This window comes from Actinokineospora alba (assembly GCF_004362515.1).
GTDB classification, from domain to species: domain Bacteria; phylum Actinomycetota; class Actinomycetes; order Mycobacteriales; family Pseudonocardiaceae; genus Actinokineospora; species Actinokineospora alba.
In genome coordinates, this window is record NZ_SNXU01000001.1 from 691,292 (window position 1) to 748,125 (window position 56,834).

Genomic DNA, 56,834 nt, shown 5'->3' on the forward strand with positions numbered 1-56,834 from the left:
CGGCTCACCCTGCGCCAAATCGGCGGCGGGGGCTACCTCATCACCCACATTGAGCCCTGTCCGACCGGGCCCGCGCCAACCACACCGTCTGGCAGCTCGGTGCCCATGACCGCCCGGCCCACCGCCCCGGCCGCCCCGTCCAGCCCGGCCGTGCCCTCCATGCTGCCCGTCTACCCGCCATCGGTGCCCGCCATGGTGGCCAGACGCATCGCTGACGGCTCCACCTACCTGTGCGCCTACTTCACCCCGGCCGCGCGTGCCCAATTCGCACACGCCGCACGCGCGGCGGACTGCGAGACCGCAGTCACCGAGCTACGGACCCGCGTCACCGACACCCGCCGCTACGCCAACCCGGACAGCGGCACCACCACCGCCACCCCAGCGGCCGGCGGACGCGTCACCGTCGACGGATGCGCCCTAACCTGGACCATCCTTGGACAACCCCACGCCACCCCACCCGGGCCCCGAATCGGACGCCTCACCCTCGAACATCCACCCGGCGACCCCAACGGCTACCTGATCGCCGGATACGCCCCGTGCAGGTAACCCGGATGTACGTCAGCAGAATGACAAACGTACGTCAGTAAATCTGACCAACACGACAAAGCCCCCGCCTAGCCACTGGCTAGACGGGGGCATTGTGTTTTCCGACAGGGATTGTAGCTCTGGCCCTACCTGGTCACAGACGAATAGTCACTAAGTCGGAATCAGGTTCCAACTCAATTATGCACGCCCGTATTTGGCTATGGCGTCATACTGTCCGAACTCGGGAATCGCCTCCCAGTGTGCCGACACATCCACCGAATCGATATCCTCTACGGCGATGGTGTCGACACGAGAGTCGTCCGTCCTATGTCGGACAACTCCGCCAGGAGTGAAAGTGTAACTCTCCACCACTAGCGGAATACGTCCGCGCGCTCCCGTGTCCTGCCCGTATTCATACGAGACGATCTCCTGCAGGAATAGCTTGTCGCCATTCCGCATGAAGATATAGGCCAACTCGTCTCGCCCCTGTTCGTCAATAAACCGTGTCGCCGCGTACCCGGTTTCCAAACGAATCTCGATAAGTACACGGCCGCTTCCGGCATCATCCCGGAACGCGGTGTAGGTCTCGCCCGTTTCGTGGAATTGGCGAGCCATGTTCTCATCAAGCGGCCCAAGGGGCTTGTTGAGTACGCGGTTCCACTGTTCGCAGTACGACCAGGTCACTTCGGGTCCTCCTTGGGAGGCAATTCGTAGATCCGCCCGTTAACGTCCCTGATTGTAATGCCACGCTCCGCCGCAGCGCGTAGCGCCCACTCGGGCACGTCATGCTCTTGGACAGGGATCTCCATGTAGGGAAGACCCGAAATTGGACGTCCGACAAGGTCCGGGTACTTGTCACGCATAGACGGGGAATCCTTGACCACCCTACCCGGCCTGTATTTGTTCACATGCTCGCTGAGATAGCCTTCCCATGTGCCAGGTTTAATTTCGGATATCTGGGTGTGCTTACGTGAGACGATCTCCCGATTCGGCTTATAGGAATCAAGGACTTTTTTGTTTTCCAAGATGACCTCGTTCGCGGGATATCGGTGATGGTTCTCCACGTTGAACCGGTTTCCGTCATCAATCTTCTTCTGAAGCTCAGGCGGAAAGTACCGGCGTTTCTTTGGGGTCGCCGCCTCGGTGCTCGAAGGTGGCGGACGGGCACTTCCGCTGCCCGTGTCGTCTCAATACCCCCCGCGCATAACGGTCTGAGCGGCGGAGTCAAGGCGTTGGCGCAGTTCTGCGAGGCGAGCCACGGACGCGTCAATGTCACCCTTAAGCGACAGCGCGACACCGGTCAATTCCTGCCCGATCTCCGCCCCCGCCTGCTGAATCGCGGCGACGACCGTATCAATCTGGTTGCTCGCACCCATCACTAGATCCACGGGAACCGCCTGACTTGCCGCCCCCAACGCCGCTGCGGCCTGTTCCAGATGACCTGACACGATCTCCCTTTCTGTTAATTTGCCCGACCTGATTGGGCAGGCTATAGGTGAGGACCGACGAAACTGGTTGTTCGTCTATGGAAGTTCAAGGCGATTGGTAAACTGTGGCATTCGAATCGTGACCGGACGTCGTTCATCTTCGGGGATTCGACACACAGGAGGTGCGATTGTTTCCGCTTCAAAACCTGAGGGAAGGTCCAATGTGAGGATAAACCGGAGCGTGTGCATAGCCTTTCCAACGTAGTAGGCGATGACGGTTTCGGGATTCCACACGTCTTGGCCTGCCCGGATTCGATACGCCACGCAGTCATCTTCCGAGCGAAGTATTATCGCGTCGATGTATTGGCCGAACCGGTAGGCCGCGCCGATGGCTGTCAGGCTTTCGCGGTTCGGGCCGTAAAACGTGAGAGACCACCGCCGGTATCGAAGTTCGCGTAGACAGTCGTCCAGTGTTGTTAGTTCCATCGGAACCCCGGTTCTTGCCGTTGCCTTATCTGCTCGGCTTCATGCTGTATTGCTTGGAGTTTCAATCGTTCGTCCAGCCAACGGCGGATCAAACACCACAAGCCGAACCCCAACGCAACTGCTGAACCGATCGCAACGAGAAATATTATCGCCACATTGCCGATTTCAGATATCGGCATCACAAGGTCCCGCGAAACTGGCTGTTCACAAGTTCTGGTCCCGCCTGGCTTTCGCGAGGGCGATCGAGACACGCATTCGTTGCCGCCTTGCTCGTTCCTGCTGCGCTTGCCTGGCGATGAGGCCCACGGGCAAGAGAAGTCCGACTGTGGTCACGTACTCGCAAATGCGCAGAAGAGTTGAGGCCATCGAACGCCTTTTCATCTTCCGATCCGGCAATTGGCCACGCCGAATAGTCTGTGCGCGGCAATAGATACGTCGGGGCGTCGCGGACGTACCGCGCTTCTTCCCGCTTGTCCATCCAGTCGAAGACTCGGAGCAACGCCCAGCCGCCAACCGCAAACGCGATAAGAACCACACCCAACGTGATGTAAACCGTGTTCATCCGGTTTCCCCCAGATTCACCGTCATTCGACGCCGCCTATCTCGAAGGTCTCCTGTACGGCCGTGGTCGGACGCGGACGCGGGCGCGGCGGGTGCGGACAAGGCCACATCGGTTTGCGCCGCAATCCGATATGAGGTCTCACCGCTTTCACCCTGTCCAGCGTCAGCACCTGCAATTCCTTCCCGTCGCCATCTTCAAGTCCGATTCCCCTACGAGTAGCCTTGTGATCGCAGCCCGTAGTGGGAAGGGCTCACGGGTCTACAGGCGTCTACAACAAGAGGGGGCAACGGTGAGCGATCTCGGTTCACTGCTCCGCGCCGCACGCCAAGCCGCCGCTGTGAGCCTGTCCGCCATGGCCACAAGAACCCACTACTCCAAGCCCCTGCTTGGGCTGCTGGAGACCGGGAAACGCACGGTCAAGCCCGAGCACGTCACCGCATACTCACGCGCCTTGAACGTGCCGGTGGACGCCTTGCTAGGCCCACAGGGCGACCCGCTGCGAACAGCTCATGAATGGCTGGTGTCGGACACGCCCGTCCAGACGCATTCGGCGTCTGGACGTCGCGTGGGATCGAGCCTTGTCGCGGCACTTGAGGCCCGCGTGATCGAGCTGCGGCTACTGGACGACTTCATCGGCGGAACAGACCTGTTCCCCTTGGTACGCAAGGAACTTAGCGGCGCGCAACGCGTCGCCAAGGACGGTGCATACACAGAGGGCACCGGTCGACGGCTTCTCACAGTTGTCGGCGAGCTGTCCCAGCTCGCCGGATGGGTCGCCAGCGACGCCGGACGGCACCTCGAAGCCGAGCACGCCTACCTCACCGGCGTGTCCGCCGCGCGCGATGCCGGGGACCGCGCACTAGCCGGACAACTGCTGTCGTCGCTGAGCTACCAAATGGCCAACGTGGGCAATCCCGCAGACGCGGCCCTACTCGCCCGGTCGGCAGCCAAGGGAGCCGAACACGCAACCCCTGTCGTGCGCACCCTGCTACTGGAGCGCGTCGCGTGGGCCGAAGCCCGCTCGCGAGACCACAAGGCGGCACGAAGGACGTTGGATCTCGTAGACGACACATACGAGCGCCGATCCACAGCCATCGCCGAACCACACTGGGTGTACTGGATGAACCGCGCCGAGATCGACGTCATGGCCGGACGCTGCCTAATCGAACTCAACAACCCCACCGCCGCCGAACCCCTGCTCTCCGGCGCGATCGACACCTACGAAGCCGAGCACGTTCGAGAAGTGGCGCTGTACCTGTCGTGGCTGGCCGAGTCCTACGCACGAGCCGGAGAACTGGATGCGGCACGCTCCACGTTGAACCGCGCCCGGAAGGTCAGCGCCGGAATCAACTCCGCACGCCTGGACAGTCGCATCCGCGAGGTCATACAGATCGCCTGACCGGCCGTAACGAGTGTGTAACCAATGGGCGTGTCGCCTGGGGGTCCGGGGGGTCGCCCCCCGGTTCAAGCGGACGAGAATCCCAGGCGAGCGCTCTCCGCGAGCATGTGGACGCGGATTTGAGGGCGGCCCGCTCAACCAGCCTGGGGGTCACTGGGAGCGGGCCGCCATCTATAGCTTAGGCATATTCGGTCTTGAGCGCCGCATCGGGGGGCAGGCGAGTTGTGAATATTTGTCCACGGACAGTGGGTACGTTCCGGTGAACTGTTCACGACCAGCGCACATTCGGGTGAATACCCCCGGTAGGGGTAGTGAGTTCCCCCTGTGGGACCGATGTTCCCTCTGTGACTGAGCCCCGGTGGTACGTCGGTTGCCATGACCCGTTCGGCAGGGATCGGGCGTTGACGGTGTTGGTCGAGGATGACCGTGTCGTGTTGGTGCCGCCGCCGGGTGCTTCGGCTGTGTTGTCGGCGCAGCAGACGCGGTCGTTGGGCCTGGTGTTGGATCAGGCCGCGGGCCGCGCGGACGAAGTTCGGGCCTGATGGCGGGCGATCCGTTGCGTGAGGCCGTGTTGCGGCGGTTGGCGCTGCTGGACGAGGCCGCGGGCAATGCTGACGCGGATACGTTGCTTCCGTTGGCGCGCAGCGAGATCACTCGGTTGGCCGATGGGTGGCGGTTGTTGCTCACGGTGCATCAGCAGGGGGCTGATCAGCGGTGTCAGGCTTGTCCGCCGGGGTGGGGCGGGTTTCGGGGCAGGCGGTGGCCGTGTCAGGTGTGGAAGATGGCTCATGAGCATTTGATCGGTGAGGGTGTTCCGCACCGTGAGCGCACGAAGCCGTTGCGCAATCCGTTCGGGAAGCCGGGTCGGGTGGTTCCGCCGGAGTCTTCCGTCGAGGTGACCACGGAGATCCCGGTGATTCGCCACCGCTGATCGTCCGTCACGCTGGGTGAACAAGGGCACCAGTCTTCCCGTGTCGCGACGCCGTGTAGTCGTCATGGGGCAAGATGGCCGCCACGACAGCCTGGCGAGCAGGAGGGGCCCTGTGCAGGACGGTAGCGGTCGCATCGTGGTGCAGAACTTGACCAAGAACTTCGGTCAGGTCGCCGCGGTGCAGAACCTGAGTTTCCATGTGGAGCCGGGGTCGGTCACCGGCTTCCTCGGGCCGAACGGCGCGGGCAAGACGACGACTCTTCGGATGTTGCTCGGCCTTGTGCGGCCGACGGCGGGCCACTCGACGATCAACGGGCAGCCGTTCGAGCGGTTGGGCAACCCTGGTCGGGTTGTCGGCGCGGTGCTCGAGGCGCAGGGGTTCCACCCCACGCGGTCGGCGCTCAACCATCTGCGGGTTTATGCCGCGGCGATGGGGTTGCCTGATCAGCGCGCTCATGAGGTGGTGCAGCTCGTCGGGTTGGGTGGTGCGGCGCATCGGGCGGCAGGTGGGTTCTCGCTGGGTATGAAGCAGCGGCTGGCGTTGGCCACCGCGCTGCTGGGCGACCCGCAGGTGTTGGTGCTCGACGAGCCCGCGAACGGGCTCGACCCGGAGGGCATCGCCTGGCTGCGCACGTTCCTGCGCACGTTCGCCGCGTCCGGCCGGACCGTGCTGATCTCCAGCCACCTGTTGGCCGAGGTCGAGCAGACCATCGACCAGGTGGTGATCATCAGCCGCGGCCAGACCGTCTTCTACGGCATGCTCGACGATCTGCGCCGGTCGCAGCAGTCGCGGGTGCTTGTGCAGCCCGCGGACGCGTCCGCGTTCGTCAGCGCGTTGCAGGCGGCGGGGATCACCGGCATCCAGCCCATGCCGGACGGCCGGGTAGCGGTCACCGACGCCACGATCCAGCAGATCGGCGATGTGGCGGCCAAGGCCGGTGTCGCGACGTATGGCATGCAGGAGGAGAAGGTCGACCTGGAGCAGCTGTTCTTCCGGCTGACCAGCGGCCAGTACTCGGCGCCGGGTTACGCGCAGCCGCCTCAGCAAGGTGGTTACGCGCTTCCCGCGCAGGCCTACCAGCAGCAGAACCCGTACCAGCAGCAGCAATACCAGCAGCCGCCGCAGCAGGCATATCAGCAGCAGCCCTACCAGCAGCAGGCGTATCAGCCGCCGCCGCAGGGCTATGAGCAGCCGTACCAGCCACCGGTCCAGGAGTCCTCGCCGTATCAGCCGCCCGCGTCGGATCCGACGCCCGCGCCGCAGCAGGACTCGACCGGACAGGGAGGCGACGCCTGATGGGCAACATGATCAAGGCGGAGTTCCGCAAGATCCTGACCACCAAGCTGTGGTGGGCGATGATGATCCCCGCGTTCCTGGTGGCGGGCGGCTGGGCGCTCGGCGGCGCCGCGCTGACCACGGAGATCGCCAACGACCTGTCGCGCGAAGACGTCATCCAGCAGTTCGACATCCCGATCAACGAGGTGTCCTGGTCGGTGATCGCGCTGGCCCGCGCGATGAACATCGCGTCGATCTTCCCGATGCTGTTCGGCGCGCTCGGCCTGGCCAGCGAGTTGCACCGCCGCACGATCACGACCACGTTCCTGACCGCGTCCACCCGTCCCGGTGTGCTCACCGCCAAGGCGATCGTCTACACGGTGTGGGGTGCGATCTACGGGCTCGTCATCGCCGTCGCGGTCTCCTTCGGCGCGCTGCTCGGGTCGGACAGCAACCACCTGCCCGACGGCAAGCAGTGGTTCCTGGTGCTCCTCGCGGGCGTGATCATGTGCACCCTGTGGACGCTGTTCGGTCTCGGGGTCGGCGCGCTCATCGGGTCGCCGGTGGGTGCGATCGTGATCCTGCTGGTCTACGCGCTCGTCATCGGCCCGTTCGGCGAGTTCGTGCTCTTCTCCGCCACCGATGGCTCGAACCTGCCCGGTTTCCTGCCGAACGGCTCCGCCAACGGCATGACCGGCTCGACCGCGAGCGCGCTGTTGTTCGAGCAGATCCAGGCCCTGGTCCTCAACCTGGGCGGCGAAATGGTCACCGAGGACCGGCGGGAGACCTTCGACCAGGCCATCCGCGCGGTGGCGGGCGCCCCTGGCGCGCTGTCGCTGTGGCTGAGCACCCTGGTGTTCTTCGCCTGGACGGCCCTGTTCTTCGGCACCGGGATGTGGCGCAACCAGACGCGCGACATCACCTGATCCCCTAGTTGTCCACAGGAGCGGGCCGTTCACCCCATCGGTGAGCGGCCCGCGCCTAATCTGGCGGGGTGCCCCACAACCCTGGCTGGATTCGCAGACTGACCGCCGCGTGCTGGCGACACCGCCGCCTGGTGGTGTTGTCGGTCGTCGCGTCGGTGATCGGTGTCGGTTTCCAGGCGGCTGGTCCGCTCTTGGTCAAGTTCGTCGTCGACGACGCCATCGCGGGCACGACCGAGCGCCTCGTCTGGCTGGTGGTCGCGCTGGTCGCCATGGAGTTGTTGACCTTCGGCAGCGCGTTCCTGCGCCGGTACCTGGGCGGGCGCCTGGCTTTGGACGTCCAGCACGACCTGCGCCAGGCGGTGTTCGGCGCGGTGCAGCGGCTCGATGGCGGCAAGCAGGACGCGATGCGCACCGGGCAGGTGGTGTCGCGGTCGATCACCGACCTGCAGCTCGTCCAGGGCCTGCTGATGATGGTGCCGCTCTCGATCGGCACCGTCGTGTTCGCGTTCATGGCCCTGGCCGCCATGTTGTGGCTCTCACCGTTGCTGACCGTCGTCGCCTTGGTGGTCACCCCGGCGGTCGCGTTCGTGGCGATGCGCAGCAGGCTCACGCTGTTCCCGGCGACGTGGTCGGCCCAGCAGCGCGCCGCCGATCTCGCGCAGCACGTCGAGGAGACGGTCACTGGCGTCCGCGTGGTCAAGGGGTTCGGCCAGGAGTTCCGCGAGATCTCCCGGTTGGAGAAGTCCGCCCGGTCCCTGTTCGCCGAGCGGATGCGGGCGGCGGCGCTGACGTCGCGACCGGCCGCGACGTTGATCGCGATGCCGTCGGCGGGCCAGGTGGCGGTGCTCGCGCTGGGCGGCTGGATGGCGCTCGACGGCCAGGTCACGCTGGGCACTTTCCTCGCGTTCACCACGTATGTGGCGAATCTGGTCGGCCCCACAAGGTTCCTGTCCGGCCTGCTGATCAACGCGCAGCTGGCCCGGGCGGGCGTGGAGCGGGTGTACGAGCTCATCGACTCCCAGCCCGACGTCACCGACAAGCCCGACGCCGCCGACGTGCCGGAGGGGCCGGTCGACGTTCGGCTCGAGGGCGTCACCTTCGGCTACACGCGAAGCGATCCCGTGCTCGACGGGGTGTCGCTGCGGGTCTCCCCCGGTGAGACGCTCGCCCTGGTCGGCACGGCGGGCTCGGGCAAGTCGACGGTGTCGTTGCTGCTGCCCAGGTTCTATGACGTGCACGCGGGGTCGATCAAGGTCGGCGGCGTCGACATCCGTGATCTGCGGCTGGCGTCTCTGCGCGGCACGGTCGGTGTGGTGTTCGAGGAGGCGTTCCTGTTCTCCGACTCCGTGCGCGCGAACATCGCCTACGGGCGCGCGGACGCGACCGAGGACGACATCCGGGCGGCGGCGAAAGCCGCGCAGGCGCACGAGTTCATCGAGGCGCTCCCCCAGGGCTACGACACGGTGGTCGGCGAACGCGGCCTGACGCTGTCTGGTGGCCAGCGGCAGCGGGTCGCCCTTGCCCGCGCTTTGCTCTCCGACCCGCGGGTGCTGGTGCTCGACGACGCGACGTCGGCGGTGGACGCGGCGACGGAGTCGGCCATCCACGACACGCTGCGCGAGGTCACCGCCGACCGCACGACCCTGCTCATCGCCCACCGCCGCTCGACACTGAGCCTGGCCGACCGCATCGCCGTCCTCGACCGGGGCCGGGTGGTCGACGTCGGCACGCACGCGGAGCTGTCCGGGCGGTGCGAGCTGTACCGGTCGCTGCTGGCCGGTCCCGGCGACGTGATCGAAGACCCGACCCGCGGTCGGGACGAAGACCTGGTTCCCGGCCCCGACGGGATCACCGAGTCGCTCTGGCCCGCCCCGACCGAACCGGACCCCGCGACGGCGGAACCCGCGCCGCGGGTCTCCCGACGCATGGGCGGGGACTCCGGCGACGCGGCGGCCGCGCTCCCACCGACGCCGGAGCTCCTCGCCCGGGTCGAGGCGCTCCCGCCCGCGCTCGAACAACCCGACCTGCCCGGGGAGGACCCGACCGCGCCCGATCCGGGCTTCCGGCTGCGCCGCCTGCTGACGCCGGTCCGGTGGTCCCTCGCGGTCGTGGCGGCCCTGGTGATCGCCGACGCGTTGACCGGCATGGCCATGCCGGCGTTGGTGCGCCACGGCATCGACTCCGGCATCCTGACCGGCACCTCGGGGGCACTGTGGGTGGCGACCGGCATCTCCGCCGTCCTGGTCGGCGTCATGTGGATCAACACCGCGGCGACGACGATCCTCACCGCGCGCGTGGGCGAACGCCTCCTCTACCTGCTGCGCGTGCGCAGCTACGCCCACCTGCAGCGGCTCGGCCTCGACTACTACGAGCGCGAGCTGGGGGGCCGGATCATGACCAGGATGACGACCGACGTCGACGCGCTGTCGACGTTCCTGCAGACCGGCGTCACGACGGCGGCGGCGAGCGTGCTGACCGTCGCGGCCATCACGGTCGCGCTGCTCGTCACCGACTTCTCGCTGGCCCTGGTCGCGTTGGCGATACTGCCGGTGCTCGCGGTCGCGACGATCATCTTCCAGCGGCTGTCGTCGGCGGCCTACGCCGAGGCGCGCGAGCGGGTCAGCGCGGTCAACGCGGACATGCAGGAGAACGTGACCGGGCTGCGGGTCTCCCAGGCGTACACGCGGGAGGGCCAGGCCGCCGAGCGCTTCGCCGAGCGCAGCGACGCCTACCGGCGCAGCAGGCTGCGCGCCCAGCGCTACATCGCGACGTACTTCCCGTTCGTCGCCATGCTTTCCGGCTTCGCGCAGGCCGCGGTGCTGGTCGCGGGTGCCCACCGGGTCGCGGCGGGCGACCTCACTCCCGGTGTGCTGCTGGCGTTCCTGCTGTACCTGGGCCTGTTCTTCGCCCCGGTGCAGCAGCTCTCCGGCATCTTCGACGGCTACCAGCAGGCCCGGATCGGCCTGCACCGGATCTCCGACCTGCTGCGCACGCCGAGCAGCGTCGAGCCGCCCGCCGAGCCGGTGCCCGTCCCGGCCCACCTGAGCGGCGCGGTCGAGCTGCGCGGGGTGACGTTCCGCTACCCGGGCACGGAGACACCGGCCGTCGAGGACGTGTCGCTGCGCGCCGAGCCTGGGCAGACCGTCGCCCTGGTCGGTGCGACCGGCGCGGGCAAGTCGACGGTCGTCAAGCTGATCGCCCGGTTCTACGACCCGACCGAGGGCGCTGTCCTCGCCGACGGGACCGATCTGCGCGCCTACGACCTCGCCGTCTACCGGCAGCGGCTGGGCGTGGTTCCCCAGGAGGCCCACCTGTTCAGCGGCGACATCGCGCGCAACGTCGCCTATGGCGACCCGGACGCGCCGCCCGCCAAGGTCGAGGCCGCCGTCCGCGCGGTCGGCGCGCTGCCGATGGTCGCCGGTCTCGCCGACGGGTTCCGCCAGCAGGTCGGCGAGCGGGGGCAGGGCCTGTCCGCGGGCCAGCGCCAGCTCATCGCCCTGGCGAGGGCCGATCTCACCGATCCCGACATCCTGCTGCTCGACGAGGCGACCGCCGCTCTCGACCCCGCGACCGAGGCCGCGGTGGTCGCCGCGAGCGACCGGGTCACGAGCAGCCGCACCACGTTCGTCGTGGCGCACCGATTAGCCACCGCGGCCCGGGCCGACACCATCGTCGTGATGGAGGCGGGCCGGGTGGTCGAGCAAGGCACCCACGACGAGCTGCTGGCGGCGGACGGGCACTACGCGCGCCTCTGGCGCTACGGATCACCGGAGCACGCCGGACAACGCTCCGAGCTGCCCGAAACGGCGCCCCGATGAGGCCCGAAACCTCACCGGGCCGGGCCACGAGCAGTGAGAACATCCGGGCTCAATCGATACAGTGCCGAACGCTACGCATGAGGTGGCTCACCCGGGTCCACTTGATTAACACACGCCCTGACCGGGGGACTAGCCTGACGGGGAATGGCCATTACTAAGAGATCGAGATGGATAGAGGCGAGAGCCAGCCGTGTCCAGCAGTAGTCCCGCGTCACAGTTCGGTGCGAACGAGTGGCTCGTCGAAGAGATGTATGAGCAGTTCCTCGCGGACCCGTCTTCCGTAGACCCCGCGTGGCACGACTTCTTCGCCGACTACAAGCCCACACCGCGAGCAGCGACCCAAAGCGCCGCGACGGCGAAGAGCGCGGGGAGTGACACCGGGACGGCGACCGCCACGGCCACCGCTCCCGCCGCCACCCCGCCCGCCAAGCAGCCACCCGCCAAGACCGCGCCCCCGGCGTCGGGCAACGGGCAGGCGGCCGCCGCGCCGAAGAAGCCCGCGCCCGCCCCGGCGCCCGCCAAGCCCCAGGTGCCCGCGGTCGAGGGTGAGGAACGCAAGCCGCTGCGCGGAGCCGCCGCCGCGATCGCGAAGAACATGAACGCGTCGCTGTCGCTGCCGACCGCGACCAGCGTGCGCGCGGTGCCCGCGAAGCTTCTCGCGGACAACCGCATCGTGATCAACAACCACCTCAAGCGGACCCGCGGTGGGAAGGTCTCCTTCACCCACCTCATCGGCTACGCGATGGTTCGCGCGCTCGAGGCGTACCCGAACATGAACCGGCACTACGCCGAGGCCGACAACAAGGCCTTCGCCGTCACGCCGGAGCACGTGAACCTGGGCCTGGCGATCGACCTGCCGGGCAAGGACGGTTCGCGCAACCTCGTCGTCGCCGCCATCAAGGGCTGCGAGGGCATGACCTTCCAGCAGTTCTGGCAGGCCTACGAGGATCTGATCCGCAAGGCCCGCAACGGCGCGCTGACCGCGGACGACTTCGCGGGCACCACGATCTCGCTGACCAACCCCGGCGGCATCGGCACCAACCACTCGGTGCCGCGGCTGTCGGTCGGCCAGGGCACGATCCTGGGCGTCGGCGCGATGGAGTACCCGGCCCCGTTCCAGGGCGCCAGCGAGACCACGCTGGTCGAGATGGGCATCAGCAAGATCATCACGCTGACCTCCACCTACGACCACCGCATCATCCAGGGCGCGGAGTCCGGCGAGTTCCTCGGCCGGATCCACAAGCTGCTCCTCGGTGAGGACGGCTTCTACGACGACATCTTCACGTCGCTGCGGATCCCGTACGAGCCGATCCGGTGGACCTCCGACCTCGCCGAGGGCCCGGTCGACAAGACCGCCCGGGTGATCGGCCTGATCGACGCCTACCGCACCCGCGGCCACCTGATGGCCGACACGGACCCGCTGAACTACCGCCAGCGCAAGCACGAGGACCTCGACGTCCGCTCGCATGGGCTGACGTTGTGGGACCTCGACCGGGAGTTCCCGGTCGGCGGCTTCGCGGGCAAGGAGCGGATGAAGCTGCGCGACGTCCTCGGCGTGCTGCGCGACTCGTACTGCCGCACCGTCGGCGTGGAGTACACCTACATCCTCGACCCGACCGAGCGCCGCTGGATCCAGGACCGCGTCGAGGTCGCGCACGAGAAGCCCGCCGCGGCGGTGCAGAAGTACGTGCTGTCGAAGCTGAACGCGGCCGAGGCGTTCGAGACGTTCCTGCAGACCAAGTACGTCGGGCAGAAGCGGTTCTCGCTCGAGGGCGGCGAGTCGGTCATCCCGCTGCTCGACACGGTCCTCGACAAGGCCGCCGAGTTCGAGCTCGACGAGGTCGTCATCGGCATGCCGCACCGCGGCCGCCTCAACGTGCTGGCCAACATCGTCGGCAAGCCGATCTCGCAGATCTTCCAGGAGTTCGAGGGCAACCTCGACCCGGGTCAGGCGCACGGCTCCGGCGACGTGAAGTACCACCTCGGCGCCGAGGGCAAGTACTTCCGGATGTTCGGCGACGGCGAGACCAAGGTGTCGCTGACCGCCAACCCGTCGCACCTGGAGACCGTCGACCCCGTCCTCGAGGGCATCGTCCGCGCGAAGCAGGACCTGCTCGACAAGGGCGACAAGGGCGACGGCTTCTCCGTGCTGCCGATCGCGCTGCACGGCGACGCCGCGTTCGCCGGACAGGGCGTGGTGGCCGAGACGCTGAACCTGGCGCTGCTGCGCGGCTACCGCACCGGCGGCACCGTGCACGTGATCATCAACAACCAGGTCGGCTTCACCACCGCCCCGGAGCACTCGCGGTCGAGCCAGTACGCGACCGACGTGGCGAAGATGATCCAGGCGCCGGTGTTCCACGTGAACGGCGACGACCCGGAGGCCTGCTACTGGGTCGCGCGGCTGGCGATGGACTACCGCCAGACGTTCAACAAGGACGTCGTGATCGACCTGGTCTGCTACCGCCGCCGCGGGCACAACGAGGGCGACGACCCCTCGATGACCCAGCCCGGCATGTACGACATCATCGACACCAAGCGCAGTGTGCGTAAGGGCTACACCGAGGCGCTCATCGGCCGCGGCGACATCTCCGTCGAGGAGGCCGAGAAGGCGCTGCGCGACTTCTCCAGCCAGTTGGAGCACGTCTTCAACGAGGTGCGCGAGCTGGAGAAGCACCCGATCGTGGCCAGCCCGTCGGTGGAGTCCGAGCAGCAGGTCCCGGCCAAGCTGGCGACTGGTGTGCCCGCCTCGGTGCTCGAACGCATCGCCGACGCGCACGTCGAGCTGCCCGAGGGCTTCAGCCCGCACCCGCGGGTCAAGCCGGTGCTCGACCGCCGCGCCAAGATGGCCCGCGAGGGTGGCATCGACTGGGCGTTCGGCGAGCTGCTGGCGTTCGGCTCGCTCAACCTCGAGGGCCGCACGGTCCGCCTGGCGGGCCAGGACTCGCGTCGTGGCACGTTCACCCAGCGGCACGCGGCGATCATCGACCGCAAGACCGGCCGCGAGTACCTGCCGCTGCAGAACCTGTCCGAGGACCAGGGCAAGTTCATGGTCTACGACTCGGCGCTGTCCGAGTACGCGGCGCTGGGCTTCGAGTACGGCTACTCGGTGGCCAACCCCGAGGCCCTGGTGCTGTGGGAGGCGCAGTTCGGCGACTTCGTCAACGGCGCGCAGTCGGTCATCGACGAGTACATCGCCTCCAGCGAGGCGAAGTGGGGCCAGCGCTCCGATGTGATCATGCTGCTCCCGCACGGGCATGAAGGTCAGGGTCCCGACCACACCTCGGGCCGCATCGAGCGCTGGCTGCAGCTGTGCGCCGAGGGCTCGATGACCGTGTCGGTGCCGTCGACCCCGGCGAACTACTTCCACCTGCTGCGCCGCCACGCCCTCGACGGTGTGCAGCGTCCGCTGGTGGTGTTCACGCCGAAGTCCATGCTGCGCAACAAGGCCGCGACCAGCGCTGTCGAGGACTTCCTCGAGGGCACCCGGTTCGAGACGGTCATCGACGACCCGACCCAGCCGGACCCGGCGGGCGTCACGAAGCTGCTGTTCGTCTCCGGCAAGCTCTACTACGAGCTGGCCGCGGAGAAGGAGAAGCTGGCCGCCACGGACACCGCCATCGTCCGCGTCGAGCAGCTCTACCCGATGCCGCTCAAGCATCTCAAGGCGATCTTCGAGCGCTACCCCAACGCGAAGGACGTGCGTTGGGTGCAGGAGGAGCCCGCCAACCAGGGTTCGTGGCCGTTCTACGGCCTCAACCTGCCGGAGGAGCTGCCAGAGCACGTCACCAAGCTCACCCGCGTCTCGCGTCGGCCGATGTCGGCGCCGTCGGCGGGGTCGAGCAAGGTGCACGAGCTCGAGCAGCGGGCGCTGATCGAGAAGGCGTTCGCGTAGGAGTCAGACCCTCGCGGAGCCGCCGGACCTCACGGACCGGCGGCTCCGCCATTTCCACAGGAGTAGCACGTGTACTTCACCGACCGCGGTATCGAAGAACTGGAAGAGCGACGCGGCGACGAGGAAGTCAGCTTCGCGTGGCTGGCCGACCGCCTGCGCGCGTTCGTCGACGCCAACCCCGACTTCGAAACCCCCATCGAGCGCCTGGCCACCTTCCTGGCCCGCGACGACGATGAAATCGACGACTGACTACCAGGCGTAGGCCTCGGGTGCGGGCTTCGCGCCGTTGGGGCCGGGGGCGGGGAACAGCTCGTCAAGACGGGTCAGCGTGTCGGCGTCGAGCTTGAGGTCGAGCGCGGTGAGGCTGCCGTCGAGCTGTTCCAGCGTGCGCGGGCCGATGATGGGCGCGGTGACACCCTCCTGGTGCAGCAACCAGGCGAGACCGACATGCGCGGGGTCGGCGCCGATCTCGGCGCAGAGCTTCTCGTAGCCCTCGATCGCCTCACGGTGCTTCTCCAGCGCTTCCCCGGACCGCCCGGACAACCCTCGCGACGCCGTCCCGTCGGCCTGCTTGCGCAGCACGCCGCCGAGCAGACCGCCGTGCAGCGGCGACCACGGGATGACACCGAGCCCGTAGTGCTTGGCGGCGGGAAGGACTTCGAGCTCGATCCAGCGGGTCAGCAGGTTGTAGATCGACTGCTCGCTGACCAACCCGAGGAAGTGCCGCTCGCGCGCGGCCTCCTGTGCCTGGGCGAGGTGCCAGCCCGCGAAGTTCGAGGAGCCGAAGTACAGGACCTTGCCCTGCTGCCGCAGAACCGAGAACGCCTCCCAGATCTCCTCCCACGGCGTGCGCCGGTCGACGTGGTGCATCTGGTAGAGGTCGATGTAGTCGGTCTGCAGCCGCCGCAGCGACGCGTCCGCCGCCCGGCGGATGTTGTGCGCGGACAGGAAGGTGTCGTTGGGCCAGTCGCTCATGCTGCCGTAGAGCTTGGTGGCGAGCACGGTCTTCTCCCGCCTGCCACCGCCTTGGGCGAACCACCGGCCGATGATCTGCTCGGTGACGCCTTCGCCCTTCTTCCAGCCGTAGACGTTGGCGGTGTCGAAGAAGTTGATGCCGTGCTCGTGCGCGCGGTCCATGATCGCGTGGCTGTCGGGTTCGGTCGTCTCGGGACCGAAGTTCATCGTCCCCAGGACGAGCCGGGACACGGACAGGCCGCTGCGGCCGAGGTGGGTGTACTCCATGACAGCCAACCTACGCCCGTCAGGACACGCGCTTCCCTGCCCGCCACACAGCCCAGGTGAGGGGGACACCGGGGCGGTAGGCGAGGTGGGTGGCCGATGGCGCGTTCAGCACGTGCAGGTCGGCGCGGGCGCCGGGGCGCACGATGCCGACTTCGTGTTCACGGCGCAGGGCGCGGGCGCCGCCCCAGGTGGCGGCGCGGACGGCTTCGGCGACGGACATGCGCATCTGCAGGACGGCGGTGGTGACGCAGTAGGCCATCGACGAGGTGTAGGACGAGCCCGGGTTGCAGTTGGAGGCGAGTGCGACGGTGGCACCCGCGTCGAGCAGCGCGCGGGCGTCGGGGAGTGGCTGGCGGGTGGAGAGGTCGCAGGCGGGCAGCAGGGTGGCCACGGTGTCGCTGTTCGCGAGCGCGTCCACATCGGACTCGGTGAGGTACGTGCAGTGGTCGACGCTGGCGGCGTTCAGCTCGACGGCGAGGCGCACGCCGGGGCCAGGTCCGAGCTGGTTTCCGTGCACCCGCAGGCCCAACCCCTTCGCGGCGGCGGCGGTGAGCACCGCGCGGGACTGCGACTCGTCGAAGGCGCCGGTCTCACAGAAGACATCCGCCCAGCGCACGTGCGGCGCGACGGCGTCGAGCATCTCGCCGGTGACGAGGTCCACATAGGACTGCGGGTCGGTGCCGGGTGGGACGAGGTGGGCGCCGAGGAAGGTGACCTCGTCGGCGTGTTCGGCGGCCAGGCGGGCGGAGCGGACCTCGTCTTCGACCGTGAGGCCGTAGCCCGTCTTGGTTTCCAGGTACGTCGTCCCTTGGGCGACCGCCTCGGCGACGTGGCGGCGCAGGCCCACGCTCAGCTCCTCGTCGGTGGCCGCGCGGGTCGCCTCGACCGTGACGGCGATTCCGCCCGCGGTGTACGGCTTTCCCGCCATCCGCGCGGCGAACTCGGCGGTGCGGTCACCGGCGAAGACGAGGTGGGTGTGGCTGTCCACCCAGCCGGGGAGGACGGCCCGCCCTTCGACGTCGACCCGTTCGTCCGCCGCGGGGGCGTCGACGGCGGGACCGACCCAGGCGACGCGGTCACCGTCGAGGACCACCGCGGCATCGGCGAGGGTGCCGAGTTCGTCGTCGTTGGTGGTCAGTTCGGCGATTCCGGTCACCAGAATGCTCACGCCCACAACCCTTCGATCGCCTTGCCCAGCAATGATCCGACGTCACCGAGCATATGCGCGCCCTCGCGGACGATCACACGACCGCCGACCACCACAGTGTCCACATCGGACGCGGTGGCGGCGAACATGGCCTGTCCGGGAAGGCATCCGGCCGTGCGCGGGGTGTCGAGCCGGACGGCGACGAAATCGGCGGGGGCGCCCACCTTGAGCTGTCCGACCTCCGGCCAGCCCAGGGCGGCGTGGCCCGCGGTGGTCATCGCGGTGAGAAGTTCGTCCGGACTCAGCCTGCCGCGCTCACCGGTGCGGAATCGTTCGCCGTGTTCGAGGGCGCGCGCTTCGACCAGCGGGTCGACCACGGCGTGCTGGTCGCTGCCGAGGGACAGCGGCGATCCCGCCGACAGCAGTTCGCGCGCGGGGCCGAGCCCGTCGGCGAGGTCGCCTTCGGTGGTGGGACAGAAACAGGCACCGGTGCCGGACGCGCCGAGGAGGGCGATGTCGCCTGCGGTGAGGTGGGTGGCGTGCACGGCGGTGGTGCGGGGGCTGAGGACACCGGCGTCGGAAAGGAGTTCGGTGGGCGTGCGGCCATAGGCGGCGAGACACGCCTCGTTCTCGGCGGGCTGCTCGGACAGGTGCACATGGAGCGGGCCCGCGCAGGCACCGACCTCGGACAGCGCCGCACGGGGAACCGCGCGCACCGAGTGGATCGCCCCACCGATCCGCGTGGTGGCATCGGCTTTGAGCTCGGCGACCCGACTCGCCCAAGCCTGCGCCGTACCGTCACTGAACCGAAGCTGCTCGGCCGACACCGGGGTGTTGATTCCCCCTGCGAGATAACAGGTGTCGAGGAGGGTGAGACGGATACCCGCGTCCTTCGCGGCCTGAATCAGCGCGGCCCCCATGGCGTTGGGGTCGTCGTAGCGGCGGCCACCAGGGGCGTGGTGCAGGTAGTGGAACTCGCCGACGCAGGTGACCCCAGCGAGCGCCATCTCGGCGTAGGCGGCACGCGCGAGCGCGAGGTAGGTATCCGGGTCGAGCTTGGCGGCCAGGGCGTACATCCGCTCACGCCAAGTCCAGAACGTCCCCCCGTCACCATGGGTCCGCCCCCGCAGCGCTCGGTGGAACGCATGCGAATGAGCGTTGGCAAAACCCGGAAAAACCAAGCCACGCAACGAAACCACGCCCTCGGGCAGCCCCCGCCCTTCCCTGGGGGGACGGCCCTTGGCCAGTCTATCGGTGGGGGGTGACAAAAGGGAGGGGTCGACCGGGGGCTGTGGATAACCCTGTGGATGGGCCCTGTCCGGGGTGGTGACCGCGTCGATGGTGCCGTCGGCGGCGACGGTGATCAGGACGTCCTGAGTGATGCCCTCGGGCAGCCAGGCCCGTTCGCAGTGGTAGGTGGTCATCGGGCCAGGTGGGCCAGGACGTCGGCGAGGGCCGCCGCGCCCGCGGCGCAGTCGGAGGCTTCGGCGAACTCGGCTGGGGCGTGGCTGATACCGGTCGGGTTGCGGACGAACAGCATCGCGGTGGGGCGGTGGGCGGCGAGGATGCCCGCGTCGTGGCCCGCGCCCGTGGGCAGGGCGGGGACGTCGCCCAGGGTTGCCGCGAGGTCGTCGCGCAGGGCCGGGTCGAAGATCACGGTGTCACCGTACGACTCTTCGGTGACGGTGACCGTGCAGCCCTCCTCCTCGGCCGCCACCCGGGCGGCGTCGCTGATGTCGGCCACCACCGCCCTGGTGCGGAAGTCGTCCTCGGCTCGGGCGTCGAGCCAGACGTCCACTGTGGACGCGATGACGTTGGTGCCACCCGGGTTCGGGACGACCTTGCCGACCGTCGCCCGGGCGCCCTCGATGCCGGACGCGGCGCGGCGGGCGGCGAGGACTACCTGGGCGGCGGGGAGCATGGGGTCGCGCCGGTCGGTCAGCAGCGTGGCGCCCGCGTGGTTTCCCTCACCGGCGAAGCTGAACCGCCAGCGGCCGTGCGCCAGGATCGAGCTGGCCACCGCCACCGGCGCACCCAGGTCCACCAAACCCTTGCCCTGCTCGACATGCAGCTCGACGAACACACCGATCCGAGCCATGGCAACAGGATCCGGGCCCAGTCCCGCCGGGTCGAGCCCGGCCGCGCGCACCGCGTCGGCCAGTGTCACGCCGTCGGGGTCGGTGAGCCGTCGGGCCGCGTCCGGGTCGAGCGCGCCGGTCATCAGGCGGGAGCCGAGGCAGGCGACGCCGAAGCGGCCGCCCTCCTCTTCGGCGAACACAGCGATTGCGAGCGGCTTCCCGGGGGTGAAACCGCGCGCTCGCAACAGGTCCACGGCGACCAGCGCGGACGTCACACCGAGCGGGCCGTCGTAGGCGCCGCCGCCGGGCACCGAGTCGAGGTGGCTGCCGGTGACGACCGCCCCATCACCCGGCGGCCCCCACCAGGCCCACATCGTCCCGTTGCGGTCGGTCTCCACGTCGAGCCCCCGGGCGACGGCCGCCGCCCGGAACCACTCGCGCAGTTCCAGCTCCGACCGGTCGAACCCGTGCCGGGAGAAGCCGCCGCGCCGGGGATCCGCGCCGACGCCCGCGATATCGCCCAGCAGGCCCGCGGCCGTCACGAGCGGGCCATGGGGACAGTCACGCCGCGCTCCGCCGCGACCTCGTCCGCCCGGTCGTACCCGGCGTCGACATGGCGAATGACGCCCATCGCCGGGTCGTTGGTGAGCACGCGCTCGATCTTCTGGGCGGCCAGCGGTGTCCCGTCGGCGACGGTGACCTGGCCCGCGTGGATCGAGCGGCCGATGCCGACGCCGCCGCCGTGGTGGATCGACACCCAGGTGGCGCCGGACGCGGTGTTGATCAGCGCGTTGAGCAGCGGCCAGTCGGCGATCGCGTCGGAGCCGTCGGCCATCGCCTCGGTCTCCCGGTACGGGGAGGCGACCGAGCCGCAGTCGAGGTGGTCGCGGCCGATCACGATGGGTGCGGACACCTCGCCGTTGGCGACCATCTCGTTGAACCGCAGGCCCGCCAGGTGCCGTTCGCCGTAGCCGAGCCAGCAGATGCGCGCCGGGAGTCCCTGGAACTCGACCCTTTCCCCCGCCATCTTGATCCACCGGGCCAGGGATTCGTTCTCCGGGAACAGTTCCAGCATCGCCCGGTCGGTGGCGGCGATGTCGGCCGGGTCGCCGGAGAGCGCGGCCCAGCGGAACGGGCCCTTGCCCTCGCAGAACAGCGGCCGGATGTAGGCGGGCACGAAACCGGGGAAGTCGAACGCGCGCTCACACCCGCCGAGCTTGGCCTCGCTGCGAATCGAGTTGCCGTAGTCGAAAACCTCGGCGCCCTTGTCCAGGAACCCGACCATCGCGCCGACGTGCTCGGCCATCGACTCGCGGGCGCGGTCGGTGAACTCGTCGGGCTTCTTGGCCGCGTAGTCGTGCCAGTCGGCCACGTCGATGCCGCGCGGCAGGTACGCCAGCGGGTCGTGCGCGGAGGTCTGGTCGGTGACGATGTCGATGTCGACGCCCCGGCGCAGGAGCTCGGGGAACACCTCGGCGGCGTTGCCGATCACGCCGACCGACAGCGGTCGCTTCTCCCGCTTGGCCTGCTCGACGCGGGCGATGGCGTCGTCGAGGGAGTCGACCAGCTCGTCGAGGTAGCGGGTCTCGACCCGGCGGCGGGCGCGGTCGGGGTCGACCTCGACGCACAGCACGACACCGTCGTTCATCGTCACCGCAAGCGGTTGCGCGCCACCCATGCCACCGAGGCCCGCGGTCAGCGTCAGTGTTCCGCGCAGGGTTCCGCCGAACCGCTTGTTGGCGATCGCCGAGAAGGTCTCATAGGTGCCCTGGAGGATGCCCTGGGTGCCGATGTAGATCCACGAGCCCGCGGTCATCTGGCCGTACATCATCAGGCCCTCGGCCTCGAGCTTGCGGAACTCCGGCCACGTGGCCCAGTCGCCCACCAGGTTCGAGTTCGCGATCAGCACCCGCGGCGCCCACTCGTGGGTGCGCATGACGCCGACCGGTTTTCCGGACTGCACAAGGAGAGTCTCGTCCGCGGCGAGGTTGGTCAGCTCACGCGTGATCGCGTCGAAGCTCGCCCAGTTGCGCGCGGCCTTGCCGGTGCCGCCGTAGACGACAAGGTCGTCGGGCCGCTCGGCGACCTCGGGGTCGAGGTTGTTGTGGAACATCCGCAGCGCGGCCTCGGTCTGCCAGTTGCGGGCGGTCAGCGTGGTGCCTCGGGCAGCGCGCACGGGTCGGGCGGTGCTCATGCGGTCCTCCGGGTGACGGCGGTCATCAGGTCGCCGGAACGGATCAGGTCCTCGGCGGCGGCGATTTCGGGAGCGAGGTGGCGGTCGGCGCCGGGTCCTTCGACGTGCTCGCGCAGGACGGCGACGGCCGCGCCGGTCAGCGGGCCGGGCAGCAGGGGCTTGCGCATGTCGAGCGCGCGGGCGGCGGTCAGCAGTTCGATGGCCAGGACGGTGGTCAGCCCGTCGACGGCCTTGCGCAGCTTGCGCGCGGCGGACCAGCCCATCGAGACGTGGTCCTCCTGCATCGCGCTGCTCGGGATCGAGTCGACCGACGCCGGGACGGCCAGGCGCTTGAGTTCGGAGACGATCGCGGCCTGCGTGTACTGGGCGATCATGTGGCCGGAGTCCACGCCGGGGTCGTCGGCGAGGAACGGCGGCAGGCCGTGCGAGCGGGCGACGTCGAGCATCCGGTCGGTGCGCCGCTCGGCCATGCTGGCGACGTCGGCGACCGGGATGGCCAGGAAGTCGAGCACGTAGGCGACGGGCGCGCCGTGGAAGTTTCCGTTGGACTCGACGCGGCCGTCGGGCAGCACGACCGGGTTGTCGATGGCGGAGGCCAGTTCGCGGTCGGCGACGGTCTCGGCGTACCCGACGGTGTCGCGGGCGGCGCCGTGCACCTGCGGGGAACAGCGCAGCGAGTAGGCGTCCTGTACCCGGTTGCACTCGGGGCCGCGGTGGCTCTCCACGATCGGCGACCCGGCGAGGAAGCGGGACATGTTGGCCGCGGACACGCTCTGGCCGGGGTGCGGGCGCAGCGCGTGCAGGTCGGGGGCGAAGACGCGGTCGGTGCCCAGCAGCGCCTCGACGCTCATCGCGGCGGTCAGGTCGGCGACGTCGAGCAGCGCGTGCAGGTCGGCCAGGGCCAGGCACAGCATGCCGAGCATGCCGTCGGTGCCGTTGATCAGCGCCAGGCCTTCCTTCTCGGCCAGCTCGACCGGGCGCACGTTCCGCTCGGCCATCACCTCGGCGGCCGGGCGAAGCGCGCCCGTGCGGTCGTGGACCAGGCCCTCGCCCATCAGCGCGAGCGCCACGGCCGAGAGCGGCGCCAGGTCGCCGGAGCAGCCCAGCGAGCCGTACTCGTGCACGACGGGGTGAATGCGCTGGTTGAGCAGCTCCAGCATCGTCTCGACGGTGGACTGCCGGACGCCGGTGCGGCCGGTGGCGAGGGTGCGCAGGCGCAGCAGCATCAGGGCGCGGACGACCTCGTCCTCGACGTGCGGACCGGCGCCCGCGGCGTGCGAGCGGATCAGCGAACGCTGCAGGGCGGCGCGCTTGTCGAGCGGGATGTGGCGGGTGGCCAGGGCGCCGAACCCGGTCGAGACGCCGTAGGTCGGCTGCTCGGCGTTGGCCAGCTCCTCGATGTGCGCGCGTGACTTGGCGACCCCGGCGAGCGCGTCCTCACTGATGCGCACCCGGGCGGCGGTCCGTGCGACCTTCACGACGTCCGCGCGGGTCAGCGGGCCGCCGTCGATCTCAACCAGTTCCAGCATGGGCCCATCTCAACGCGTGGCAGGCCCGCGCACGAGGGGGGATCGGGTGAGAGTGTCTGGTATCCCAGACTCGGCGTATCGTGGGTCCGTGGGTTCGAGCAGCGATGTGCCCGCGCTGCGGCGTGGCCTGGCGGTGTTGCGCCTGCTCGCGGGCAAGGCGGGCCCGGTGACGGCGGCGGCGCTCGCCCGGGAGTTGGGCCTGCCCCGGTCGACGACGTATCACCTGCTCGGCGAGCTGGCCGACGCCGGTTTCGTGACCCACCTGCCGGAGGAGCGGCGCTACGGGCTGGGGCTGGCGGCGTTCGAACTGGGCTCGGCCTACCTGCGCCATGACCCGCTGGAACGCCTCGCCCGGCCGCTGCTGCGTCGGCTGATCGAGCGCACCGGGCACACCGCCCACCTGGGTGTCCTGCACGGCGGCGAGACCCTGTATCTGCTGCGGGAACAGCCCGCGCACCCGCACACCGTGGTGACCGATGTGGGTGTCCGGCTGCCCGCGCACCTGCCCGCGTCCGGCCGGGCGATGCTGGCCCACCTGCCCGCCGCGCAGGTGCGGGCCCTGTTCCCGAACCGGGGGGCGTTCGTCGACCGCACCGGGCGCGGGCCCGCCCATCTACCCGCGCTGCGGGGGTTGCTGGGCGCCGAGCGGCGGCGGGGGTGGGCGGTGGAGGACGGTTATGTGACGGTCGGCTTCGCGTCGGTGGCGGCGCCGGTGTTCGACCACGGCGGGCATCCGGTGGCGGCGATCAGCACGACGTTCCGGCACACCTGCGAGACCGAGTGCGGGGAACAGTGGCCGGACTTGGCGGCGGAGACGCGGCGGGCGGCGGGCGAGCTGAGCGGACGCATCGGCGGGCACGATCCGGCGAACGAGAGGTGAGCGACTTGACCGACTATCGCGACGACATCCGCACCTGCCTGGAGCGGGAAGACCTGGTGCTGGACCGGATCCGGGACACCGACGACTACGTGGTGCGCGGCAGGTCGCGGCGCGCGTTCTGGTACGAGCCGGTTCTCACGCTGCCCGCCGAGCTGCTCGCCGAGTATTTGGACAAGATGAGCGAGCAGTACGGCATGCCGGAAGCGCTGTCCCTGACCAAGATCCACGCGGTGGAGTACCTGACCACCGACCACGGGGAAGGCCTGAACGCGACCACGGCGCTCGGCTTCCGGCGCACCAAGAGCGGCGAGGTCGAGTTCTTCCTCGACCAGGACCCGCCCGCGTGACCGGGCAGACGCCGGTGCGGCGCCTGCCCGGTTACCGGCTCAGATTCCGGCGGAGGCCAGCCAGTCCTTGGCGACCTTCGACGCGTCCGGCTTGTCCGGGGCGTTGAGTTTGGTGTTGAGCTCGATCAGCGTCTCGGTGGTCAGCTTCGCCGAGATGGCGTCGAGGACCTGCTTGATCGTGTCGCTCGCCTTGGACTTGTTGATCAGCGGGACGACGTTCTGGGCGGCGAAGTTGGACTTCGGGTCGTCCAGGACGACGAAGTTGTTCGCGGTGATGGCCGGGTCGGTGGTGAACAGGTCAGCCGCCTGCACGACGCCGCTCTTGAGGGCGTCCACGGTCAGCGGGCCGCCCACGTCGAGCGACTTGTACTCCGAGACCTGCAGGCCATAGCTGGACTGCAGGCCCGGGATGCCGTCGGCGCGCTTCTGGAACTCCGGGGGGCCGCCGAAGACGACCGGGCCCTTGCCCGCGAGGTCGGCGATGGACTTGACGCCGAGCTTGTCCGCGGTCTCCTTCGTGACGACGACCGCGTCCTTGTTCTCCGCAGCCGACTTGGCCAGCACGGTCAGTTTCCCCGGAAGCGACTTCTGCAGCGCCGCGTAGACGTCGTCGGACGTGGTTTCCTTGGCTTCCTTGTTCACGTGCAGCAGCAGGACCCCGGTGTACTCCGGGATCAGGTCGATCGACCCGTCCTGCAGACCGGCGTAGTAGGTCTCGCGGCTGCCGATGTTGAGCTTCTTGGTGACCTTGACGCCCTTGGCCTCCAGCGCGCTCGCGTAGATCTCGGCGAGCAGGGTGCTTTCCGGGAAGTTCGCCGAGCCGATGGCGATGGTGTCCGTCGGCGCCGGTGGTGCGGCGGTGGTCGCGTTGCCCAGCGGGTCGGACCCGCCGCCGCACGCGCTCAGGGTGAGCGCCGCGGCCAGAGTGGTCGCCGCGCCGACGAGTACGCGCTTCATCGGGGATCTCCTCACGTCGTTGCTTTCCGTTTCCTGGTGCGGGTCGGCCGCAGTCCCGGCGAGACCACCAGCCACTGCACACCCGCGAGAACAAGCTCCACGGTGATCGCGAGCGCGGCGATGAGCACCGCGCCCCCGGCCATCTGGTCGAACTCGCGGAACGAGTTGCCGTCGATGACGAACCGGCCGAGTCCGCCCAGCGCCACGAATGCCGCGATGCTGGCGGTCGCGATCACCTGCAGCGTCGCCGCCCGCAGCGCGCCGAGCATCAGCGGCAGGGCGTTCGGGAGTTCGACTTTGAACAGCACTTCCCGTTCGCTCATCCCCATCCCGCGCGCGGCGTCCACAATGGACGGTTCGACGTTGCGGACGCCCGCGTACGTTCCGGCCAGCAGCGGCGGGACCGCGATGAGCACGAGCACGATCGTGAGCGCCTCGAAGGCGAGCAGCAAACCCATGGCGGGCACCAGGAGGACCAGCATGCCCAGCTCGGGCAGCGCTCGGACCGAGTTCAGGAGACCGACGACGAGGGTGCCGCCGCGCCGGGTGTGGCCGATGTAGGCGCCCACCGGGACGGCGATCAGGGCGGCGATGGGGATCGCGGTGGCGGTGTACTGCAAGTGCTGCACCAGGCGCAGCGGGATGGCGTTGGGAGCCCAGTTGTCCGGGCTGGTGAGCCAAGCCCAGATCTGCGCGAAGACGCTCATCGCGTACCTCCCGCCCGTGCCCACGGAGTCAGCACCCGGCCGGTGATCACGAGGATGAGCTCCATCAGCAGTGCCAGCACCAGGATCGCGACGATCGCCGCGATGATCTCGGCCGGATTGCCGCGCTGGTAGCCCTCGGTGAAGAACTTCCCGAGCCCGCCGACGCCGATGAGCGCGCCGACGCTGACGAGGCTGATGTTCGACACCGTCGCGACCCGCACACCGGCCAGCAGCACCGGCACCGCCAGCGGGAGTTCCACGGCGAAGAACCGACCCAGCGGCCGGTATCCCATCGCTGTGGCGGCGGCGGTGACGGCGGGCGGGACGGCTGCCAGTGCGTCGGCGACCGACCGGACCAGCAGCGCGACCGTGTAGATGGTAAGGGCGGCGATGACGTTGAGCGGGTCGAGGATCTGGGTGCCGAGGATGAGCGGCATCAGCACGAACAGGGCCAGCGACGGGATCGTGTAGAGCATCCCCGCCGTGGGCACCAGGATCGACTTGGCCAGCCGCCAGCGGCTCGCCATCCAGCCCAGCGGCAGCGAGATCAGCAGGCCGGCGACCACCGGGATCAGGGCCAGCCACAGGTGGTCGAGGCTGGTGGCGAACAGGACGTCGAGGTGGTCGAGGATCCAGGTCATGTGGGCACCTCGCCGGTGCGGCGGGCGTCGGCCAGCGCCTTGACGACGGTGTCCGCGACGACCCCGCCGACCACCGCGCCCTGGGCGTCGATCGCGATACCAAGGGCGGCAGGGGAACTGAGCGCCGAGTCGAGGGCGGTTCGCAGCGTGCCGCTGTCCACTTCGAACAGTGAGCCGCCGGAGACGAGATCCTCGGCGCGCACATGGTCCACTGTGGACAAAGAGGTGTCGGACACCCAGCCGAGCGGGCGCTTCGCCTCGTCGACCACCACGGCCCAGCCGTTGTCGAGACTCCCCCGAGCCTGCTCGGCGGACGCGCCCAGCGCGACGGTGGCGACCGGTCCGACCGGAACACCTTGGGCGGAAAGGAAACCGAGCGCGCGGTAGCCGCGGTCACGGCCGACGAAGGAGGCGACGAAGTCGTCGGCAGGCTTGGCCAGCAGCTCGGCCGGCGTGGCGTACTGGGCGAGCCTGCCGCCGACGCGCAGCACCGCGACCTTGTCGCCGAGCTTGATGGCCTCGTCGATGTCGTGGGTGACGAACACGATGGTCTTGCCGAGGTCGGACTGCAGGCGCAGCAACTCCTCCTGCAGGCCGTCGCGCACGACCGGGTCGACCGCGCTGAACGGCTCGTCCATTAGCAGCACCGGCGGGTTGGCGGCGAGCGCCCTGGCCACGCCGACCCGCTGCTGCTGCCCGCCGGAAAGCTGCGACGGGTAGCGTTTGCCCAGCTCAACGGGCAGGCCGACACGTTCGAGCAGCTCCGCGGCCTGCTTGCGGGCGGTGGATTTGCGGGTGCCGAGGAGCACCGGGACCGTGGCGACGTTGTCGAGGACGGTGCGGTGCGGGAACAGGCCCGCGTGCTGGATGACGTACCCGATGCCGCGCCGCAGCTTCGCCGGGGACTGCGCGCGGATGTCGGCGCCGTCGAGCAGGATCGTGCCGGAGGTGGCGTCGATCATCCGGTTGATCATCCGCAGGGAGGTCGTCTTGCCGCAGCCGGACGGGCCGACGAAGACGGTGATGCCGCCGTCCTCGATCGCCAGGTCCAGGCTGTCCACCGCGACCGTGCCGTCGTCGTACCGCTTCGTCACGGCCTGGAACTCGATCACTCGAAGCTCCTCGGGTCGCACGGCTCCTTGCCGGCCGTTGATCGTTCGACCTTAGCCCGCAGGACCGACAGTGGCAGGTCGTTCCACGATCTGAGGACCCTGGCCTTCGAGCCGGTCAGCGTCCTCATAGGCTCTCTTGACTGTGGCCGACTCCCTCGCGAACTTCCTCGCCGATCGCGGCGTGCACTCCCGCCCGCTGCGCCTGCTGGCCGCCGCGCTCACCGAGGGCCCGCGGACTCTGGACTGGCTGATCCGCACCAGCGCCGTCCCCCGCCGCACGGTCGAAGACCTCCTGGCCGCCGCTGGCGCCCAGCGCGACGGGGACCAGTGGCGGCTCGACAACGTCGACCCGGCCCTAGTCACCCCGCTGCCCACGGCCGGCGATGACGAGTTGCGGCCCCTCTTCGAGCGCTACCTCGACGGTGTACCCAAGCCCCGGCGCGCGCTCGACCACGTCCAGGCCGACCTGGACACGATGCTGCGCCGGGCCCGGTGGCTCGACGAGACCTACCACCTGCCGGGCGCGCGGCTGCTGTGCGTCGGCGACCACGACCTGACCGCGCTGGCCGCCTGCACCCTGCGCCCGGAGCTGTCGGCCACGGTCCTGGACCTCGACGAGGACCTGCTGGCCTACATCGACGCGACGGCCCGGGAGCGCGGGCTCGACATCCGCTGCCTGCACGCGGACCTGCGGTTCGGCATGCCCGAGGTGGAAGCGGACCTGGTGTTCACCGACCCGCCGTACACGCCGGAGGGAATGCGGCTGTTCCTGGCGCGGGGCGTGGAGTCGCTGCGGCCGGAAGGGCGGGTGGTCGTCGCGTACGGGTACAGCGAGCGGAACCCGGCGCTGGGCTTGAAGGTGCAGCAGGAGGTGCTGCGGCTGGGGCTGGTGTTCGAGGCGGTGCTGCCGGGGTTCAACCGGTACCTGGGCGCGCAGGCGGTGGGCAGTGCGAGTGACCTCTACGTGCTGCAGCCGACCGGCAAGTCGCCGAAGCTGGCCGAGGTGGCGGTCCGCGCCGGGGACACCGGGATCTACACGCATGGACCGCAGTCGATCGAGTCCGGCGGGCCGGACCCGGAAGCCATCGCCGCCCTGCTCCGGCTGACGCGTGGCGACGACACGGTTCAGCCGACGCTGCTCGGTCCGGGCTGGTCAGCGCCGGTGAAGGCGTCGGGTCCGGTCGCGTTCGACCTGACCGCCGACCCGGGCCCGTGGCTGGCGCGCACGCTGCTGGCCGGTCCCCCGGCGCGGGTGGGTGCGCTGGTGGGGAACAACCACTCGGACATCACCGACCAGCGCGGACAGGTGGCGCTGCGGGAGTTGGTGGGGGCGAAGTACCGGCTCACCTTCCACCGCAGCACCCCGGACGGGAAGCACGCCGTCGTCATTGCCGAGCCCGTCCCGGCTCAGGGTGTCGCGTCGGCGCTGCTGGAACGTGTCCACGGCAAGCTGGGCAATGTGTGGCGGGAAGCGCTCATCCGGGACAGCGGATCGCTGACGAAGCGGGAAGCACGGGACCGGATCGCGGAGCTGGCACCGGACGAGGCCGACCTCGGCGCCCGGCTGATCGACCTTCCCCGGCACCGGATCGCGGCGATCCTCGACGCGGCCAAGGACTGACGACGCGAAGGTCGAACTCACTGTCCTGAACGTGCGACTCGCTTGCCTGGCGGGGCGACTCGCTTGCCTGAGCGGGCGACTCGCGGGGGTCCCTAAGCTCCGCTGGGGATGTGGACGGGGCCCAGCTTGAGGATTTCGCGGAAGTCCTTGGCAGGTAGGGGCCTGGAGAGGAGCCAGCCCTGGTAGGCGTCCACGCCGACGCCGCGCAGGACGTGGAACTGGGTGGCGTTCTCGACGCCCTCGGCGACGCAGCTGCGGCCCATGGCGCGGGCCATGTCGACCAGGGCTCGGGCGACGGCGAAGTCCGACGCGTCGGTGGCCACGCCGGAGACGAAGCGGCGGTCGATCTTGATGATCTGGGCGGGCAGTTCCTTGAGCCGGGCCAGCGACGAGTAGCCGGTGCCGAAGTCGTCCACGGCGAAGCGGACGCCGCGTTCCACCAGTTCGGCCATGGCCTCGCGGCTGCGGGACGGCAGGTCGATGAGGCTGGTCTCCACCAACTCGAGCACCACCCGGTCCCAGGCGATGCCGGTGGCGGCGACGGTGGCACAGACGACCTCGACGAACTCCGGGTCGCCGGGCACCAGGCCCGCGAGGTTGACGGCGATGCCGACTCCCCCGCCCAGGGTGCTTCCGTTGATCTGCGGCCATTCCGCCGCCTCGGTCAGGGCCGCGCGCAGGACCCAGCGGTCGAGTTCACCCAGCAGGTCGCCCTGTTCGGCGACGGGGAGGAACTCGCCGGGCAGCAGCAGGCCGCGTTCCGGGTGCGGCCAGCGGACCAGGGCCTCGGCCGACAGCACGGTTCCGTCCGGGCCGACCACCGGCTGGTAATGCAGGATCAGCTGGTCGTTGGCGATGGCCTCACGCAGCTGGCCCTCGAGGAGCATCTGGCTGTTGGCCGAGGCGATGAGGGCGTCGCTGGCCAAGGAGACCCGGCCGGTGCCCCGCGCCTTCGCGGCGAACATCGCGGCGTCGGCAAAGCGCAGCAGGTCGGCGCCGCTGGTGTCCTGGCCGGACGGGACGGCCGCGCCGATACAGGCCGACACGCGAAGCAACTGGCCACGGACCGGGACCGCGGTGCGGAGCAGGCTGGCGGCGAGGTTGGCGAGCGCGTCGACGCCGCCGACTTCCTCCACATCCGAGCAGATGACCACGTACTCGTCGCCGGACATCCGGGCGACCGTGCAGCTCGGCGGCAGTCCCCGTTCCAGGCGTCGGGCCAGGGCGGTGATCAGCTCGTCGCCGACGTCGTGGCCGAGGGAGTCGTTGACCCGCTTGAAGTTGTCTACGTCGCAGAACAGCAGCGCGATGCGTTCGTAGTCGCGGCCGCCGAGCAGCTTCGCCAGGAGTTCCTTGACCGCCGCGCGGCCCGGCAGGCCGGTCAGCTCGTCGTGGGTGGCCTGGTAGCGCAGCCGTTCCGCGGCCCGTCTGCGGTCGGTGACGTCGGCGAAGACGACCAGCCAGAACCGCTGCCCGTCGTCGGCCACCGAGACCGTGGCGTTGAGCTCGCAGTACACCGGCTTGCCGGTCGCGGTGGCCAGCACGCGCTGCCCACTGTGGAACGAATGGGAGCCGCCACGGGACGTGGGGCGGTCGTCGGGGTGGGTGAGCTGCTCGGCGGTCATCCCGCGCAGCTGGTCAAGGTCCATGCCCAGCAGCGAGCAGAGGGCGTCATTGGCGTCGACGAGCCGTTCGGCGTCGTCGAACAGGGCGATGCCGACGGGGGTGATGGCGACCAGGTCGGTGAACCGCTTGCTGGAGCGCTGCATCCGCGTTTCCGTGGAGCGCTGCTCGGTGACGTCCTGGGCGGTGCCGATCATCACGGCGTCGCCGCTGTCGGGCCCGGCCGCCTCGCCGCGGATGCGGAACACCCGGCGCGTGCCGTCGGGGCGGATGACCCGGTGCTCGCACTCCACTGGCCGCTTCGTGCCGGCAAGTTCCTGCCACCGCTGGTCGACCCAGCCGCGGTCGTCGGGGTGGCAGAGCTCCAGATAATCCGCGTATGTGATCTTCGTCCCTGGCTCCACGCCGGCCAGTTCGTAGAGCATCGATGACCACAGACAGTCACCAGTTTTGGTGTTCCACTCCCAGGTGCCGAGCCGGGCGACCCGCTGCGCCTCGCGGAAGAGCCTGCCGTCCTGGGTGAGCTGGCGCTCCATCGCGCGGAACTTCGTGAAGTCCTGCACGGTGCCGTGCACCTTCGACGGCTTGCCGTTGGCGTCGCATTCCGTGCGGGCGCGCACCAGATAGGTGCGCTCACCAGCGAGGTCGCGCACTTCCAGCTCGATGGGCTGGGCCGATCGGTATCGGCACAGCCGCGAGCGGAAGCGCGCGACCGCGGGCTGGTCATCGGGGTGGACGAGGGCGAGCAGCTCATCGAGCGTGGCGCGCGGGGACAACCCGCACAACCTGCACAAACCGTCGGAGAGGTAGCCCAGACCGGAGGCCATGTCGAACGTCCAACTGCCCAGTCGGGCTATCCGCTGGGCCTCCAGTAACAAGGAGCGTTCCGCGGCCACGTCCGCGAGAACATCCGCGGCACTCGATTCGCCCAGGTCAGGCGCGAGAATGCGACCGGTGTCGACGTCGAGTGCTCCCGCGGGCATCACGGCCCCGGGAAGCCCGACGCGCACGACATGCTCGGCCACGGAGCGATCCCCTCCACCCTCGAGTAGGCGGGTGGGGCACCGCTGCCGAGCATCCCGCCGGCCTCAGGCTACCCCGTCCTCCTTCGCGGCCCTTGCCACCGCCGCCGCGACCTCGGGTGCGACCCGGGGGTCGAGGGCACTCGGCACGATCTTGTCGACCGCCAAGTCCTCCTCGGCGACGGCCGCGATGGCGTCGGCGGCGGCCAGCTTCATCCGCTCGGTGATCCGGCGCGCGCCGGAGTCCAGGGCGCCGCGGAAGATGCCGGGGAAGGCGAGGACGTTGTTGATCTGGTTCGGGAAGTCGCTGCGCCCGGTGGCGACGATCGCCGCGTACTTGCGGGCGATGTCGGGGTGGATCTCCGGGTCGGGGTTCGACAGCGCGAACACGATGGAGTCCTTGGCCATGGTGGCCACCAGGTCCTCGGGCACGGTGCCCGCCGAGAGCCCGACGAAGACGTCGGCGCCCGCGAGCGCCTCGGCCTGGCCGCCGCGCAGCCCGTTGAGGTTGGTGACCTTGGCCATCTGCTCCTTGATCGGGTTCAGATTGTCGCGGCCCTCGTGGATGATTCCGCGCGAGTCGAGCAGCGTCACGTCGCCCGCGCCCGCGGCCAGCAGGATCTTCGCGCAGGCGATGCCCGCGGCGCCCGCGCCCGCGATGACGACCCGCTGGTTCGCGATGTCCTTGCTCAGGACCGTGTTCGCCCCGCGCAGCGCGGCGAGGAGCACGATCGCGGTGCCGTGCTGGTCGTCGTGCATGACCGGGCAGTCCAGGGCCTCGATGAGCCGCTCTTCGAGTTCGAAGCAGCGCGGCGCGGAGATGTCCTCGAGGTTGACCGCGCCGAACGACGGGCGCAGCCGGACCAGGGTCTCGACGATCTCGTCGACGTTGGTGGTGTCGAGCACCAGCGGGATCGAGTCGAGCCCGCCGAAGACCTTGAACAGGGCGGCCTTGCCCTCCATGACCGGCAGCGACGCGCTGGCGCCGATGTCGCCGAGGCCGAGCACCGCCGTGCCGTCGGAGACGACCACTACCAGGCGCGACGCCCACGTGTAGCGGGCCGCGAGCGAGGCGTCCTCGGCGATCGCGCGGCTCACCTTGGCCACCCCGGGGGTGTAGGCGATCGACAGCGACCTCGGGTCGGCCAGCGGCTTGGTGACCTCTACACCGAGCTTCCCGCCCTCGTGGGCGCGGAAGATCTCCTCATCGGTGATCGGTGCTGAATCGCTCACTGGGGTTTCTCGCAAGGTCTCTTGGTAGTCATTCAGTGCGGTCATGAGTGGCGTCCTCCAGGATCTCGCAGAGTGCTCACGGGCACACGCGAGCGGATTGCCGGACGGGGCTCCGAGTCCGGACACGGGCTGGTCTTCCAGTCGCACGGGCGCGGGGTTGCGTCGTGGTTGACGGGACAGCGGAGCTGGTCGACGGCGGGGGTTCCGGTCGCTTGCCCGGGGTGTTGGGCGGGCGGCCGATGGACGCTGCGGTGCGCACAGTGTGACAGCACAAGTGTGACCTGTCTGCGGCCGGGATCACATCGAAGGCCGCCAAAGCCGCACGTCAGAAGCAGTTTCACCAAGACGTCCGTCCGGTTTGGTTTGTGACGGTGCCCTGTTCGGAGCGTTACACGTGGATAGTGCTCATTTTCCGGAGAGGTCGATCACTAGGCTCGGGACCATGCAGGCACGTGAGCTGAAGGTCACCGGCGCGATCGAGTTCTCCCCGCGGACGTTCCCGGACAGTCGGGGCCTTTTCGTGTCGCCGTTCCAAGGGGAAGCGTTCGAGAAAGCGGTCGGACACCGGCTGACCGTCGCGCAGACGAACCACAGCCGCTCCCACCGCGCCACCATCCGGGGCCTGCACTTCGCCGACGTGCCGCCCGGGCAGGCCAAGTACGTCTACTGCCCGCAGGGCGCGCTGCTCGACTTCGTCGTGGACGTGCGGGTCGGGTCGCCCACGTACGGCGCCTGGGACGCCGTGCGGCTCGACACCGTCGACTTCCGCGCCGTGTACGTGCCGGAGGGGGTCGCGCACGGCTTCGTGGCGCTGGAGGACGACACGGTGCTGTCGTACCTGTGCTCCACCGGCTACAACCCGGGCTCGGAGCGCGGCATCCACCCGCTGGACCCGGACCTGGCGCTGCCCTGGTCGGTCGACGAGCCGATCCTGTCGGAGAAGGACGCCGCCGCGCCGACCCTGGCCGAGGCGGCCGCCGCCGGGCTGCTGCCGACCTACGACGCCTGCCTGGCGCGCTACGCGGACCTGCGGGGCTGAATCCGGCCCGGCCGAGGCCACAGCCGCCAGCGGATCACGGCGTGCACGTGGGCGGGCCCGAGGTAGCGGGAGTCGGTCGAGGCCTCGGTGAAGTCGCCTTCGACGTGCCAGAGGTAGCCGGCGGGCCGGATGGCGCGTTTGACGGAGAGCTGCCCCGGCCTGCTCGGCCAGGTCACCAGCACCACGTCGCCCGGTTTGGGCTTTCCGCGCGTCGCCAGGACGACGTCACCGCCCGACAGCGCGGGCGCCATGGACGCACCGCGCACCGTCACGCGCCTGACCGGCGTTCGGTCGAAGAGAGTCAACGATCACCTCCACCTGCCCGCTCATCGTGCCCGGAGTAGGGTCGAATCGTCGGAGCACCCCCGTTCGCCCATGGAGGAACAATGCGACTGTTGTCGCGCTTTCTCGCGCCTCGACTGGAGGCCACAGCCCACTGTGACCTTCCGTGTGGCGTGTACGACCCGGCCCAGGCCCGCATCGAAGCCGAGTCGGTGAAGGCGGTCCAGCAGAAGTACCAGGACAACGAGGACCCCGAGTTCCGCACGCGCGCGGTCCTGATCGCCGAGCAGCGCAGCGAGCTCGTCAAGCACCACCTGTGGGTCCTGTGGACGGACTACTTCAAGCCGCCGCACTTCGAGAAGTACCCGGAACTGCACGACCTGTTCAACCGCGCCACCAAGGCCGCGGGCGCGGGCGGCACCAAGGGTTCGATGGACCCGGCCACCGGCCAGGCCCTGCTCGACCTGATCGGCGAGATCGACAAGATCTTCTGGGAGACCAAGAAGGCCTGACGCCGCAGCGCGTCGAAACGGCGCAGGCGGGCGAGGACATCTCGCCTGCCTGCGCCGTTTCGTATTGCCTTGCTACGCCGTCAGCGCGCTCATCCGACGCTGCTCGATGACCGCGGCGGCGATCACGTCCTGCAATATGCGCGCGGTGTCGGCCGAGGGAAGCCGGGCGGTTTCGCCGGGCGGGACGGAGATCCCGATGTTCCCCTCCGCGTCGAGATAGACCGACATCTCACGATGCCGTCCAGCCGCGTCGATACACGGCACGGTTCGTATCCACGGGTGCGAGCTGATCGCGACCACCTCCTGATGCAGGTGCGAAGGTTCGCACACGGTGTTCCTCGCGCGGGCGGGGCCCACGCCGGCCGTCCCGGTCAGGGTCCGCTCGGGGTTGCGGCCAGGGTCTTACCTGATGATCTTGCCGTAACCGGCGGACAGGCTTGGCGGCATGAAGACCTCACGCCTTGCCGCCACGTTCGCCGCCGCCGCCGTGCTGGTCGGCCTCGCCGCCACGCCGGCCGCCGCCACACCTGAGTTCAGCTTCGCCGACTGCCCCACCGTCCTGCCGACCGGCGCCGACCCGGCCAAGTGGCGCTGCGAGGAGATGGCGGCCACCGGGACCGTCAAGTTCGGCACCCTGCCCACCCTCGACTTACCGATGCTGCGGATGACCTTCGCCGAGGGCACCCTCGACGGCCGCTTCGCCCAAACCTTCGGCGCGCTGCGCGCGGAGCCGGTGCGGGTGCCGCGCAGCCACCTGTCGTTGGAGTTCCGGTACGGCGGGTTCTCGGACTTCCAGTCGAACGACCAGCGGATGGGCGAAGTGCACCTGAAGCTGGCGGTCAAGGGGTTCGGGGTGCCTTCGACCTGCACTATCGGGACGGACGCGGAGCCGCTTCGGTTCGTGGTGAAGCGGCAGACACCGACCGAGGTGATCTCGACGAACCCGCTGGTGGTGCGGTTCAGCATCGCCGACACGGCGTTCACGGTGCCGCGGTCGAGTGGGTGTGGGCCGTTCAGCCGGATGATCGACCAGCGGCTGGGCCTGCCGTCGGCTGAGGGGAATTCGCTGGTGCTGCACAACAGGGTGGGAATCCGCGGGTACTGACGACCTGTTGGACAGCGCCGTGCGCATCGGACAAAGAGCCCCGCGCGCGGCGCTGTCGTGCACCGGCCACGATTCGGCGTCGTGCGGCTTACTTCGGCGACACCCGGATCGTGATGGTGGCCGCCACGACCTCCTTGCCCTCGGTGTCGACGATGGACACCGGCACCGGCAGGTCGAACGGCTCCGTGCCGAAGGTCGGGAGCTCCGGGAGTTCGGCGACCGCGCGCAGGCTCGTGTTGGCCTTCGCCGTGTACGCGACCGTCATGCCCTTGGGGATCCACCGGTGGCTCGTCGGCACGGTGGCCTCGGCCAGCATGCCCATCGCGCACTCGGCGAGGTTGCAGGCGGCGATGGCGTGGAACGTGTGGATGTGGTTGTGCACGCCCCACCACTTCGGCGAGCGGACCTCGCAGCGGCCGGGGCGCATGTCGACGACCGTCGGCAGGATCGTGCCGAAGTAGGGCACGCGCACGGACATCGCCACGGAGAAGAGGCGGTTGCCCAGGGGACGCTCGGCGAGCTTGCGCCACATCACGTAGGTCTTGGTCGACGTCATGAGAATTAAGCTACTTCCCAGTAGGTTTTGTGGCAAGCGTGAGCATTTAGGATCCAGGTCATGCATGAGCCGGCGGTCTACCTGCTGCGACACGGCGCCACCGAGTGGTCGGAGAACGGGCGGCACACCGGCCGCACGGACATCCCACTGACCAGCGTCGGCGAGGCGGGGGCCAGGCGGGCGGGCGCGCTGCTGGCCGACCTGCGTGGCGACCGGCCCGCGCTGGTGCTCTCGAGTCCGCGCGTCCGGGCGACCCGCACCGCCGAGTTGGCGGGGCTCACCGTCGACGAGACGACCGAGGATCTCGCCGAGTGGGACTACGGCGACTACGAGGGCCTCACCACACCCCAGATCCGCGAGACCGTGCCAGGCTGGACCGTGTGGACCCACCCCTGCCCGAACGGCGAGACCGCCGACGCCGTGGGTGAGCGCGCCGCGAAGGTCATCCACCGGATCCGCGAAACCGACGGCGACGTCGTCCTGATCGGCCACGGGCACTTCAGCCGGGTGCTGGTGTCCACCTGGATCGGGCAGTCCGCCACCTTCGGTGTCCACTTCGGACTCGAAGCGGCCGGGCTCAGCGTTCTCGGCGACGAGCGCGGCGTGCCGCAGGTCCGCAGGCTCAACGTCCCCGCCCGGTAAGGAGAACCCCTTGTCAGACCCCAGGATCCGCCGCGTCAGCGAGTCCGATGTGGACGCCGTGGTGGGCCTCGTGCACGAGCTGGCCGACTACGAGCGCGCGCCCGACGAGTGCCACCTGACCGCGCAGCAGCTCCACACCGCGCTGTTCGGCGAGGCGCCGGCACTGTTCGGGCACGTGGCCGAAGTGGACGGCAAGGTCGTCGGCTGCGCGCTGTGGTTCCTCAACTTCTCGACGTGGCGCGGCGTGCATGGCATCTACCTCGAAGACCTCTACGTCAGCCCGTCGCAGCGCGGGTCGGGCCTGGGCAAGGCGCTGCTGGTCGAACTGGCCGCCGAGTGCGCCCAGCGCGGCCTGCAGCGCCTGGAGTGGTCGGTGCTCGACTGGAACGAGCCCGCCATCGGCTTCTACAAGTCGATCGGCGCCGTGCCGATGGACGAGTGGACCGTCTACCGGCTCACCGACACCGCGCTCGCCGACCTGGCCAGCGAGGCCTGAAATTCGCTGTATATACCCACTTCTACCTGGGAATTCTCCGGTACGTTCGTAGCTTCTTCCGCAGGGCCCGTTCGGGTTAACGTTCACCCGATAGGTGCGCTTCGTGACTCTTTGTCACCGAGGGTGGCGCACTCTCCCTGCGAAAGGAAATCCCCGTGGTTCACGTGGGTAAAAAGACCTGGGCGGTGGTCGCGGTCGGCGCGGCCGCTGTCGCCGGAACCGGCATCGTGTCGCTCACCGCGACCGCCGCCCAGCCCGCCCCGGCCGCGCCCGCGGCCCAGTCCGCGCCGGTCCGCCTGATCGTCGGGTACAAGTCCCAGGCCGAGCAGGCCGGTTCGGACAACGCCGTCAAGGCGCACCTCGCGGCGAAGGCCCAGAGCCTCACCCTGCAGCGCAGGCTCGGCACCGGCGCGGTGCTCGTCGACGTCGGCGGCGCGGACAGCAAGGCGCTGATCGCGGCGCTGAAGGCCGACCCGAACGTCGCGTTCGTCGAGCCGGAGCTGCGGGCCACCACCATGGCCGCGCCCAACGACCCCGACTACTCGAAGCAGTGGCACTACTTCGAGGAGAAGGCGGGCATGAACGTGCCGGGTGCCTGGTCCTCCTCGACCGGCGCGGGCGTCACCGTCGCGGTGATCGACACCGGCTATGCCAAGCACTCCGACCTCGAGGCGAACACCGTCGCGGGCTACGACTTCGTCAGCAACAGCTCGGCCGCGCGCGACAACGACGGGCGCGACCCGAACCCGGCCGACCAGGGTGACTGGTCCGCCGCGGGCGAGTGCAGCTCCACCTCCCCCGCCGCGAACTCCAGCTGGCACGGCACGCACGTGGCGGGCACCATCGCCGCGGCGACGAACAACGCCAAGGGCGTCGCGGGCGTGGCCTACGACGCGAAGATCCAGCACGTGCGCGTGCTGGCGAAGTGCGGCGGCTCGTTCGCCGACATCGACGACGGCATCGTGTGGGCGTCGGGCGGCACCGTGAACGGCGTCCCGGCCAACAAGACCCCGGCGAAGGTCCTCAACCTGAGCCTCGGCGGCCAGGCGACCTGCCCGACCAACACGCAGAACGCGATCAACGGCGCCGTGCAGCGCGGCTCGGTCGTCGTCGTGGCGGCGGGCAACTCCGGCAAGGACGCGGCAGGCTTCACCCCGGCGAGCTGCAAGAACGTGATCGTCGTGGCGGCCACCGACCGCGACGGCAACCGGGCGCAGTTCCGCTCGGACAACAGCGCGTCGTCGAACTACGGCACGATCGTCGACATCGCCGCCCCCGGTGGCGAGACGTGGACCGCGTCGGACCGCAGCAACGGCATCCTGTCGACGCTGAACTCGGGCACGACCACGCCGAGCAGCGAGTCCTACGCCTTCTACCAGGGCACCAGCATGGCGACCCCGCACGTCGCGGGCCTTGCCGCGCTGATGCTCGGCAAGAAGAGCGACCTCACCCCGGCGCAGGTCGAGGCGGCCATCAAGCAGAACGCGCGGCCGCTTCCCGGCACCTGCACCGGCGGCTGCGGCGCGGGCATCGCCGACGCCGCGAAGACCGTCGGCTCGCTCGGCGACACCGTGGGCGGCCCGGCCGTCACCAACCCGGGCAACCAGACCGGCAAGGTCGGTGTGGCGGCATCGCTGCAGGTCAAGGCGACCGACCCGGCGGGCAAGACGCTGACGTACTCGGCGTCGGGTCTCCCGGCGGGCCTGTCGATCAACTCGACGAGCGGCCTGATCTCCGGCACGCCGACCGCGGCGGGCACGTCGAACGTCACGGTCACCGCGACGAACACCGACAGCAAGTCCGGCACGACGACGTTCACCTGGACCGTCGAGGGCGACGGCACCGGCGGCACGGTCACCGTGACCCGTCCGCAGGACCAGTGGGGCTTCAAGGGCTGGGCGATCCAGCCCCTGCAGATGCAGGGGAGCAGCACCGCGGGCGGCACGCTGACGTTCAGCGCGACCGGCCTTCCCCCGGGCCTGACGATCAGCGCGTCGGGCCGGATCACCGGCACGCCGACGACCTCGGGGACCTACACGGTCACCGTGACCGCGAAGGACTCCGGCGGCGGCACGGGCACCACGACGTTCGGCTGGCGCGTCTACTAGAGCGCTGAAGGACGGGCCTGACCACCGCGGTCAGGCCCGTTCTGCGTTTCAAGCAACAAGCCCGCGGTACATGATGTGGATGTCGGCGTAGCCCTGGGTGGGGTGGCGGAAGGCGCCGGGGACGGTGCCGACGATCTTGAAGCCGAGCGACGCCCACAATGCGATCGCCCCAGTGTTGGTGGAGACGACGGCGTTGAACTGCATCGCCTGGTAGCGCTGGGCCCGGGCCGCGGAAAGCACGTGGTGGGCCAGGGTTCGGCCGATGCCCTCGCCTGCACGGTCCTGGTCGACCATGAAGCCCGCGTTGGCCACGTGGTCGCCCAGTCCGGGTTGGTTGGGCTTGAGCAAGGCCGTGCCGACGATCCGGCCTTCGTCCTCGGCCACGAAGACCTGGGCGGGAGCGGGCAGCATCCACACCGACCGCGCGCTGTCCTCATCGGTCGCGGGGTCCCACATGTACGTCTCGCCCGTGGCCACGACGCGGTGCCAGAGCGGCCAGATTCGCTCCCAGTCGGCCGAAACAGCCTCGCGCACGCGCATGCTCAGCTTTGGGCCTCGTCGTCGCCTTGGGCCCACACAGACGACTGGTTGTGGAACAACAGCACCAGGGTTCCGATCACCAGCAGGCCGAACGGCACGCCGAATTCCGGGCGACCTGAGGGGCCGAAGACGTACCAGGCGACGCCGAGCAGCAGCAGCTGTACGACGATCGCGGGTCCGCGTGCCCAGTGCTTGCCCAGCAGCAGCCCGACGCCGACGGCCGCGACACCGCCTGCCAGGACGGTGAAGTAGGCGGCTTCGCCGTAGACGTTGTTGCCCGGCGTGGAGCCGCCGCCCGCCGCGTGGATCAGCAGGATGACGGCGAAGACGAGGCCCGTGAGCCCCTGCAGGGCGACCAGCAGGCCCGCGCCGAGGATGGTCCGAGGGGCGTCGGAAGCGATTCGCACGGCGGCCTTTCAGGAGCGGTATCTAACGCACGATGACAGTGCGTGCACACCGCCGATCGTATGCCACCCGGACGGCCGTCGTGTTTTGTCGTACCCAGGGTGGATGATCACGGGTGTCAGTTCCTCGCGGATCGACGAGCAGACGGTCGTCTGGGTGCACTCGTTGAGACCGAGGCCGAGCGGGAGTTGTGCGGAAGGGGCTCGAACTCGATCACGGGCGACCCGAAGGGATGACGCCGAGCTCACCCGATTGGGGTGGGCGATGGCGGAGCGGATGCGCATGCTGCCTTACGCTGCGGTTATGCGTGCAGTCCTTGTGGTGAACCCGCAGGCCACGGCGACCACGCCGGCAGGCCGCGACGTGCTCGCGCACGCGCTGGCCAGCCAGGTGAAGCTCGACGTCGTCGAGACCGACTACCGCGGGCACGCGATGGCCGCGGCGGCGCAGGCCGCGGTCGACAACGTCGACCTGGTCGTGGCGCACGGCGGCGACGGCACGGTCAACGAGGTCGTCAACGGGCTGCTCGCGGCCGGTGGTGCCGCCGAGGCACGACCGATGCTCGGCGTCGTGCCGGGCGGCTCGGCGAACGTCTTCGCGCGGGCCCTGGGGCTGCCACGCAACCCCGTCGAGGCGACGCACATCCTGCTGCGCGCCCTCGAGGAAGGCCGCAGTCGCCGGGTCGGGCTCGGGTCGGTCGACATCGGAGCCGGTCAGCACCGCTGGTTCACCTTCAGCGCGGGCATGGGCTGGGACGCCGACGTCGTCGCCGACGTCGACCGCAAACGCGGGAAGAAGGCCAGCCCGGCGCTGTACGCGCGAGTCGCCGCCGCACGGTATATCCGCCCGGGCCACAGCAGGCCGGACCTGACGATCGAGATTCCCGGTGAGGCCCCCATCGAGGGCCTGCGGCTGGCGTTCGTGTCCAACACCGACCCGTGGACCTACATGGGCACCCGGGCGATCCACCTCAACCACGGCTGCTCGTTCGAGACCGGCCTGGGGCTGTTCGCGCTGCGGACCATGCGGATGCCCACCGTGGTGCGGCACATCAGCCAGGCGTTCAGCGCGAACGGCGAGACCAAGGGCAAGAACCTGGTCCGCCGCGACGACGTCGCCAAGATCATCGTGAGCGCCGCGGAGCCGGTGCGGCTGCAGTGTGACGGAGACCTCATCGGGGCCCGTACGAGGGTCGAATTCACCTCGGTCCCGGGGGCGCTCGCGGTCGCGATCTGATCTATCGGTCCAGACCAGCCGGGCGTGAGACCAAATCGTTGCTCTCCGGAGCGATAGTGCGCTGACGTCGATCTTTCGGGTGAGTTCACTCACCGGCCCTCGATGAACCCTTGACATACGGCTGGTTCGTGAAACCATTCACAAGCACCCCGACGACCGGATGACGACTAGTGGCGCGCTATCTGCGCGCCCGATGCGAGGAGCAAGTAGAAATGGACTGGCGCCACCGCGCGGCCTGCCGTGACGAGGACCCCGAGCTGTTCTTCCCCGTGGGAACAAGCGGCCCGGCGATCCTGCAGGTCTCCGAGGCGAAGGCCGTTTGCCACCGCTGCCCCGTCGCCTCCAACTGCCTGTCCTGGGCACTCGAGAGCGGCCAGGATGCTGGCGTTTGGGGCGGAATGAGCGAGGACGAGCGTCGTGCGCTGAAGCGCCGCAACGCCCGGACCCGGGCACGTAGCAACGCCTGAGCTTCCCGCTACACCGAAAGGCCCCCGACCCCCATTGCGCAGGGTCGGGGGCCTTTCGTATGCAATTGCGCGTTATCGCACAAGACTATTCACGCGAATAAAGATGCGGCTCGCCGCATAAGACCGCACCGAGACCTCGACGATGACCATGCGCCAATGGTCAAGACGCGCGGTGTGGTTATGCCGCGAAACCGCTAGCGGCGCTGGGAGAGCGGGACGCGCAGGACCGCTTCGGTGCCCTTGGGGTCGCGGCGGCGCAGCGACAGCGTGCCGCGGAGTTCGGACTCGACCAGGGTGCGGACGATCTGCAGGCCCAGGCCGTTCTGCCGTTCCAGGGAGAACCCGCTCGGCAGGCCCCGGCCGTCGTCGGCGACCACCACGTCGAGCCACCGGGACGAACGCTCGGCCGCGACGACGACCTCACCGGAGTGCCCGGCCGGGTAGGCGTGTTCGACAGCGTTCTGGACCAGCTCGGTCAGCACCATCACCAGCGGGGTGGCGACCTCCGCGGCGACGACCCCGAACTGGCCGGTCTTGCGGACCTTCACGTGGCTCTCGGCCACCGCGACGTCGCCGACGACCGGGATCACCTTGTCCACCAACGCATCCAGGTCGACGCGCTCGTCGACCGAAGTCGACAGGGTCTCGTGCACCATGGCGATCGCGGCGACCCGGCGAACCGACTCGGCGAGGGCTTCCTTCGCCTCCGGGCTGTTGGTCCGGCGGGACTGCAGGCGCAGCAGCGCGGCCACGGTCTGCAGGTTGTTCTTCACCCGGTGGTGGATCTCGCGGATCGTCGCGTCCTTCGACAGGAGCGCGCGGTCGCGGCGGCGGACCTCGGTGACGTCGCGGCACAGGACCAGCGCGCCCGCCGACGTGCCGCGCGGGCGCAGCGGCAGCGCGCGGAACAGGACCGCGGCGCCGCGGCGGGACTCCGCCTCGGCACGCATGCTGGTCTGGCCGTCGAGGGCGAGCAGGATGCGCTGGGCGATCTCGGTGGCGTCGAACGGGTCGGCGATCAGCGACCTGGTCAGCGGGGCGAGGCGGACGCCGACGAGGTCGGCGGCATGGCCCATGCGGTGGTACGCCGAGAGCGCGTTGGGGCTGGCGAAGACCACCGCGCCCGCCGGGTCGAGCCGGATGAGGCCGTCGCCGACGCGCGGGCTGGTGTGCACGTCCGGGGACGGCTCGGCGGTCGGGAACGAGCCGTCGGTGACCATCTGGCACAGGTCGCCCGCGATCCCCAGGTAGGCGATCTCCAGGGCGCTGGGCACCCGGGGCACGGCCAGGTTGGTCTCGCGGGACAGCACGGCCACGATCTCGCCGCCGAACGACACCGGGATGACCTCGCGGCGGACCGGGACACCGAGGTGCCAGCGCGGGTCCTCCTCGCGGCAGATCCGGCGCTCGGCGATCGCCCGGCGCAGCTGCGGGTGTTCGAGCACCGTGGTGTGGCTGCCGACGACATCGTCCGGGTGCGCGGTGGGGGCCGTGGTCGGCCGCGCCTGCGCCACGCAGAGGAAGCGCTCCTCGGCGTCGGGCGGGAGCGGCTTGCCGTCGTCTCCCTCGGTCTGGGCGACCCACAGCAGGAAGTCGGCGAAAGACAGGTCCGAGAGCAGCTGCCACTCCGCGACGACGGTCTGCAGGTGGTCGATCGCGCCGACGGACAGGCCCGTGTGGTCGGCGAGAAGGTCAGCCAGAGTGGACACATATGCTCCGGACTACTCGCGGAAAGCGCTGGTCAGAGCAGGTTATTCGACGACGGCGATCAGGTCGTGCTCCTGGACGACGTCGCCCTCTTTGACGGCGAGCTTGGTCAGCGTGCCGTCTTCCTCGGTCAGGACCGGGATCTCCATCTTCATGGACTCCAGGATCACCACCGTGTCACCCGCGACCAGGGTCTGTCCCTCGTGGGCGACGACCTTCAGCACGTTGGCGACGATCTCGGCCTCGATCAGCTGGCCCATCGACCGTTCCTCCTCAAGCGAGTTCTGCTCGGCACAATCCAACCACGTATCGGCCCTGGCGAACGCGACAACGAGCACGTGGCAAAATTGTCGGCGAAGGTGTGCCGTCCGAGTGCCATCGGTGTGCTAGACGGCCCATGCTCATGCTCAGCCCTACGTAGGAGGAACTCCGATGTCGAAGCGCGCCCGCAAGCGTCGTGACCGTAAGAAGGGTGGCGCGAACCACGGTAAGCGCCCCAACGCCTGAGCATCCGCTCGCGTACGACAGAGGCCCCGGCAGCAACTGCCGGGGCCTCTGTCATGCACGAGGTCATTCCTTGATGTTCACTCCACCGTGTTTGATCACGGTCTGCCGGATGGACGCGCGCAGGCGCTCCTTGAACTCGTCCGGGGCGTGGTCGCCGCCGCACTTGCGGGCCAGCAGGATCTTCAGGTGCTCTTCGATGCCGTACTGCTCCAGGCATGGGCTGCACTCGTCGAGGTGGCGTTCCAGGACGGCGCGGCGGGTGACGTCGCATTCCTGGTCGAGGAACAGCCAGACCTCGTTGAGGACGTCGGAGCAGTCGGTCTCGTGGTGGTTCCCGCAGCTCATTTCCCCGTCACCTCTCGCGACGCCGAGCGCATGAACCCACGTTCCTTCGCCACGTCGGCCAACAGGTCGCGCAGCAGCCGCCTGCCGCGGTGCAGCCGCGACATGACGGTGCCGATGGGGGTACCCATGATCTCGGCGATCTCCTTGTACGCGAAGCCTTCCACGTCCGCCAGGTATACCGCGAGGCGGAACTCTTCGGGAAGTTCCTGCAGGGCCTGCTTGACGTCGTCGTCGGGCAGCAGGTCCATCGCCTCGACCTCGGCGGAGCGCAGCCCGCTGGAGGTGTGGTTCTCGGCCTTGGCGAGCTGCCAGTCGGTGATCTCGTCGGTCGGCGACTGCAGCGGCTGCCGCTGACGCTTGCGGTAGCCGTTGATGTAGGTGTTGGTCAGGATCCGGTACAGCCAGGCCTTGAGGTTGGTGCCCGCGGAGAAGGACTCGAACGCGGAGAAGGCCTTGAGGTACGTCTCCTGGACCAGGTCCTCGGCGTCGGCGGGGTTGCGCGTCATGCGCAGCGCGGCCGAGTAGAGCTGGTCGATCATGGGCATGGCGTCGCGCTCGAACCGCTCGGCCCGCTGGGCGGAGGTCTCGACCGCAGTGGTCGCTTCGGTGCGCGGCACCGTGCTCCCTTCGATCGTCGGATGCGCATACGGCTTCACAGAGCCTACGCGGCCGACGCCCGGGCGGCTGTGGCCCGAGCCACGCGCGGGGCGTGAGTTCGGACGCTTTGACTCATGGATCAGCTCGGTCAGCACATCCCGGACAACACACGTGCGCGGCCGCGCATTCCCGGATCTAGGGTGTTCCCCGTGGCTGGACGAGGGACACCTGCGACTTCACTGTTGGTGAAGCGATCGATCACACATCGTTTGCACTCCTACGAACACGATCCGCGGGAGTCGTACGGGCTGGAGGCCGCGTCGGCGCTGGGGGTCTCCCCTGAGCGGGTGTTCAAGACGCTGCTGGCCGAGGTCGACGGGGTGCTGACGGTGGGGGTGGTGCCGGTGGTGCACCAGCTCGACCTCAAGGCGCTGGCCGCGGCCGTCGGCGGCAAGCGGGCGAAGATGGCGGACGTGGCGCTGGCGGAGCGGACCACGGGGTATGTGGCGGGCGGGATCTCGCCGCTCGGGCAGCGCAAGCGGCTGGCGACTGTGCTGGATGAGAGCGCTTTGGGGTTCGAGACGATGTTCTGCTCAGGCGGGCGGCGGGGGCTGGAGATCGAGGTCGCGCCCGCTGACCTGGTGGCTTTGCTGTCGGCCCGGGTGGCGCCGATCGCGGCGGCGAACTGATCCCCGAATCTGGCTTCCGGTGGGGCGGTACGTCTTCTGATTTTCGCGGTGACGTCGAATCGCGTCCGACGCGTTCGTCGTCAGGGTGAGAGGCCTCCCCAGCGACCAAAGGATTTCGCCATGGACGACCAGTCCACGAAGGACCAGGAACACGTAAGCGCCACCCTGACTTTCGCCGTGCCCGCCGAGAGTGTGTTCGCGGTGCTGGCGGACCCGACGACCCATGCCGCGATCGACGGCACCGGCTGGGTTCAGCGCCCGGTCGACCGGGCGCCGCTGACCGAGGTGGGACAGGTTTTCCGGATGGGGATGCACCACGACAGCCATCCGGACGGCGCCTACCAGGTGGTGAACCTGGTCCAGGCGATCGACCCGCCACGCGCCATCGGCTGGCTGACCGGGTACGAGACGGCTGAGGGCAACCTGGAGTTCGGTGGGTGGTTCTGGCGTTACGACCTGGTGCCGCTCGGTCCGTCCGAGACCGCGGTCACGCTCACCTACGACTGGTCGGAGGTGCCGCGGTCCATCCGCGAGCGCATCCAGTTCCCGCCGTTCGGGCCGGAGCACCTCACCAACTCGCTGCGCCACCTGGCCGACCTCGCCGCCCCGACGTCTGCGGACTGATCGTCCGGGGCGCTCGAGACGGTGTTGCAGTACGTCGCAGGTGCGTCGCCGGTCAGTTCGCGTAGAGGGTCAGGAGCAGCGGCCGGAGCGCCTGGGCGAACTGGTCGGGCGTGCGGGCATTCGGGTCTCGGGACTCAGTCCAATGGGCGGAGGATGCGGTCCAGCCACTCCTCCACCGTGCGCGAGATCCTCGGCAGTTCCTTCTTCAGGCTGTGGTCGCCCGGCATGAGCACGACGTCGCGGTGGTGGGCTTCGACGGGCCTGCCGAACGGGTCGGACTCGCCTTGGACCACCAAGGTGGGGACGGGGACGGCGTCGAGTTCGGGTTGGCGGGTCTTGTCCGGCTTGCCCGGTGGGTGGACTGGGAAGGCCAGGCAGACGACGGCCACGGCCTGGCCCTCCTGCGCCGTCCGGCAGGCGACGCGGGCGCCTGAGGAGCGGCCGCCGAAGACCAAGGGCAGGTCGGCGAACCAGAGGGCCGAGAGGTGGTCGGCGACGGCGAGCCACGCCGTGTCGAGCTGGCCCGCGGGGGCGGGGGCTCGCCTGCCCGCGACCCGGTAGGGCTGTTCGACCAAGGCGACGTGCACGCCCGCGGCGGTGGCGCCTCGGGTGGCGGCCACCAGGTCCGGGGCGCCGATTCCGCCGCCCGCGCCATGCCCCAGCAGCAGGGCGGCGCGGCCGCCCTCGGGTGCGCAGTGCAGCTCGGCCCTGGCCAGGCCGTGTGGGGTGTCGATCTCGGCGCGGGTCATCGGGGGTTCTCGGCGGTGTTGAAAAGGTCGAGTTCGTCGAGTTCCTGGGCTTCCTCGTAGGGCGCCAGCAGCTCGGGGCCCTTGTTGCGGACGCTGTTGACCGCCGTCGACACCGGGCGCATCTCGAAGGTGGCGATGAAGTCCTCCGACGGCGGTACGAGCAGCGCGGAGACGTCCGCGGAGTCCGGGTCCAGCCACTGCTCCCAGGCGTCTCGCTCGAGCACCAAAGGCATTCGGTCGTGGACCTCGGCGGGTTTGCCGACCGCGTCGGTGGTCAGGACCGAGCAGGTGATGAGCAGCGGGGCGTCCGGCTTGGACTCGTCTCGCCACGTCGTCCACAGGCCTGCCATCGCCAGGCTCGATCCATCGGCGGGGGCCGTATAGAAAGGCTGCTTGATCTTGCCCTCGCGGCGCCACTCGTACCAGCCGCCCGCTGGGACGATGCAGCGGCGCTCGGCGAGCGACTTCTTGTACGCGGGCTTCGTGGCCGCGCTCTCCGCGCGGGCGTTGATCATGCGCGCGGCCCCGGAGGCGTCCTTGGACCACGGCGGGACCAGGCCCCACCGCATGACCCGCAGGGTGCGTTCGGTCCGGCTCGGGTCGACCGTGCCCTTGTCGTCGCGGGGGTGGCGCTGGACCACCGTGATGACCGGGTCGGTCGGGGCGACGTTGTAGTCCAGGTCGGGGGCTTCAGCCCCCAGGATGTCCAACGCGTCGAACTCGGCCGCCAGGGTCGCCGGGTCCTTCGTCGCCGCGTACCTGCCACACAAAGCGCCCACCTCCAGCATGGAATGTCCGAATCGTGGCACGCCCGGCCGACAGTGGCGAGCCGGTATCCACAGCCCGGCCCAGGTGCGGGAGGATTGCCGCATGCCGCAGCCCTGGTCAGCCCCGGTCGCGACCGCCCCCGTCCGTTCCACCCTGGCGGTCCCCGGCTCCAAGTCGATCACCAACCGCGCCCTCGTCCTGGCCGCCCTCAGCGGCGGTGCGAGCACCCTCACCGGAGCCCTGCAGGGCCGGGACGCGGACCTGATGATCGACGCCCTGCGCGCGCTCGGCGTGCCGATAGACGTCGACGGCACGACGATCACCGTGGGCGCGCACGGCGGCTTCCGCGGTCCCGCGACCATCGACTGCGGGCTGGCGGGCACGGTCATGCGCTTCGTCCCGCCCGCCGCCGTGCTGGCCGACGGCGAGATCCGGTTCGACGGCGACCCGCGCGCCCGCGAGCGGCCGATGGGCACGGTGCTCGACGCCCTGCGGGCCGTCGGGGCCACGGTGGACGGCGACGCCCTCCCGTTCACCCTGGCCGGGACCGGCGCGATCGCGGGCGGCACGGTCACCATCGATGCCTCAGCGTCCTCGCAGTTCGTCTCCGGTCTGCTGCTGTCCGGCGCGCGATACGACAAGGGACTCACCGTCCACCACGACGGCAAGCCGGTCCCGTCGATGCCGCACATCGAGATGACGATCGACATGCTGCGCGACGCGGGCGTGACCGTCGACGACTCCGAGCCGAACACCTGGCGGGTGGAGCCCGGCCCGATCGCCGCGCGTGACTGGGTGATCGAGCCCGACCTCTCCAACGCGACCCCCTTCCTCGCCGCCGCCGCCGTCACCGGGGGCGAGGTCACGATCACCGGTTGGCCCGCGCGCACGACCCAGCCCGGCGACGAGATCCGGGGCATCCTCGAAGCGATGGGCGCCGAGGTGACCCTGGCCGACGGCGCGCTGACCGTGCGCGGCCCGGCCACACTCTCGGGGGTGGACATCGACCTGCGCGACGTCGGCGAGCTGACACCGACCGTCGCCGCCCTCGCGGCGCTGGCCGAGGGCCCCTCGCGGCTGCGTGGCATCGCGCACCTGCGCGGCCACGAGACCGACCGGCTCGCCGCGCTGGCCGCCGAGATCACCGGGCTGGGCGGCGACGCGGAGGAGACCGACGACGGTCTGGTCATCCGCCCGGTCCCGCTGCACGGCGGACCGTGGCGCGCCTACGCCGACCACCGGATGGCGACCGCGGGCGCGATCATCGGCCTGGTCGTCGACGGTGTGTCCGTCGACGACATCGGCACCACCGCGAAGACCATGCCCGACTTCCCCGAGCGCTGGACCCGGATGCTCACGGGAGCCAACTGACGTGGGCGGCAGGCGCGGCGACTGGAGCAAGCTCGACGAGACCGATGTGCGCGTGCGCCCGGGCAAGAGCACCCGGCCGCGCAGCAAGCGGCGCCCGGAGCACGCCGACGCGGTGACCGCGATGGTCGTGGGCAAGGACCGGGGCCGCTGGACCTGCGCGGTCGACCGCGATCCAGACCACCTCGTGATCGCGATGCGCGCACGAGAGATGGGCCGCACCTCGGTCGTGGTCGGCGACGCGGTCGACCTCGTCGGCGACACCTCCGGCAAGCCGGACACCCTGGCGCGGATCGTGCGGGTGTCCGAGCGGGCCAGCGTGCTGCGCCGCACCGCCGACGACACCGACCCGTTCGAGCGGGTGGTCGTCGCCAACGCGGAGCAACTGCTGATCGTGTGCGCGCTCGCCGACCCGCCCCCGCGTACCGGGTTCATCGACCGCTGCCTGGTCGCGGCGTTCTCCGGCGGACTCAAGCCGGTCCTGTGCCTGACCAAGGCCGACCTGGCCGACCCCGCGGAACTGCTCGCCGCCTACGCCGAACTCGACCTGCCGGTGGTCATCAGCAGGCACGACCAGGACCCCCTCGACATCCACGACCGGCTCCACAACCGGGTCTCCGCGCTGGTCGGACACTCCGGCGTGGGCAAGTCGACCCTGGTCAACCGGCTGGTCCCGAACGCGTTCCGGGCGATCGGCGTGGTCAGCGCGGTCGGCAAGGGCAGGCACACGTCGACGACGGCCGTGGCGCTGCCGCTGCCCGACGGCGGCTGGGTGGTCGACACCCCGGGCATCCGCTCGTTCGGGTTGGCCCATGTGGAGCCCAACGACATCGTGGCGGCGTTCGAGGAGTTCGTCGCGCCCGCCGAGGAGTGCCCGCCGGGTTGCGGTCACCTGGGCGGCGCGGAGGACCCGGACTGCGTCCTCGACTCGGTCGTGGAGGCGGGCGAGGCCAGTGTCGGCAGGCTCACCAGCCTGCGCAGGCTGCTCGCGTCCAAAGCGGGCGCGGACGAACACCCCGCCTGACAAAATCGGACTATGCAGATCCAGCGGTACACCGCGTTCAGTGCCGACCCACAAGGCGGCAACCCGGCGGGCGTCGTGCTCGACGCGACCGGCGTCGAGGACGCGGCGATGCTGGCCGCGGCGGCCGAGGTCGGCTACTCGGAGACGGCGTTCCTGATCCCGCGCGGGCCGGGCGAGCTGGACGTGCGCTACTTCAGCCCGCTCGCCGAGGTCCCCTTCTGCGGCCACGCCACCATCGCCGCGGCGGTCGCCTACGCGCACGCCAACGGCCCCGGCACGTTCCGGCTCGCCACCTTGGCCGGACCGGTCGAGGTGTCGACGGAGATCCACGACGGCCAGGTGACCGCGACACTCGTCAGCGTCGAGCCCCGCTCCGTCGAGATCGGCGATGACGACCTCGCCGCCCTGCTCGCCGCGCTGCGCTGGGACAGCGCCGACCTGGATCCCGCGCTGCCGGTGCGCGTCGCCTACGCGGGCGCGTGGCATCCGGTCGTCGCCGCGTCCACCCGGGCGCGGCTGGCCGAGCTGGACTACGACTTCGACCTCCTGGCCGGGCTGATGGCGGCCCGCGACTGGACGACGATCGAGCTGGTCTGGCGGGAGTCGGAAACCGTCTTCCACGCGCGTGACCCGTTCCCGCCCGGTGGCGTGGTGGAGGACCCGGTGACCGGCGCCGCGGCGGCCGCGTTCGGCGGATACCTGCGTGAACTCGGTCTCATCGAGCCGCCCGCGACCCTCACCGTGCACCAAGGCGAGGACATGGGCAGGCCCGGGGTGATCACCCTGAAGGTCCCGCTGACCGGCGGGATTTCGGTGACCGGCACGGCCGTGCCGATACCCGACCCGGCCTGACCGGCGGGCCGAGAGCCGGCTAGCGTTTGGATTAGTGGGGTCGCAACCGATCGGACGCGCCGAACGTCCTAGGTGAAGACCAAGTCATCTTTGAGGGGACATCGACGTAATGCGCAAGAAGACCCTTTTGGTGTGCGGTGCGGCCATTGCCGCCCTCACCCTGACCGCGTGCAACTCCGGCGACAGCTCGTCGGCGCCTGCCGGGTCGGGTGGAACCACCACCGCCGCGGCCAAGCCGACCAAGTCGGGCTTCGACAGCCTCAAGGCGCTCAGCGACGCCGTGACCGAGAAGAGCGACGGCGAGAAGAGCGCCCACTTCACGTTCAAGGGCGAGGCGGGCGGCCAGAAGCTCGAGGGCGAGGGTGACTTCAACTTCGCCGGCGAGAAGACCGCGATGCAGATGACCATGAGCACGCCCGAGGGCGACATCACGATGCGCTTCCTCGACAACGTGATCTACATGAAGATGCCGCAGCCGCTGCAGCCCGGAAAGCCGTGGCTGAAGGTCGACCTGGCCGACAAGAACAACCCGATGGTCAAGGCCATGGGCGGTTCGGTCGACTCGATGAAGAACGCCGACCCGCGCCAGACGCTCAAGCAGCTCGCCGACGCGGGCGAGATCAAGTCGTCGGAGGAAGTGGAGCTCGACGGCAAGCCGACCACCCACTACAAGATCCTCGTCGACACCAGCAAGCTCAAGGGCAGCGGGCTGGGCATGGACGAGCAGTCGATCGCGGCGATGGAGAAGGCGGGCATCAAGGAGATGCCGGTCGAGGTCTGGGTCGACGAGGAGAACCTTCCGGTTCGCTTCGTCGTCGACGTCCCGGGCAAGGGTGCCGCGAGCAGCAAGGTCCAGGCCGACTACACCGACTGGGGCAAGGCCGTCAAGGTCGAGGCTCCCCCGGCCGCCGAGGTCGCGGAGATGCCCGGTAGCTGACGGGAAACCTAAGAAAGAGCGCCCCACGGAATCGGCGATTCCATGGGGCGCTCTTCTTTGGTCTTAACCCATGTGCGGGTACGCGTGATCGGTCGGAGGCACGAAGGTCTCCTTGATCGACCGCGGGCTCACCCAGCGCTGCAGGTTGTAGATCGAGCCCGCCTTGTCGTTGGTGCCGGACGCGCGGCTGCCACCGAAGGGCTGCTGGCCGACGACGGCGCCGGTGGGCTTGTCGTTGACGTAGAAGTTGCCCGCCGCGAAACGCAGCGCCTTCTGGGCCTGCTCGACGGCGGAGCGGTCGGTGGCGAAGATGGCGCCGGTCAGCGCGTACGGCGACGAGCTGTCGACCAGTTCCAGGATCTTCGCGAACTCGGCGTCGTCGTAGACGTGCACGGCGAGGATCGGGCCGAAGTACTCGGTGGTGAACACGTCCTGCAGCGGGTCGCTGCCGACGAGGACCGTGGGCTGCACGAAGTAGCCCACCGAGTCGTCGCAGGTGCCGCCGGTGAGGACCTCGATGGACGAGTTCGCCGCCGCGCCCTCAAGGGCGTCCTTGTGCTTCGCGAACGCGCGCGCGTCGATGACGGCGCCGCCGAAGTGGCTGAAGTCGGTGACGTCGCCGTAGCTCAGGGACTTGACCTTGTCGGCGAGCTGCTCGCGTACACCGCCGTCCCAGAGGGAGCGGGGGATGTAGGCGCGCGAGGCGGCCGAGCACTTCTGGCCCTGGTACTCGAACGCGCCGCGGACCATGCCGTTGACGACGGCGGCCGGGTCGGCCGACGGGTGGGCGACGATGAAGTCCTTGCCGCCGGTCTCGCCCACGATGCGCGGGTAGGAGCGGTAGGTGTCGAGGTTGTCCCCGATGAGCCGCCACAGCGCCTTGAAGGTCCTCGTGGACCCGGTGAAGTGCAGGCCGGCGAACTCCGGGTCGGTCATCGCGACCTCGGAGACGGCGTGGCCGTCGCCGGTGACCAGGTTGATCACGCCGGGAGGCATGCCCGCGGCTTCGAGCAGGCGCATGGTGTGGTGCGCGGCGAGCTGCTGGGTCGGCGAGGGCTTCCAGACGACCGTGTTGCCCATCAGCGCCGGCGCCGTGGGCAGGTTGCCCGCGATCGCGGTGAAGTTGAACGGCGTGATCGCGGTGACGAACCCGTCGAGCGGGCGGTGGTCGAAGCGGTTCCACATGCCCGGCGAGGAGGCGGGCTGCTCCTGCAGCAGCCGCTTCGCGAAGGACACGTTGTAGCGCCAGAAGTCGATCAGCTCGCAGGCGCTGTCGATCTCCGCCTGCTGGGCGGACTTCGACTGGCCGAGGATCGTCGCGGCGTTGAGGGTGTCGCGCCAGGGACCGGCGAGCAGGTCGGCGGCGCGCAGCAGCACGGCGGCGCGCTCGTCGAAGGGCAGCTCACGCCAGGCGGGGGCGGCCTTCTTGGCCGCGGCGACGGCGTCGGCGACGTCGGCGGCGGTGGCCTGGGCGGTGGTGCCGAGGACGTGGCGGTGGTCGTGCGGCTGGACCACGTCGACGCGGTCGCCGCCCGCCATGCGCTGCTCACCGTCGATCGTCATGGTGAGTTCGAGCCGCTCGCCCTCAAGCTCGGCGATCCGGCGCTGCAGCGACTCACGCTGCGGCGTTCCGGGCGCGTAGGAGTTGATCGGCTCGTTCGACGGCTCGGGAACCGACGATATTGCGTCCATCGTGTGGCTCGCCTCCCTGTGACTGGCTCACGGCAGTTGGGTTCGGCGAGTCCCGCTTGTGGCCACTCGCCCTTGAGCGCCATCCTGTCATGGGATGTTTCAGCGTTCTACAGCAACTCCAGCAAAAACGGCAGCTCCTGCGGCGCGTACCAGGCCAACTCGTGGTCCTCGGCGTCGCCCAGGGTGAATTCGGCGTCCGGGTCGCCCAGGTCGGCGGCGTCGACGACCGCGGCGGCGGCCCGCACGGCGTCCTGCGCGTCCTCGGTGTCGAGGTGGATCGCGGCGATCACCTTCATCGGGATCGGACCGGCCAGCTTGACCACCGCGTAGTCCAGGTCGGGCCGCAGCAGCGCGCCGTCGACGTCGGCGGAGACGACCGCGCGGCGCATGGCGGTCTTCGGGTCTTTGGCCAACTCGGCGTTGAGCAGGCGCAGCGAGGCCCGGGCGGCGTCGAGCATGGCGGCGTACTCCAGTTCCTCGTCACCGCCGGTCGCGTACGACTCACGCAGGGCGGGGGTCAGCGAGAACGCGGTGTTGCCCACCGCGACCAGCTCCCCGCTGGAGTTGAGCTCATCCAGCATGGCCACCGTCGCCGGTACGTACACCCTCACAGCACCCTCACAGTCACGCTCACGGTCACACTCGAACTGTCGTCATCAGCTCTTCCACAGACTCTTCCACCATTCTGGCCAACGCGGCGACATCGGACATCGCCGACCGGTCGCCGGTGAGCCCGAAATAGACGCCGCCGTCGTAGGACGTGACCCCGATAGCGAGGGCCTGGTTCTTGTTCAGCGGCATCACGGGGAACATCTCGGTCATCCGCGCCTGCCCCGCGTAGAGCGGGACCTGCGGGCCCGGCACGTTGGTGATCACCAAGTTGAACACCCGCTGGGAGAACGACGCGGCGGCGCGCGCGCCGAGCGAGTGCAGCGTCGGCGGGGCGAACCCGCCGACCCCGAGGAGCGCCGAGGCCGCGACCAGGCCCACGTCGCCGTGGGCGCGCATGGCGTGGCTGATGTGCTGCAGCCGCACGAACGGGTTCGGCTCGCCGACCGGCAGGTCCACGAGGTGGGCGCTGACCTTGTTGCCCAGCATCCCTGGAACGGTGCCATCCGCGTCGCCGTCGCGCACGGCGAGCGGGACCAGCGCGCGCACCCTCGTCGACGACGTGACCTGCTCCCCGCGCGAAAGCAGCCAGGAGCGCAGGGCGCCGGAGATGACGGCGAGGACGACGTCGTGCACAGTGCCGCCGTGACCCTGACGCACGCTGCGCAGGTCCTCGAGGCGGGCGCGGGCCACCGCGAACAGCCGGGCCTTGCTCACCGGGGCGTTGAGCGGGCCACCCGTGGGCGGGTGGGTGGCGATGCCGATGGCCGACACGATGGCCGCGGCGACCTTCTGGCTGGTGCTGACCACGTCGGAGACGGCCGAGCGCACGTTCTCGACGACCTCGCGGGGGCTGCGGACCGTGTCGGACACGGCGTCCATGACGAGCTTGGTCGGCCCGGGCATCCGGCGCGGCAGCCACGGCTCGTCCGGATCGGTTTCGGGGGCGTGCGGCGACGACTCGAGGATGATCTGGCCGAAGTCGATCGTGCGCACGCCATCGACCATGGCCTGGTGGGTCTTGGTGACCAGGGCGACGTGGCCCTGGGCGAGCCCCTCGATCAGGTAGGCCTCCCACAGCGGGCGGTTCTGGTCGAGCGGGCGGGCCATCAGCCGGGCGACCAGGTCGAAGAGCTGCTCGTCGCTGCCCGGTTTGGGCAGGGCGGAGCGGCGCACGTGGTAGGCGACGTCGAAGTCCGGGTCGTCCACCCAGACCGGGCGGGCCAGGTAGCCGGGGACGGTGGCGACCTTCTGCCGGTAGCGCGGGACCAGCGGGAGCCGCTGCTCGATCAGCGAGACCAGCTGGGCGTAGGCGAAACCCGACCGCGGTCGGCGGAAGACGGCGACCCCCGCGACGTGCATGGGCGTCGCCTGGTCCTCGAGGTAGAGGAACGAGGCGT

At 69.7% G+C, this 56,834-nt stretch carries 55 protein-coding genes (2 of these 55 running past the window's edge); 26 read left to right on the forward strand and 29 right to left on the reverse strand.

The window, feature by feature from the left end; genetic code table 11:
* A protein-coding gene (locus C8E96_RS03145; RefSeq protein WP_091381716.1) for a hypothetical protein crosses the window boundary here: on the forward strand, positions 1 to 546 show its 3' portion. Its footprint begins 471 nt before the window's first position; only the last 546 of its 1,017 coding nucleotides appear in the window; the start codon falls outside the window, past its left edge; the stop codon is at positions 544 to 546.
* A gap of 177 nt (positions 547 to 723) precedes the next feature.
* On the opposite strand, the gene C8E96_RS03150 is transcribed toward C8E96_RS03145, so the two are convergent.
* The 3 genes from C8E96_RS03150 to C8E96_RS03160 form a co-directional block, all read right to left on the reverse strand.
* Positions 724 to 1,209, reverse strand: a complete 486-nt coding sequence (locus C8E96_RS03150) for a hypothetical protein (protein ID WP_091381714.1) — start codon at positions 1,207 to 1,209, stop codon at positions 724 to 726.
* 503 nt (positions 1,210 to 1,712) lie between these two features.
* The gene (locus tag C8E96_RS03155; RefSeq protein ID WP_091574580.1) at positions 1,713 to 1,901 is read right to left on the reverse strand and encodes a hypothetical protein; all 189 of its coding nucleotides are present in this window, start codon (positions 1,899 to 1,901) and stop codon (positions 1,713 to 1,715) included.
* 715 nt (positions 1,902 to 2,616) lie between these two features.
* Positions 2,617 to 3,000 carry a hypothetical protein gene (locus C8E96_RS03160; RefSeq protein WP_133794141.1) on the reverse strand — a complete coding sequence of 128 codons (384 nt, stop codon included), beginning with the start codon at positions 2,998 to 3,000 and terminating at the stop codon, positions 2,617 to 2,619.
* A 289-nt stretch (positions 3,001 to 3,289) separates the two neighbouring features.
* Between C8E96_RS03160 and C8E96_RS03165 the strand changes: the two genes are divergently transcribed.
* The 7 genes from C8E96_RS03165 to C8E96_RS03200 all read left to right on the forward strand — a co-directional run bounded on the left by C8E96_RS03165 (position 3,290) and on the right by C8E96_RS03200 (position 15,494).
* Positions 3,290 to 4,399 carry a helix-turn-helix domain-containing protein gene (locus C8E96_RS03165; RefSeq protein ID WP_228770171.1) on the forward strand — a complete coding sequence of 370 codons (1,110 nt, stop codon included), beginning with the start codon at positions 3,290 to 3,292 and terminating at the stop codon, positions 4,397 to 4,399.
* A gap of 344 nt (positions 4,400 to 4,743) precedes the next feature.
* Entirely contained in the window at positions 4,744 to 4,941 is a 198-nt protein-coding gene (locus C8E96_RS03170) for a hypothetical protein (RefSeq protein WP_091381708.1), read from the forward strand.
* Positions 4,942 to 5,442: 501 nt separating this feature from the next.
* Positions 5,443 to 6,627 (forward strand): ATP-binding cassette domain-containing protein, encoded by a 1,185-nt coding sequence (locus tag C8E96_RS03180; protein WP_091381704.1) that lies wholly within the window; start codon positions 5,443 to 5,445, stop codon positions 6,625 to 6,627.
* The gene (locus C8E96_RS03185; protein ID WP_091381703.1) at positions 6,627 to 7,532 is read left to right on the forward strand and encodes an ABC transporter permease subunit; all 906 of its coding nucleotides are present in this window, start codon (positions 6,627 to 6,629) and stop codon (positions 7,530 to 7,532) included. The genes C8E96_RS03180 and C8E96_RS03185 overlap by 1 nt, the downstream gene beginning before the upstream one ends.
* Positions 7,533 to 7,600: 68 nt before the next feature.
* A complete protein-coding gene (locus C8E96_RS03190) occupies positions 7,601 to 11,350 on the forward strand; it encodes an ABC transporter ATP-binding protein (RefSeq protein ID WP_091381701.1) in 3,750 nt (1,249 codons plus the stop codon).
* Positions 11,351 to 11,540: 190 nt separating this feature from the next.
* On the forward strand, positions 11,541 to 15,245 hold the full coding sequence (locus C8E96_RS03195) for a multifunctional oxoglutarate decarboxylase/oxoglutarate dehydrogenase thiamine pyrophosphate-binding subunit/dihydrolipoyllysine-residue succinyltransferase subunit (protein ID WP_091381699.1): 3,705 nt from the start codon (positions 11,541 to 11,543) through the stop codon (positions 15,243 to 15,245).
* Between the two features lie 69 nt (positions 15,246 to 15,314).
* A complete protein-coding gene (locus C8E96_RS03200) occupies positions 15,315 to 15,494 on the forward strand; it encodes a DUF6104 family protein (protein WP_091381697.1) in 180 nt (59 codons plus the stop codon).
* On the opposite strand, the gene C8E96_RS03205 is transcribed toward C8E96_RS03200, so the two are convergent.
* From C8E96_RS03205 to hutH, 6 genes are read right to left on the reverse strand one after another with little or no spacing between them, the layout of a single operon-like run.
* On the reverse strand, positions 15,495 to 16,487 hold the full coding sequence (locus C8E96_RS03205; protein ID WP_091381695.1) for an aldo/keto reductase: 993 nt from the start codon (positions 16,485 to 16,487) through the stop codon (positions 15,495 to 15,497).
* Between the two features lie 19 nt (positions 16,488 to 16,506).
* Positions 16,507 to 17,655 (reverse strand): imidazolonepropionase, encoded by a 1,149-nt coding sequence (hutI, locus tag C8E96_RS03210; protein WP_091382020.1) that lies wholly within the window; start codon positions 17,653 to 17,655, stop codon positions 16,507 to 16,509.
* Positions 17,652 to 19,058, reverse strand: coding sequence for a formimidoylglutamate deiminase (locus C8E96_RS03215; RefSeq protein WP_091381692.1), 1,407 nt, complete (start codon positions 19,056 to 19,058; stop codon positions 17,652 to 17,654). The genes hutI and C8E96_RS03215 overlap by 4 nt, the downstream gene beginning before the upstream one ends.
* Positions 19,055 to 20,254 carry an allantoate amidohydrolase gene (locus tag C8E96_RS03220; protein ID WP_091381690.1) on the reverse strand — a complete coding sequence of 400 codons (1,200 nt, stop codon included), beginning with the start codon at positions 20,252 to 20,254 and terminating at the stop codon, positions 19,055 to 19,057. Before C8E96_RS03220 ends, C8E96_RS03215 begins: the two co-directional genes overlap by 4 nt.
* On the reverse strand, positions 20,251 to 21,906 hold the full coding sequence (gene hutU / locus C8E96_RS03225; protein ID WP_091381687.1) for a urocanate hydratase: 1,656 nt from the start codon (positions 21,904 to 21,906) through the stop codon (positions 20,251 to 20,253). The genes C8E96_RS03220 and hutU overlap by 4 nt, the downstream gene beginning before the upstream one ends.
* The gene (gene hutH, locus C8E96_RS03230) at positions 21,903 to 23,435 is read right to left on the reverse strand and encodes a histidine ammonia-lyase (RefSeq protein WP_091381685.1); all 1,533 of its coding nucleotides are present in this window, start codon (positions 23,433 to 23,435) and stop codon (positions 21,903 to 21,905) included. Before hutH ends, hutU begins: the two co-directional genes overlap by 4 nt.
* Positions 23,436 to 23,523: 88 nt before the next feature.
* Here hutH and C8E96_RS03235 point away from each other — a divergent pair, with 88 nt between their 5' ends.
* Positions 23,524 to 24,315 (forward strand): IclR family transcriptional regulator, encoded by a 792-nt coding sequence (locus tag C8E96_RS03235; protein WP_091381682.1) that lies wholly within the window; start codon positions 23,524 to 23,526, stop codon positions 24,313 to 24,315.
* Positions 24,316 to 24,320: 5 nt separating this feature from the next.
* On the forward strand, positions 24,321 to 24,662 hold the full coding sequence (locus C8E96_RS03240; RefSeq protein WP_133794143.1) for a hypothetical protein: 342 nt from the start codon (positions 24,321 to 24,323) through the stop codon (positions 24,660 to 24,662).
* Between the two features lie 39 nt (positions 24,663 to 24,701).
* On the opposite strand, the gene C8E96_RS03245 is transcribed toward C8E96_RS03240, so the two are convergent.
* Genes C8E96_RS03245 through C8E96_RS03260 form a run of 4 tightly spaced genes read right to left on the reverse strand, consistent with a single transcriptional unit; the run spans position 24,702 to position 28,079 of the window.
* Complete coding sequence (locus tag C8E96_RS03245) at positions 24,702 to 25,619, reverse strand: ABC transporter substrate-binding protein (protein WP_091381676.1); 918 nt, start codon at positions 25,617 to 25,619, stop codon at positions 24,702 to 24,704.
* An 11-nt stretch (positions 25,620 to 25,630) separates the two neighbouring features.
* The gene (locus C8E96_RS03250) at positions 25,631 to 26,326 is read right to left on the reverse strand and encodes an ABC transporter permease (RefSeq protein WP_091382018.1); all 696 of its coding nucleotides are present in this window, start codon (positions 26,324 to 26,326) and stop codon (positions 25,631 to 25,633) included.
* A complete protein-coding gene (locus tag C8E96_RS03255) occupies positions 26,323 to 26,967 on the reverse strand; it encodes an ABC transporter permease (RefSeq protein ID WP_091381674.1) in 645 nt (214 codons plus the stop codon). The genes C8E96_RS03250 and C8E96_RS03255 overlap by 4 nt, the downstream gene beginning before the upstream one ends.
* Positions 26,964 to 28,079: an ATP-binding cassette domain-containing protein gene (locus C8E96_RS03260; RefSeq protein WP_091381671.1), complete on the reverse strand. Its 1,116-nt coding sequence runs from the start codon at positions 28,077 to 28,079 to the stop codon at positions 26,964 to 26,966. Before C8E96_RS03260 ends, C8E96_RS03255 begins: the two co-directional genes overlap by 4 nt.
* A 142-nt stretch (positions 28,080 to 28,221) precedes the next feature.
* On the opposite strand from C8E96_RS03260, the gene C8E96_RS03265 reads away from it, so the two are divergent.
* Complete coding sequence (locus C8E96_RS03265; protein ID WP_091381668.1) at positions 28,222 to 29,700, forward strand: bis-aminopropyl spermidine synthase family protein; 1,479 nt, start codon at positions 28,222 to 28,224, stop codon at positions 29,698 to 29,700.
* A 92-nt stretch (positions 29,701 to 29,792) separates the two neighbouring features.
* Here C8E96_RS03265 and C8E96_RS03270 read toward each other — a convergent pair whose 3' ends face one another.
* Entirely contained in the window at positions 29,793 to 32,348 is a 2,556-nt protein-coding gene (locus C8E96_RS03270) for a sensor domain-containing protein (protein WP_176926821.1), read from the reverse strand.
* Between the two features lie 63 nt (positions 32,349 to 32,411).
* Entirely contained in the window at positions 32,412 to 33,623 is a 1,212-nt protein-coding gene (locus tag C8E96_RS03275) for an NAD(P)-dependent malic enzyme (RefSeq protein ID WP_091381665.1), read from the reverse strand.
* Positions 33,624 to 34,020: 397 nt separating this feature from the next.
* Between C8E96_RS03275 and C8E96_RS03280 the strand changes: the two genes are divergently transcribed.
* Positions 34,021 to 34,617, forward strand: coding sequence for a dTDP-4-dehydrorhamnose 3,5-epimerase family protein (locus tag C8E96_RS03280; protein WP_091381663.1), 597 nt, complete (start codon positions 34,021 to 34,023; stop codon positions 34,615 to 34,617).
* Here C8E96_RS03280 and C8E96_RS03285 read toward each other — a convergent pair.
* Positions 34,596 to 34,922: a S26 family signal peptidase gene (locus C8E96_RS03285; protein ID WP_091381661.1), complete on the reverse strand. Its 327-nt coding sequence runs from the start codon at positions 34,920 to 34,922 to the stop codon at positions 34,596 to 34,598. The two genes, C8E96_RS03280 and C8E96_RS03285, sit on opposite strands and share 22 nt — an antisense overlap.
* An 81-nt stretch (positions 34,923 to 35,003) precedes the next feature.
* On the opposite strand from C8E96_RS03285, the gene sodN reads away from it, so the two are divergent.
* A complete protein-coding gene (gene sodN / locus C8E96_RS03290) occupies positions 35,004 to 35,411 on the forward strand; it encodes a superoxide dismutase, Ni (protein ID WP_091381659.1) in 408 nt (135 codons plus the stop codon).
* A gap of 72 nt (positions 35,412 to 35,483) precedes the next feature.
* On the opposite strand, the gene C8E96_RS33060 is transcribed toward sodN, so the two are convergent.
* Positions 35,484 to 35,639: a hypothetical protein gene (locus C8E96_RS33060; RefSeq protein ID WP_166657862.1), complete on the reverse strand. Its 156-nt coding sequence runs from the start codon at positions 35,637 to 35,639 to the stop codon at positions 35,484 to 35,486.
* Positions 35,640 to 35,856: 217 nt separating this feature from the next.
* Between C8E96_RS33060 and C8E96_RS03295 the strand changes: the two genes are divergently transcribed.
* A complete protein-coding gene (locus C8E96_RS03295; protein WP_091381657.1) occupies positions 35,857 to 36,516 on the forward strand; it encodes a hypothetical protein in 660 nt (219 codons plus the stop codon).
* An 88-nt stretch (positions 36,517 to 36,604) separates the two neighbouring features.
* Here C8E96_RS03295 and C8E96_RS03300 read toward each other — a convergent pair whose 3' ends face one another.
* Positions 36,605 to 37,072: a hotdog fold domain-containing protein gene (locus tag C8E96_RS03300; protein WP_091381655.1), complete on the reverse strand. Its 468-nt coding sequence runs from the start codon at positions 37,070 to 37,072 to the stop codon at positions 36,605 to 36,607.
* 60 nt (positions 37,073 to 37,132) lie between these two features.
* Between C8E96_RS03300 and C8E96_RS03305 the strand changes: the two genes are divergently transcribed.
* The 3 genes from C8E96_RS03305 (at position 37,133) to C8E96_RS03315 (ending at position 40,318) form a co-directional block, all read left to right on the forward strand.
* On the forward strand, positions 37,133 to 37,714 hold the full coding sequence (locus C8E96_RS03305) for a histidine phosphatase family protein (protein ID WP_091381653.1): 582 nt from the start codon (positions 37,133 to 37,135) through the stop codon (positions 37,712 to 37,714).
* Between the two features lie 10 nt (positions 37,715 to 37,724).
* Positions 37,725 to 38,210, forward strand: a complete 486-nt coding sequence (locus C8E96_RS03310) for a GNAT family N-acetyltransferase (protein WP_091381650.1) — start codon at positions 37,725 to 37,727, stop codon at positions 38,208 to 38,210.
* Positions 38,211 to 38,374: 164 nt separating this feature from the next.
* The gene (locus tag C8E96_RS03315; RefSeq protein ID WP_091574585.1) at positions 38,375 to 40,318 is read left to right on the forward strand and encodes a S8 family serine peptidase; all 1,944 of its coding nucleotides are present in this window, start codon (positions 38,375 to 38,377) and stop codon (positions 40,316 to 40,318) included.
* Positions 40,319 to 40,366: 48 nt separating this feature from the next.
* Here the strand turns inward: C8E96_RS03315 and C8E96_RS03320 are convergent, their stop codons facing one another.
* On the reverse strand, positions 40,367 to 40,858 hold the full coding sequence (locus C8E96_RS03320; RefSeq protein WP_091381646.1) for a GNAT family N-acetyltransferase: 492 nt from the start codon (positions 40,856 to 40,858) through the stop codon (positions 40,367 to 40,369).
* A gap of 2 nt (positions 40,859 to 40,860) precedes the next feature.
* Positions 40,861 to 41,265, reverse strand: coding sequence for a hypothetical protein (locus C8E96_RS03325; protein ID WP_091381644.1), 405 nt, complete (start codon positions 41,263 to 41,265; stop codon positions 40,861 to 40,863).
* A 301-nt stretch (positions 41,266 to 41,566) separates the two neighbouring features.
* On the opposite strand from C8E96_RS03325, the gene C8E96_RS03330 reads away from it, so the two are divergent.
* A complete protein-coding gene (locus tag C8E96_RS03330) occupies positions 41,567 to 42,499 on the forward strand; it encodes a diacylglycerol/lipid kinase family protein (protein ID WP_091381641.1) in 933 nt (310 codons plus the stop codon).
* Between the two features lie 212 nt (positions 42,500 to 42,711).
* Positions 42,712 to 42,966: a WhiB family transcriptional regulator gene (locus C8E96_RS03335; protein ID WP_054051690.1), complete on the forward strand. Its 255-nt coding sequence runs from the start codon at positions 42,712 to 42,714 to the stop codon at positions 42,964 to 42,966.
* 194 nt (positions 42,967 to 43,160) lie between these two features.
* On the opposite strand, the gene C8E96_RS03340 is transcribed toward C8E96_RS03335, so the two are convergent.
* Positions 43,161 to 44,675 (reverse strand): sensor histidine kinase, encoded by a 1,515-nt coding sequence (locus tag C8E96_RS03340; RefSeq protein WP_091381639.1) that lies wholly within the window; start codon positions 44,673 to 44,675, stop codon positions 43,161 to 43,163.
* A 42-nt stretch (positions 44,676 to 44,717) separates the two neighbouring features.
* Positions 44,718 to 44,933: a biotin/lipoyl-binding carrier protein gene (locus C8E96_RS03345; protein WP_091381637.1), complete on the reverse strand. Its 216-nt coding sequence runs from the start codon at positions 44,931 to 44,933 to the stop codon at positions 44,718 to 44,720.
* Positions 44,934 to 45,105: 172 nt separating this feature from the next.
* On the opposite strand from C8E96_RS03345, the gene C8E96_RS34565 reads away from it, so the two are divergent.
* Entirely contained in the window at positions 45,106 to 45,180 is a 75-nt protein-coding gene (locus C8E96_RS34565; RefSeq protein ID WP_096498094.1) for a 50S ribosomal protein bL37, read from the forward strand.
* Between the two features lie 63 nt (positions 45,181 to 45,243).
* Here the strand turns inward: C8E96_RS34565 and rsrA are convergent, their stop codons facing one another.
* Positions 45,244 to 45,525 carry a mycothiol system anti-sigma-R factor gene (gene rsrA / locus C8E96_RS03355; RefSeq protein WP_091381635.1) on the reverse strand — a complete coding sequence of 94 codons (282 nt, stop codon included), beginning with the start codon at positions 45,523 to 45,525 and terminating at the stop codon, positions 45,244 to 45,246.
* Complete coding sequence (locus C8E96_RS03360) at positions 45,522 to 46,142, reverse strand: sigma-70 family RNA polymerase sigma factor (RefSeq protein ID WP_176926819.1); 621 nt, start codon at positions 46,140 to 46,142, stop codon at positions 45,522 to 45,524. Before C8E96_RS03360 ends, rsrA begins: the two co-directional genes overlap by 4 nt.
* A gap of 189 nt (positions 46,143 to 46,331) precedes the next feature.
* Between C8E96_RS03360 and ybaK the strand changes: the two genes are divergently transcribed.
* On the forward strand, positions 46,332 to 46,811 hold the full coding sequence (gene ybaK / locus C8E96_RS03365; protein WP_091382013.1) for a Cys-tRNA(Pro) deacylase: 480 nt from the start codon (positions 46,332 to 46,334) through the stop codon (positions 46,809 to 46,811).
* A gap of 120 nt (positions 46,812 to 46,931) precedes the next feature.
* Positions 46,932 to 47,435, forward strand: coding sequence for an SRPBCC family protein (locus tag C8E96_RS03370; protein WP_091381630.1), 504 nt, complete (start codon positions 46,932 to 46,934; stop codon positions 47,433 to 47,435).
* Positions 47,436 to 47,569: 134 nt separating this feature from the next.
* Here C8E96_RS03370 and C8E96_RS03375 read toward each other — a convergent pair whose 3' ends face one another.
* The gene (locus tag C8E96_RS03375) at positions 47,570 to 48,184 is read right to left on the reverse strand and encodes an alpha/beta hydrolase family protein (RefSeq protein WP_091381628.1); all 615 of its coding nucleotides are present in this window, start codon (positions 48,182 to 48,184) and stop codon (positions 47,570 to 47,572) included.
* Positions 48,181 to 48,954 (reverse strand): SOS response-associated peptidase, encoded by a 774-nt coding sequence (locus C8E96_RS03380; RefSeq protein WP_091382010.1) that lies wholly within the window; start codon positions 48,952 to 48,954, stop codon positions 48,181 to 48,183. Before C8E96_RS03380 ends, C8E96_RS03375 begins: the two co-directional genes overlap by 4 nt.
* Before the next feature lie 100 nt (positions 48,955 to 49,054).
* Here C8E96_RS03380 and aroA point away from each other — a divergent pair, with 100 nt between their 5' ends.
* From aroA to C8E96_RS03400, 4 genes are all read left to right on the forward strand, one after another.
* Entirely contained in the window at positions 49,055 to 50,323 is a 1,269-nt protein-coding gene (aroA, locus tag C8E96_RS03385; protein WP_091381626.1) for a 3-phosphoshikimate 1-carboxyvinyltransferase, read from the forward strand.
* A 1-nt stretch (position 50,324) separates the two neighbouring features.
* Positions 50,325 to 51,344 carry a ribosome small subunit-dependent GTPase A gene (gene rsgA / locus C8E96_RS03390; protein WP_091381624.1) on the forward strand — a complete coding sequence of 340 codons (1,020 nt, stop codon included), beginning with the start codon at positions 50,325 to 50,327 and terminating at the stop codon, positions 51,342 to 51,344.
* A 12-nt stretch (positions 51,345 to 51,356) separates the two neighbouring features.
* Complete coding sequence (locus C8E96_RS03395; RefSeq protein ID WP_091381622.1) at positions 51,357 to 52,196, forward strand: PhzF family phenazine biosynthesis protein; 840 nt, start codon at positions 51,357 to 51,359, stop codon at positions 52,194 to 52,196.
* Between the two features lie 109 nt (positions 52,197 to 52,305).
* A complete protein-coding gene (locus C8E96_RS03400; protein WP_091381620.1) occupies positions 52,306 to 53,133 on the forward strand; it encodes a hypothetical protein in 828 nt (275 codons plus the stop codon).
* Positions 53,134 to 53,196: 63 nt separating this feature from the next.
* On the opposite strand, the gene pruA is transcribed toward C8E96_RS03400, so the two are convergent.
* The 3 genes from pruA to C8E96_RS03415 all read right to left on the reverse strand — a co-directional run.
* Entirely contained in the window at positions 53,197 to 54,825 is a 1,629-nt protein-coding gene (gene pruA / locus C8E96_RS03405; protein ID WP_091381618.1) for an L-glutamate gamma-semialdehyde dehydrogenase, read from the reverse strand.
* 107 nt (positions 54,826 to 54,932) lie between these two features.
* Entirely contained in the window at positions 54,933 to 55,436 is a 504-nt protein-coding gene (locus tag C8E96_RS03410; protein WP_091381616.1) for a DUF6912 family protein, read from the reverse strand.
* Positions 55,437 to 55,461: 25 nt separating this feature from the next.
* Positions 55,462 to 56,834 carry the 3' portion of a WS/DGAT/MGAT family O-acyltransferase gene (locus C8E96_RS03415; RefSeq protein ID WP_091381614.1) on the reverse strand. It continues 25 nt past the right edge of the window, so the window shows 1,373 of its 1,398 coding nt (coding positions 26–1,398); its start codon lies beyond the right edge, outside the window — the gene reads right to left on this strand; the stop codon is at positions 55,462 to 55,464.

Bases quoted from the DNA above. Each gene is read 5' to 3' on its own strand.
- rsrA (WP_091381635.1), bottom strand. From the start codon at position 45,525: ATGAGCTGCGGGAACCACCACGAGACCGACTGCTCCGACGTCCTCAAC.
- C8E96_RS03305 (WP_091381653.1), top strand. From the start codon at position 37,133: ATGCATGAGCCGGCGGTCTACCTGCTGCGACACGGCGCCACCGAGTGG.
- C8E96_RS03215 (WP_091381692.1), bottom strand. From the start codon at position 19,058: ATGACCACCTACCACTGCGAACGGGCCTGGCTGCCCGAGGGCATCACT.
- C8E96_RS03400 (WP_091381620.1), top strand. From the start codon at position 52,306: ATGCGCAAGAAGACCCTTTTGGTGTGCGGTGCGGCCATTGCCGCCCTC.
- C8E96_RS03330 (WP_091381641.1), top strand. From the start codon at position 41,567: ATGCGTGCAGTCCTTGTGGTGAACCCGCAGGCCACGGCGACCACGCCG.
- C8E96_RS03185 (WP_091381703.1), top strand. From the start codon at position 6,627: ATGGGCAACATGATCAAGGCGGAGTTCCGCAAGATCCTGACCACCAAG.
- C8E96_RS03295 (WP_091381657.1), top strand. From the start codon at position 35,857: ATGAAGACCTCACGCCTTGCCGCCACGTTCGCCGCCGCCGCCGTGCTG.
- sodN (WP_091381659.1), top strand. From the start codon at position 35,004: ATGCGACTGTTGTCGCGCTTTCTCGCGCCTCGACTGGAGGCCACAGCC.
- C8E96_RS03255 (WP_091381674.1), bottom strand. From the start codon at position 26,967: ATGACCTGGATCCTCGACCACCTCGACGTCCTGTTCGCCACCAGCCTC.
- aroA (WP_091381626.1), top strand. From the start codon at position 49,055: ATGCCGCAGCCCTGGTCAGCCCCGGTCGCGACCGCCCCCGTCCGTTCC.
- C8E96_RS03280 (WP_091381663.1), top strand. From the start codon at position 34,021: ATGCAGGCACGTGAGCTGAAGGTCACCGGCGCGATCGAGTTCTCCCCG.
- C8E96_RS03375 (WP_091381628.1), bottom strand. From the start codon at position 48,184: ATGACCCGCGCCGAGATCGACACCCCACACGGCCTGGCCAGGGCCGAG.
- C8E96_RS03300 (WP_091381655.1), bottom strand. From the start codon at position 37,072: ATGACGTCGACCAAGACCTACGTGATGTGGCGCAAGCTCGCCGAGCGT.
- hutH (WP_091381685.1), bottom strand. From the start codon at position 23,435: ATGCTGGAACTGGTTGAGATCGACGGCGGCCCGCTGACCCGCGCGGAC.
- C8E96_RS03250 (WP_091382018.1), bottom strand. From the start codon at position 26,326: ATGAGCGTCTTCGCGCAGATCTGGGCTTGGCTCACCAGCCCGGACAAC.
- C8E96_RS33060 (WP_166657862.1), bottom strand. From the start codon at position 35,639: ATGTCGGTCTATCTCGACGCGGAGGGGAACATCGGGATCTCCGTCCCG.
- hutU (WP_091381687.1), bottom strand. From the start codon at position 21,906: ATGAGCACCGCCCGACCCGTGCGCGCTGCCCGAGGCACCACGCTGACC.
- C8E96_RS03155 (WP_091574580.1), bottom strand. From the start codon at position 1,901: ATGGGTGCGAGCAACCAGATTGATACGGTCGTCGCCGCGATTCAGCAG.
- C8E96_RS03245 (WP_091381676.1), bottom strand. From the start codon at position 25,619: ATGAAGCGCGTACTCGTCGGCGCGGCGACCACTCTGGCCGCGGCGCTC.
- C8E96_RS03335 (WP_054051690.1), top strand. From the start codon at position 42,712: ATGGACTGGCGCCACCGCGCGGCCTGCCGTGACGAGGACCCCGAGCTG.
- C8E96_RS03320 (WP_091381646.1), bottom strand. From the start codon at position 40,858: ATGCGCGTGCGCGAGGCTGTTTCGGCCGACTGGGAGCGAATCTGGCCG.
- C8E96_RS03395 (WP_091381622.1), top strand. From the start codon at position 51,357: ATGCAGATCCAGCGGTACACCGCGTTCAGTGCCGACCCACAAGGCGGC.
- C8E96_RS03370 (WP_091381630.1), top strand. From the start codon at position 46,932: ATGGACGACCAGTCCACGAAGGACCAGGAACACGTAAGCGCCACCCTG.
- C8E96_RS03275 (WP_091381665.1), bottom strand. From the start codon at position 33,623: ATGACCGCACTGAATGACTACCAAGAGACCTTGCGAGAAACCCCAGTG.
- C8E96_RS03205 (WP_091381695.1), bottom strand. From the start codon at position 16,487: ATGGAGTACACCCACCTCGGCCGCAGCGGCCTGTCCGTGTCCCGGCTC.
- C8E96_RS03345 (WP_091381637.1), bottom strand. From the start codon at position 44,933: ATGGGCCAGCTGATCGAGGCCGAGATCGTCGCCAACGTGCTGAAGGTC.
- C8E96_RS03160 (WP_133794141.1), bottom strand. From the start codon at position 3,000: ATGAACACGGTTTACATCACGTTGGGTGTGGTTCTTATCGCGTTTGCG.
- pruA (WP_091381618.1), bottom strand. From the start codon at position 54,825: ATGGACGCAATATCGTCGGTTCCCGAGCCGTCGAACGAGCCGATCAAC.